Annotated in this window: 52 protein-coding genes (1 of these 52 only partly in view); 24 read left to right on the forward strand and 28 right to left on the reverse strand. The window is 72.2% G+C overall.

Translation table 11 applies throughout. From position 1 onward, the window contains the following. Positions 1-830: 830 nt before the first annotated feature. Positions 831-8,684: a DNRLRE domain-containing protein gene (locus tag BN344_RS18240; RefSeq protein ID WP_155858948.1), complete on the reverse strand. Its 7,854-nt coding sequence runs from the start codon at positions 8,682-8,684 to the stop codon at positions 831-833. 218 nt (positions 8,685-8,902) lie between these two features. Beyond that, positions 8,903-9,709, reverse strand: coding sequence for an MBL fold metallo-hydrolase (locus tag BN344_RS18245; RefSeq protein WP_040339845.1), 807 nt, complete (start codon positions 9,707-9,709; stop codon positions 8,903-8,905). A 402-nt stretch (positions 9,710-10,111) separates the two neighbouring features. Here BN344_RS18245 and BN344_RS18250 point away from each other — a divergent pair, with 402 nt between their 5' ends. Both BN344_RS18250 and BN344_RS18255 read left to right on the forward strand, forming a co-directional pair. Next, a complete protein-coding gene (locus BN344_RS18250) occupies positions 10,112-11,746 on the forward strand; it encodes a DEAD/DEAH box helicase (protein ID WP_231487020.1) in 1,635 nt (544 codons plus the stop codon). 134 nt (positions 11,747-11,880) lie between these two features. Continuing rightward, a complete protein-coding gene (locus BN344_RS18255; protein WP_231487021.1) occupies positions 11,881-12,396 on the forward strand; it encodes a hypothetical protein in 516 nt (171 codons plus the stop codon). A 40-nt stretch (positions 12,397-12,436) separates the two neighbouring features. On the opposite strand, the gene BN344_RS18260 is transcribed toward BN344_RS18255, so the two are convergent. Continuing rightward, positions 12,437-13,123, reverse strand: a complete 687-nt coding sequence (locus BN344_RS18260; RefSeq protein ID WP_166518268.1) for an alpha/beta fold hydrolase — start codon at positions 13,121-13,123, stop codon at positions 12,437-12,439. 117 nt (positions 13,124-13,240) lie between these two features. Here BN344_RS18260 and BN344_RS18265 point away from each other — a divergent pair, with 117 nt between their 5' ends. Next, positions 13,241-14,668 (forward strand): NAD(P)/FAD-dependent oxidoreductase, encoded by a 1,428-nt coding sequence (locus BN344_RS18265; protein ID WP_040339847.1) that lies wholly within the window; start codon positions 13,241-13,243, stop codon positions 14,666-14,668. A 142-nt stretch (positions 14,669-14,810) separates the two neighbouring features. Further along, positions 14,811-15,743, forward strand: a complete 933-nt coding sequence (locus tag BN344_RS19285; protein WP_051516098.1) for a GGDEF domain-containing protein — start codon at positions 14,811-14,813, stop codon at positions 15,741-15,743. A 15-nt stretch (positions 15,744-15,758) separates the two neighbouring features. Here BN344_RS19285 and BN344_RS18275 read toward each other — a convergent pair whose 3' ends face one another. Continuing rightward, positions 15,759-16,562, reverse strand: a complete 804-nt coding sequence (locus BN344_RS18275; RefSeq protein ID WP_051516099.1) for an SDR family oxidoreductase — start codon at positions 16,560-16,562, stop codon at positions 15,759-15,761. Between the two features lie 77 nt (positions 16,563-16,639). Here BN344_RS18275 and BN344_RS18280 point away from each other — a divergent pair, with 77 nt between their 5' ends. Together BN344_RS18280 and BN344_RS18285 are read left to right on the forward strand one after the other, a co-directional pair. Next, a complete protein-coding gene (locus tag BN344_RS18280) occupies positions 16,640-17,260 on the forward strand; it encodes a CAP domain-containing protein (RefSeq protein ID WP_040339848.1) in 621 nt (206 codons plus the stop codon). Between the two features lie 72 nt (positions 17,261-17,332). Then, positions 17,333-18,178: a YihY/virulence factor BrkB family protein gene (locus tag BN344_RS18285; protein ID WP_040339849.1), complete on the forward strand. Its 846-nt coding sequence runs from the start codon at positions 17,333-17,335 to the stop codon at positions 18,176-18,178. Positions 18,179-18,191: 13 nt separating this feature from the next. Here BN344_RS18285 and BN344_RS18290 read toward each other — a convergent pair whose 3' ends face one another. Both BN344_RS18290 and BN344_RS18295 read right to left on the reverse strand, forming a co-directional pair. Then, on the reverse strand, positions 18,192-19,145 hold the full coding sequence (locus tag BN344_RS18290) for a hypothetical protein (protein WP_040339850.1): 954 nt from the start codon (positions 19,143-19,145) through the stop codon (positions 18,192-18,194). Between the two features lie 63 nt (positions 19,146-19,208). Beyond that, positions 19,209-19,691: an ArsI/CadI family heavy metal resistance metalloenzyme gene (locus BN344_RS18295; protein WP_040339851.1), complete on the reverse strand. Its 483-nt coding sequence runs from the start codon at positions 19,689-19,691 to the stop codon at positions 19,209-19,211. A 131-nt stretch (positions 19,692-19,822) separates the two neighbouring features. On the opposite strand from BN344_RS18295, the gene BN344_RS18300 reads away from it, so the two are divergent. The 3 genes from BN344_RS18300 to BN344_RS18310 are packed head-to-tail and all read left to right on the forward strand — an operon-like array spanning position 19,823 to position 21,701. Next, complete coding sequence (locus BN344_RS18300; protein WP_231487022.1) at positions 19,823-20,167, forward strand: ArsR/SmtB family transcription factor; 345 nt, start codon at positions 19,823-19,825, stop codon at positions 20,165-20,167. Beyond that, positions 20,164-21,288: an ACR3 family arsenite efflux transporter gene (arsB, locus tag BN344_RS18305; protein WP_040339853.1), complete on the forward strand. Its 1,125-nt coding sequence runs from the start codon at positions 20,164-20,166 to the stop codon at positions 21,286-21,288. The genes BN344_RS18300 and arsB overlap by 4 nt, the downstream gene beginning before the upstream one ends. Continuing rightward, positions 21,285-21,701 (forward strand): arsenate reductase ArsC, encoded by a 417-nt coding sequence (locus tag BN344_RS18310; protein WP_040339854.1) that lies wholly within the window; start codon positions 21,285-21,287, stop codon positions 21,699-21,701. Before arsB ends, BN344_RS18310 begins: the two co-directional genes overlap by 4 nt. Here BN344_RS18310 and BN344_RS18315 read toward each other — a convergent pair. The 4 genes from BN344_RS18315 to BN344_RS18330 all read right to left on the reverse strand — a co-directional run bounded on the left by BN344_RS18315 (position 21,685) and on the right by BN344_RS18330 (position 24,727). Further along, on the reverse strand, positions 21,685-22,236 hold the full coding sequence (locus BN344_RS18315) for a DUF4334 domain-containing protein (RefSeq protein ID WP_040339855.1): 552 nt from the start codon (positions 22,234-22,236) through the stop codon (positions 21,685-21,687). The genes BN344_RS18310 and BN344_RS18315 overlap by 17 nt on opposite strands. Next, positions 22,233-22,442 carry a DUF4177 domain-containing protein gene (locus tag BN344_RS18320; RefSeq protein ID WP_040339856.1) on the reverse strand — a complete coding sequence of 70 codons (210 nt, stop codon included), beginning with the start codon at positions 22,440-22,442 and terminating at the stop codon, positions 22,233-22,235. Before BN344_RS18320 ends, BN344_RS18315 begins: the two co-directional genes overlap by 4 nt. Before the next feature lie 56 nt (positions 22,443-22,498). Then, the gene (locus tag BN344_RS18325) at positions 22,499-23,368 is read right to left on the reverse strand and encodes a lysophospholipid acyltransferase family protein (protein ID WP_051516100.1); all 870 of its coding nucleotides are present in this window, start codon (positions 23,366-23,368) and stop codon (positions 22,499-22,501) included. Positions 23,369-23,440: 72 nt separating this feature from the next. Beyond that, positions 23,441-24,727, reverse strand: coding sequence for an esterase/lipase family protein (locus tag BN344_RS18330; RefSeq protein WP_051516101.1), 1,287 nt, complete (start codon positions 24,725-24,727; stop codon positions 23,441-23,443). Between the two features lie 163 nt (positions 24,728-24,890). Between BN344_RS18330 and BN344_RS18335 the strand changes: the two genes are divergently transcribed. After that, positions 24,891-25,079, forward strand: coding sequence for a hypothetical protein (locus BN344_RS18335; RefSeq protein WP_040339857.1), 189 nt, complete (start codon positions 24,891-24,893; stop codon positions 25,077-25,079). A 7-nt stretch (positions 25,080-25,086) separates the two neighbouring features. Here BN344_RS18335 and BN344_RS20010 read toward each other — a convergent pair whose 3' ends face one another. Next, a complete protein-coding gene (locus tag BN344_RS20010; RefSeq protein ID WP_155858950.1) occupies positions 25,087-25,254 on the reverse strand; it encodes a hypothetical protein in 168 nt (55 codons plus the stop codon). Positions 25,255-25,376: 122 nt separating this feature from the next. On the opposite strand from BN344_RS20010, the gene BN344_RS18340 reads away from it, so the two are divergent. The 6 genes from BN344_RS18340 to BN344_RS18365 all read left to right on the forward strand — a co-directional run bounded on the left by BN344_RS18340 (position 25,377) and on the right by BN344_RS18365 (position 31,128). Further along, positions 25,377-26,900: an alpha/beta hydrolase family protein gene (locus BN344_RS18340; RefSeq protein ID WP_197022372.1), complete on the forward strand. Its 1,524-nt coding sequence runs from the start codon at positions 25,377-25,379 to the stop codon at positions 26,898-26,900. 75 nt (positions 26,901-26,975) lie between these two features. Continuing rightward, entirely contained in the window at positions 26,976-27,776 is an 801-nt protein-coding gene (locus tag BN344_RS18345; protein WP_040339858.1) for an SDR family NAD(P)-dependent oxidoreductase, read from the forward strand. Continuing rightward, a complete protein-coding gene (locus tag BN344_RS18350; RefSeq protein ID WP_040339859.1) occupies positions 27,773-28,519 on the forward strand; it encodes an SDR family oxidoreductase in 747 nt (248 codons plus the stop codon). Before BN344_RS18345 ends, BN344_RS18350 begins: the two co-directional genes overlap by 4 nt. Next, positions 28,516-29,643, forward strand: a complete 1,128-nt coding sequence (locus BN344_RS18355; protein WP_040339860.1) for a phosphotransferase family protein — start codon at positions 28,516-28,518, stop codon at positions 29,641-29,643. Before BN344_RS18350 ends, BN344_RS18355 begins: the two co-directional genes overlap by 4 nt. Further along, positions 29,640-30,446: an inositol monophosphatase family protein gene (locus BN344_RS18360; protein WP_197022373.1), complete on the forward strand. Its 807-nt coding sequence runs from the start codon at positions 29,640-29,642 to the stop codon at positions 30,444-30,446. Before BN344_RS18355 ends, BN344_RS18360 begins: the two co-directional genes overlap by 4 nt. 13 nt (positions 30,447-30,459) lie before the next feature. Continuing rightward, positions 30,460-31,128, forward strand: coding sequence for a nucleoside/nucleotide kinase family protein (locus BN344_RS18365; RefSeq protein ID WP_051516102.1), 669 nt, complete (start codon positions 30,460-30,462; stop codon positions 31,126-31,128). A gap of 140 nt (positions 31,129-31,268) precedes the next feature. Here the strand turns inward: BN344_RS18365 and BN344_RS18370 are convergent, their stop codons facing one another. Beyond that, complete coding sequence (locus BN344_RS18370; protein WP_155858951.1) at positions 31,269-31,685, reverse strand: hypothetical protein; 417 nt, start codon at positions 31,683-31,685, stop codon at positions 31,269-31,271. 102 nt (positions 31,686-31,787) lie between these two features. On the opposite strand from BN344_RS18370, the gene BN344_RS19290 reads away from it, so the two are divergent. Beyond that, positions 31,788-32,231, forward strand: coding sequence for a hypothetical protein (locus BN344_RS19290; protein WP_051516103.1), 444 nt, complete (start codon positions 31,788-31,790; stop codon positions 32,229-32,231). A 586-nt stretch (positions 32,232-32,817) separates the two neighbouring features. Here the strand turns inward: BN344_RS19290 and BN344_RS18385 are convergent. Genes BN344_RS18385 through BN344_RS18400 form a run of 4 tightly spaced genes read right to left on the reverse strand, consistent with a single transcriptional unit; the run spans position 32,818 to position 35,817 of the window. Next, positions 32,818-33,255: a hypothetical protein gene (locus BN344_RS18385; protein ID WP_155858952.1), complete on the reverse strand. Its 438-nt coding sequence runs from the start codon at positions 33,253-33,255 to the stop codon at positions 32,818-32,820. After that, the gene (locus BN344_RS18390) at positions 33,252-34,484 is read right to left on the reverse strand and encodes a molybdopterin-dependent oxidoreductase (RefSeq protein WP_040340177.1); all 1,233 of its coding nucleotides are present in this window, start codon (positions 34,482-34,484) and stop codon (positions 33,252-33,254) included. Before BN344_RS18390 ends, BN344_RS18385 begins: the two co-directional genes overlap by 4 nt. Next, positions 34,481-35,149: a TIGR04282 family arsenosugar biosynthesis glycosyltransferase gene (locus BN344_RS18395; protein ID WP_040339863.1), complete on the reverse strand. Its 669-nt coding sequence runs from the start codon at positions 35,147-35,149 to the stop codon at positions 34,481-34,483. The genes BN344_RS18390 and BN344_RS18395 overlap by 4 nt, the downstream gene beginning before the upstream one ends. After that, complete coding sequence (locus BN344_RS18400) at positions 35,146-35,817, reverse strand: glycosyltransferase family 2 protein (protein WP_040339864.1); 672 nt, start codon at positions 35,815-35,817, stop codon at positions 35,146-35,148. The genes BN344_RS18395 and BN344_RS18400 overlap by 4 nt, the downstream gene beginning before the upstream one ends. 76 nt (positions 35,818-35,893) lie before the next feature. On the opposite strand from BN344_RS18400, the gene BN344_RS18405 reads away from it, so the two are divergent. Then, the gene (locus tag BN344_RS18405) at positions 35,894-37,261 is read left to right on the forward strand and encodes a hypothetical protein (RefSeq protein ID WP_051516105.1); all 1,368 of its coding nucleotides are present in this window, start codon (positions 35,894-35,896) and stop codon (positions 37,259-37,261) included. A gap of 33 nt (positions 37,262-37,294) precedes the next feature. On the opposite strand, the gene BN344_RS18410 is transcribed toward BN344_RS18405, so the two are convergent. Together BN344_RS18410 and BN344_RS18415 are read right to left on the reverse strand one after the other, a co-directional pair. Beyond that, positions 37,295-38,350, reverse strand: a complete 1,056-nt coding sequence (locus BN344_RS18410; protein ID WP_040339865.1) for an NAD-dependent epimerase/dehydratase family protein — start codon at positions 38,348-38,350, stop codon at positions 37,295-37,297. Between the two features lie 2 nt (positions 38,351-38,352). Beyond that, positions 38,353-39,066 carry a class I SAM-dependent methyltransferase gene (locus BN344_RS18415; protein ID WP_051516106.1) on the reverse strand — a complete coding sequence of 238 codons (714 nt, stop codon included), beginning with the start codon at positions 39,064-39,066 and terminating at the stop codon, positions 38,353-38,355. Between the two features lie 258 nt (positions 39,067-39,324). Here BN344_RS18415 and BN344_RS18420 point away from each other — a divergent pair, with 258 nt between their 5' ends. Then, positions 39,325-40,020, forward strand: coding sequence for a hypothetical protein (locus tag BN344_RS18420; protein ID WP_040339866.1), 696 nt, complete (start codon positions 39,325-39,327; stop codon positions 40,018-40,020). A 78-nt stretch (positions 40,021-40,098) separates the two neighbouring features. Here BN344_RS18420 and BN344_RS18425 read toward each other — a convergent pair whose 3' ends face one another. The 3 genes from BN344_RS18425 to BN344_RS18435 form a co-directional block, all read right to left on the reverse strand. Then, complete coding sequence (locus BN344_RS18425) at positions 40,099-41,352, reverse strand: amidohydrolase (protein WP_051516107.1); 1,254 nt, start codon at positions 41,350-41,352, stop codon at positions 40,099-40,101. Between the two features lie 69 nt (positions 41,353-41,421). Continuing rightward, positions 41,422-42,513 carry a pectin acetylesterase-family hydrolase gene (locus BN344_RS19295; protein WP_051516108.1) on the reverse strand — a complete coding sequence of 364 codons (1,092 nt, stop codon included), beginning with the start codon at positions 42,511-42,513 and terminating at the stop codon, positions 41,422-41,424. A gap of 20 nt (positions 42,514-42,533) precedes the next feature. Further along, positions 42,534-44,489: a heavy metal translocating P-type ATPase gene (locus BN344_RS18435; protein WP_040339867.1), complete on the reverse strand. Its 1,956-nt coding sequence runs from the start codon at positions 44,487-44,489 to the stop codon at positions 42,534-42,536. 6 nt (positions 44,490-44,495) lie between these two features. Here BN344_RS18435 and BN344_RS20435 point away from each other — a divergent pair, with 6 nt between their 5' ends. The 4 genes from BN344_RS20435 to BN344_RS18455 all read left to right on the forward strand — a co-directional run bounded on the left by BN344_RS20435 (position 44,496) and on the right by BN344_RS18455 (position 48,446). Continuing rightward, complete coding sequence (locus tag BN344_RS20435; RefSeq protein ID WP_040339868.1) at positions 44,496-44,843, forward strand: hypothetical protein; 348 nt, start codon at positions 44,496-44,498, stop codon at positions 44,841-44,843. Between the two features lie 60 nt (positions 44,844-44,903). Beyond that, positions 44,904-46,679, forward strand: coding sequence for an acyclic terpene utilization AtuA family protein (locus BN344_RS18445; RefSeq protein WP_040339869.1), 1,776 nt, complete (start codon positions 44,904-44,906; stop codon positions 46,677-46,679). 64 nt (positions 46,680-46,743) lie between these two features. Then, on the forward strand, positions 46,744-47,721 hold the full coding sequence (locus BN344_RS18450) for a quinone oxidoreductase family protein (protein ID WP_040339870.1): 978 nt from the start codon (positions 46,744-46,746) through the stop codon (positions 47,719-47,721). 101 nt (positions 47,722-47,822) lie between these two features. Next, positions 47,823-48,446 (forward strand): methyltransferase family protein, encoded by a 624-nt coding sequence (locus BN344_RS18455; protein WP_040339871.1) that lies wholly within the window; start codon positions 47,823-47,825, stop codon positions 48,444-48,446. A gap of 47 nt (positions 48,447-48,493) precedes the next feature. Here the strand turns inward: BN344_RS18455 and BN344_RS18460 are convergent, their stop codons facing one another. The 5 genes from BN344_RS18460 to BN344_RS20440 form a co-directional block, all read right to left on the reverse strand. After that, positions 48,494-49,057 carry a dihydrofolate reductase family protein gene (locus BN344_RS18460; protein ID WP_040339872.1) on the reverse strand — a complete coding sequence of 188 codons (564 nt, stop codon included), beginning with the start codon at positions 49,055-49,057 and terminating at the stop codon, positions 48,494-48,496. A gap of 261 nt (positions 49,058-49,318) precedes the next feature. Then, the gene (locus tag BN344_RS18465; protein WP_040339873.1) at positions 49,319-52,198 is read right to left on the reverse strand and encodes a vitamin B12-dependent ribonucleotide reductase; all 2,880 of its coding nucleotides are present in this window, start codon (positions 52,196-52,198) and stop codon (positions 49,319-49,321) included. A gap of 145 nt (positions 52,199-52,343) precedes the next feature. After that, on the reverse strand, positions 52,344-52,841 hold the full coding sequence (gene nrdR / locus BN344_RS18470; protein ID WP_051516109.1) for a transcriptional regulator NrdR: 498 nt from the start codon (positions 52,839-52,841) through the stop codon (positions 52,344-52,346). 465 nt (positions 52,842-53,306) lie between these two features. Beyond that, positions 53,307-54,092 (reverse strand): hypothetical protein, encoded by a 786-nt coding sequence (locus tag BN344_RS18475; RefSeq protein ID WP_155858953.1) that lies wholly within the window; start codon positions 54,090-54,092, stop codon positions 53,307-53,309. A gap of 143 nt (positions 54,093-54,235) precedes the next feature. Continuing rightward, positions 54,236-54,481, reverse strand: a complete 246-nt coding sequence (locus BN344_RS20440; protein ID WP_040339875.1) for a LysM peptidoglycan-binding domain-containing protein — start codon at positions 54,479-54,481, stop codon at positions 54,236-54,238. Positions 54,482-54,976: 495 nt separating this feature from the next. Here BN344_RS20440 and lexA point away from each other — a divergent pair, with 495 nt between their 5' ends. Further along, positions 54,977-55,744: a transcriptional repressor LexA gene (lexA, locus tag BN344_RS18485; RefSeq protein WP_040339876.1), complete on the forward strand. Its 768-nt coding sequence runs from the start codon at positions 54,977-54,979 to the stop codon at positions 55,742-55,744. A gap of 7 nt (positions 55,745-55,751) precedes the next feature. Here the strand turns inward: lexA and BN344_RS18490 are convergent, their stop codons facing one another. Together BN344_RS18490 and BN344_RS18495 are read right to left on the reverse strand one after the other, a co-directional pair. Further along, a complete protein-coding gene (locus tag BN344_RS18490) occupies positions 55,752-56,675 on the reverse strand; it encodes an SdiA-regulated/phytase-like domain-containing protein (protein WP_231487023.1) in 924 nt (307 codons plus the stop codon). Between the two features lie 133 nt (positions 56,676-56,808). Beyond that, a protein-coding gene (locus tag BN344_RS18495; RefSeq protein WP_231487025.1) for a phosphatase PAP2 family protein crosses the window boundary here: on the reverse strand, positions 56,809-57,097 show its 3' end. 434 nt of this gene lie beyond the right edge of the window; only the last 289 of its 723 coding nucleotides appear in the window; its start codon lies off the right edge, out of view — the gene reads right to left on this strand; its stop codon occupies positions 56,809-56,811.

The following is a 57,097-nucleotide window of genomic DNA, read 5'->3' on the forward strand; positions in this document are numbered from 1 at the left end:
ATGTTCAGTTCTTGCACGACGTGGGCGACTGGCCGGCCCTGCTCGACCACGCGGCGGACCAGTTCCGCCCGGCCGTACACGGTCAGCCGGGCATTAGCGTGAGACACGGGACCTCCGGGTCGTCGGTGAGGCGTCAGCACCCACACCTTCGCCCGGAGGTCCCCCTGCCGTCTCGGCCCGCTACGCCGTCAACAACGCTCGTGGTCACTACAGCTAAGGGCTTCCCGCCGAGCGGCACGTCCCGTTCCGAACCGGAATTGCAATTGGGAAGGGCGAGAGCAGCCCTATTGCCTTGTCAAGACCCTTGCAGACTCCCGTTGGCCTCCTGCTGCCTACGCCACATCACATACACCTAGGAGGGGTGCCGGGTCGACCGCCGGGCTCGCGGCGCTTGCGAAAGGAAGCGGCCACGTGGCGGCCGCGTGTGGACCTAGCGGCCGACAGCCCGGTGTGAGCGACCGAACGGGGACCTTTGCCGAGATACCGTCTCCGCCTCGCACTCGCCGCGTGGTAGGCGTAACGCGCGCACTCCTGCAGCCAAAGTCAGGCCCGTCGTAGATATCAAGTCTCCGGATCCTCCAGGCCGTGGGTCCATGGCTCGCCTCGTGCGGCCCGAGCGGCCCAGGTCCCCTTGGGCATTGAGTGCAACGTCTTAAGTGAGGGATCGGTTGCGTATACGTGACTCTGATGGACCATCTGTGCGTCCGCGGGTGAGGGATTAAGACTTGTCAAGTACTGCCAGTCTCCATCCAGCTCGTGGTACACGGTCAAGACCGGCACACCATCGAACATATTCTTCTCTACGAAGACGAGCGGATCATCGTCTGTAGTCATCGAGCTCCCTTGATGTTGTTGCAGCGGGCGCACAAGTTCTGGCCGTTGCTTCTCGCGTTCGTTCCACCTTTTGACCTAGGGACAATGTGATCGATTTCGCTTGTGCGCATGTTCTTCTTGTCTCCCCGGGACAGCTTGGTGGCTCGGGGCGTCTGGATGCCACACCGTTCGCACCTTAGTTCTCCATGCCTCTGGATGTTGTCCTCCCGGACCCCTCTCTTGCCGGCACGAGTGAAGGGGGCGCCTGGGGAGCAGTTGTGGACGAGGGTTCCGTCGCCCGCCTGCCCGACGACGAACGTGTGAACGTTGGCGACACCGAGGTTGTAGACGGTTTGGTTTGGGAGCCAGCCTCGGCTGTCGACAGCCTTGACAATGCGTAGCTCCCCAGTGACGCCTTGGAGGAGATCGCCAACGGCAAGGTCCTCGGCGTCTGTCCACCCGTGTCCCTCCACCCAAATGGGGTGGTTGGAGGTCGCGGTCCAACCGTCGACAAGCAACTCGTCGTCGGCAACCTGGCCATCGCGGAGTACGTCGGAAGGAGCCGGCGCGGTGACGACATCAATCAGATGCTTCGCGCCGTTTCCGACGATCACGTTCAATACCGGCTGCGCAGACACCTCGCCGGTCAACGGGTCGCGAGCGGCGACCAGGTCGCCCACCTCGACGTCGCTGATGGCGATCGTGCTGCCATCCGCCATCAAGACGCCGGTCTCTGGCGTGAAGCTATTCGGTGCTGGCAACCTGCAAGTGGTTGGCGCTCGCCTGAACGGCTTGGCGGCGGCCTGGCCAATCCTCGAAGCGACGCGTCCGCCGGCTCTTGCCGCAGCGAAGCCCGCCTTGGCAGCCGCACCCCCGCCAGGGATCATCGCGGCGGCCGCCACGACGCCCATCTCGAGGGCTTTCCTCTTGTTGCCGGAAGCCGCGTAGGCGCCGGCCGAGATGGCTCCGGCTGCTGCGCCGATAGGTCCTGGCACCACAGTTGCCACGACCTCGGCGACCTTCGCAACCTTCTTGGCAACCTTCTTGGCCAGCTTCTTGAAGACGCCCCACTGGCCGTCCAGGTCTGTGCAGTTGACCGGATCGCCCGAGCAGTAGTCGTACGCGGTCGAGTTTCCGCCAGGCTGGGGGTCGCGGGACCAGAACCGACCGGTGGCCGGGTCGTAGAGCCGCACACCCATGAGCAGCACGCCCGCGAGGGCGTCGGCCGAGCGCTGCCTGCCGCCCAGCCACCCGTACCGGCCTTCCTTGCCCGGCGCCTGGCCGTCGGTGAAGATGCGGCCGCCAGTGTTCAGGTTCGTTGGGTTGCCAAACTCGTCAGCGGTCTGGTGGCGCACCGCCGCGATGTCGACGGCGCTCTCGTCGTCGGGGATCGGCAGCGTGGACATCACGTTGCCGCGCAGGTCGATCAGTTGCAGGATCCGGCCGCCGTCCTTGCCGGTCTCCATGGCCAGGTTGCCGTCGAGGCCGTCGACGTAGCGGGTGACCTCACTGTCCAGCGAGGCGTCCTCGGCGATCCACGCAGGGGAGTCCGAGTCGGAGTCGTAGTGGTTGACCTTGGTGACCGCTTCCTGCCAGCCGGCCACCCCGTCGCCGCCGACGGCCCAAGCCTCGTTCGTATAGGAAGCGAAGCGGCCGATGGCATCCAAGCTCCACGTCTGACGAGCGACTTCTTCGATCGTCTGTGAGGCGATCAGGTCGTTGGCGTAGTAGGCGTTCGCCACGCTTCGACCTGGAGACCCGCGGACGGGAGCGGTGGTGATGCGGCCCAGCGGGTCGTACACCCACGGACCCCCGTCGATCGCTGACTCCGACAGGAGCCGGTCAGCCGAGTCGTAGACGTAGGAGTTGGTGGTCACGGCGACCCCGCCAGGATTGGCCGGATCCACGCAGGTGCCCGTGTCCGACACCGCCGTCGCCAGCGACGACCGGTTGCCTCGGGCGTCATAGCCGTACGTGCGCGCCGCGCACAGCGACGTGCCGGCGATGTTGTCCTGCGCAGTGGTGAGCCGGCCCAGGGCGTCATAGATGTAGCGCTTGCTCGCCGCATTGGTGGTGTGGGTGACCATCTGCCCGGAGCTGTTCTCCAGCGCCGACGACTGCGAGATGATCTCGTCGTCCGACGTGCGCACGTACGCCCGGGTGATCGGCGTGCGGTTGGCGTCGTAGCCGATCCGCAGCTCCACTCCACCCGGGAGCGACTGCTTCGTGACCTGCCCGTCAGGGCCGTAGGTGGCCCAGATCTCCCCGCCGACCGAGTCGGTCACCTTCGTGACGAACCCGCGTGGCTCCTCGTCCCGGTTGTAGTCGAACTGCGTCGATCCCGTGTCGTCGGTGACCGTCTTCGGCTTGCCGAACTTGTCGAAGACGGTGGTGGTCTTCCCACCGTTGCCGTCCTCGTACCGAGTCATGCGGCCGAGCTGGTCGAACGTCTTTCTGATCGTCGAGGTGACCGCACCGGTCGTCGGGTCCTGAGCCTCGATCACCGTGACGTCGCCGGTCGTCTTGTCGTAACGGTTGACCGTCTTCGACACCGGAACACCCGCCCCGACGCCCGAGGCGGTGATGGCCACAGACAGCACGCGGTCGGCGTCGTCGTATTCCGTCACCGTCGTCCGGGACTGCGTGGTCGTCGCACCGGCCACCGGGCCGGTCGCCGATTCGGTCACCGAGGCGATCGATCCGTACCGGTTGTAGCCGGTGACGTGCTTGACCGGTAGCTGCCCGGCCATTCGGGCGGGGTCGTGCCCGGCCACTGCCCCGGCCACGTAGTTCATGCACGGCAGTCCGGCGTAGCCGGGCTTGTTGCCGCACTCGTGCTGCTGGGGGTTGGGGCCGGCGGTGTAGTAGACGGCGAGGTTGGTGCGCGCGTCCTGTCCGTTCGCGCCGATGCCCCGGGACTCGACCGCCTTGCCCTGCGCGTCGTACCGGACGTAGGCGGACAGGGGGCTCGCACCCGTTGCGTCGAAAGTGGTGACGGTTGGCTGCCCATGCTTCCAGCCCGAGCTGGGCCCGATCGGCGACTGGCCATCAATCGGGTGGTAGCCGGTCTTCGTCACCTCGATGTCGACGAGCTGCTCCGGTGAGGTCCCGGCGATCAGGAGCGCTTCCGTCTGGGTCGTGACGAGGTGGTATGCGAACCCGTCGGGCTTGCCCTCGTCATAGGCGTACATCGAGACGTCGTGCACGTTCTGGACGTTGCCCGGGTCGTTGCCCACCGCCAACCGCACCAGGGGTCCGCGAGTGCGGAGCAGATCGAGCCCGTCGTAGCTGTAGGTGTTCAGAGTCGACAGAGACATGGCTCGGGAGGCGGTGCTGATTGTCGCGCCGGCCAAGCCCAGCATGTTCAGATCCGCGTCGGCCGAGGGCATCTGGCCCAATGCGAGCAGTCTGTTGGTTGCATCCAGCGATCGGACGACGTTGCCGTACTCGTCGTACTCCGCGGTGTCGATGTAGCCCGCAAGGGGCGCGTTGGGTCCCGACGGTGTGGCGGTGTTGACCTCCCGGGCGGAGCTGTCCAGGTAGTGGATCGTCGCGCGCCGGTAACCGTCCTTGCCCGGAGTGCTGGCTGACGCCGTCGTCGGGCCGTCCAGCGCGTAGTCCTCGGGGCCGAAGACGGCGGTCGCATCGGTCGGCGCGGTCCGCTGCGCCCAGGTCGAGAACGTCGTCGCATCCAGATCGTGCGGGCCACCGGCGGCGCGGGTGAGCGGAACGTTGTAAACCATGGTGCTGGCGATGTCATCACCGGCCTGATCGTTCGTGCCGGGCACGAGCGAAGGTCGCGACACCCGCAGCAGCCGACCCGAGCTGCGGTCGATCAGGTCACCGGCGCCGACGCTCGCACGCGAACCGCCTGTGCCGTATTGGAACTTCCACGGGAACTCCCCCGGCGGCGACAGCTTGGTGATTCGCCCATCCGCGTCGTACTCGTAGGAGGTCGTCAGCGCGGGGCTGATGCGCGGATCCCAGGCCTGGCGCAGTCGACCGCTGTCGTCGTACGCGTACTTCACGGCGGTGACAGCGGAGGTGGGTTCCATACCGCCGCTGGGACTGGACCACAGGCGCACCTCGCTGACCCGGTCGGAGAAGGAGCCGAACGTCGTAGCGGAGGCGGCGGCGCCTGTGCCGTACAGGAGTTCGGCGACCTCACAGCCGGCGGAGGGGACGTCCTGGTTGCACTCCCCCACGCCCGGCTCGACGGGCGCGATGAGCCGGTGCAGGCGGACCCGCCCGTTCTCGTTGCGATAGATGGCCCGGGTTTGTCCGGAGGCGACCGGCGGTGCGGTCGTGACCAACGCGGCGTTGGCAGCACCGGGCTGGACGGCGAAAGTGCTCACCGTCCCGTCGAGTTCGTTGAGCCGCCACAGACCAGGGCCGGTGCTGTGAAGGGTCAGCATCTCCGCGCCCGGCTCGGACCACCAGCGACCGTCACCGCTCGCGGTGAACCAGACCTCGCCGCCGCCGGCGAGGTGCAGGGTCGCCACGTCAGGGTAGGGCTGGCTGACGTGCGAGTAGGCCGTTCCGGCGATCTCGTCGGCGACGCCCAACGACCACTCCGGGCCGAAGGGCGCCCACAGCTCGCGCACCGACAACTGGTCGAAGAAGACCTCCTTGCCGGCCGTGGAGAAGCCGTTGTAGAGGCGGACGTACCCACCTGACTTCGCATCGGCAGGGATGGTGAAGTCCACCGAGAGCTGCTGCCACATCCCGGCGCGCTCGGCCTTAGGGGTGGGCGCGTGCTTCCAATGCCCGTTGGAGTCCTGCCACATCGGCAGCATCCGCAGGCCCAGGTGGCCAAGATCCGGGCTGAGTCCGGTGGCCTCGGGCACGTAGATCCAGCCCGAGACGCGGTAGGTCGCACCCTTGCGCAGTTCCGGCATCGCGATCTGCGCGAAGGAATCGTGGTTGCCGCCAGAGGGGACGATCCGCAGTGAGTCCATGCCCAGGTGGCCACGGTTGGTGGCGCGGCTGAGCGTCGCGTTGCCGCCGGTGAATCCGCTGATCGCCGACATCGACTGCTGTTCGGCGGTGAGCTTGTCCGCCATCGGCTCGAGCCCTGCCTTGGGATCACGCGACGACGCCGCGCGTCCGATAGCCAGACCGAACTCGTCCACGTCGGTGCTCGACAGCGTGTAGTCACCGGTCAGCAGGTTGACCGAGCCAGGGCCGATGTCCGTGGTGGCGGCGTTCTTCGCGTCCGGCGACACGGTGATCGTCACCCACTGCGTCGCGTACGCACCGCTGCCCTGGGCGTCCTTCGCAAGAATCGCCTGCACCTGCACCGGCCCGGGCACGTGGCCCAGGGTCAGACCCGCATCCCACGTGGCGTAGTCACCGATGTCCGTGATCGGTGTCCACGCGCTGGTGACCGCTCGACCGTCGGCGCGGGTCAGTGCCGCAAGGGCGATGTCCTGCTGCACCGCGGAATCCGGCCCGCGACGCCATGCGTACTTGATGTGGGTGAAGCCTGGCTTGTACTCCACATCCAGCCGCGCCCGACGGACGACCTGCGCGCCCTCCGTCGGCGTCACCAGCCCTGCCTGCCCGACGTTGAAGCCGTACTTGCTGACGGCGGACTCGTTTCCTGCCTTGTCGACGGCGACGAACTGGAGGACGTGCCGCCCCTGCGTCGGGGGCGTGATGGTGACCTGCCCAGGGCCGACAGCACTGTTCGGCGTCTGGTTCAGGCCCCACTTGTATCCGAGCACGTTCGGATGAGAGACAGAGAAGGTGAAGGTGCCCGCCTCGCCTGCACCCCCGTACCACTTGCCATCGCCCGGGTACTTCGCCGACGTGACCGTCGGCGCAGGCGGCTTGTCGGTATCGACATGGATGGTCGGGGAGAAGCCGGAGTGCGCCCGGTTCCACTCGACGCCGTCCCACGTGTGCGCGATGAAGTTATACGCACGGCCGTGCTGCATCTTTCCCGCCGGCACCGTGACACGCGCCGGCCAGAGGTCGGGAACTCCCCTTGCCCAGCCCTCCCAGATCATTCCGCCGCCGTTGTCCCACAGCTGGAAGAGCACGTCGGCCATGCCGTCGGCGTCGTGCACCTGCGCCTGGAGCTCCGGGGTGGCGGTCGGCGTCCAGAAGGCGGTGCCGTCGAACTGGGCGCCATTGACCCGGAGGTTGTCCGCCTTGCCCGGCGGGGTGTTGTACCGGACCCAGAGGCTCGGGACGACGTACGGCGAGTTGGCTGACGTGAACTTCTTCCAACCCTCGTTACGACTCTCGTTCGTGGCCCTGAGTCCCAGACCGACGAGGCCGGCGCCGGCATTCGACCAGCGCTGCATCATCGAGGTCAGATCAGCCGAGACCCAGCCCTGCTCGCACGCCGCAGCGCCTCGCGTCTGGGACGAGGCAGCTCTGGCCTGGCCCCACAGAGGTTGGGCGTAGATCCGTGTGTTGTGATCGGCAGCGAAGGTGTCCCACACCTGCCACTCCGCGCCCGTGCAGGACCAGGAGTGGAAGTTCCACAGGTCCAGGCGCGCGTTCAGGATCGTCTTGTGCCGAATGCTCGACAGGTCCAGGTTGATGAACGACCGGGCGACCGTCCAGCCGCCGTCGAAGGTCCCGATCCGCAACTCGGGACTGCCGGACTGGTCGGTATTGAAACCGTGTTGAACCCACGTGTCGAAGCCGTAAGCCCACTGCAGATCCGGATCGACGACAACCGGGTACTCCGTCTGCGGATCCTGGAGGAAGGAGACGTCAGGGGTCAGTGACATCTCCACAACGCCAGGGGTCACCACGGTGGCCGCGGTCTCCAACGGCAGCGCCGAACTCGCCTTCGCCTCGGCCGCCTCCTCGGACGCCGCCTGACCTGCATCCTCACCCGGCTCCACCACCGAGTCGCGGGGCAGCGGAGGAACCGCCGCAGGCTCAGGGAACGGAGGAGCGTCGACACCGGGCAGTGGCTTGGAGGGTGCGGTCGACGGCTCGTCGTCGCGCGAGCCGGTGCCCCAGTCCGGCGTTGGCGCCAGTCCTCCTGCCGGTGCGGCCTCGGCCTCCCACGGCTGGGTGACCGGGTTGAGCCGCTCCTCGTCGACGGCCGCGTCCCAGGCCAGCGGGGTCGCGGTCGAGCCGACGACCTCGCCGGCGCCGTCGGTGTACTGGACACCACCGTCCGGCAACGGCGCCGCGGTCAACCCGTCGCCCACGACGGTCAGCGACAGGTCGAGCGGCGTGTCGGCGTCCGGCCGCTCCTTCACGACGAAGAACTGCTCGTAGCCGGTGCGGGTGGCCTCCACGACCAGGTCCAGGCCGGGCTCCACGTCCCGGTAGACCGCTCGCGGACCCTCCAGCGTCGGTGTGGGCAGCTCTCCCTCCCACGCGAGACCCACGGTCTCGCCGGGCGCACCCCTCATGGAGACGAGAACGCCCTCCTCAGGCCCCTGCTCGCCGGCCAGCTCCAGGTCCACGACGTGCGACTTGGGGCGGATCGTCCCGTCCTCGGCCGCCACCAGAGTCAGGTCGACGGCAGACCAGTCCGCTGACGAGGTGCCGTCGCCGGAGTCCTTCGGCACCCAGATGGGGCCGGCGGCCTGACCGGCGATGAGCGTGCCGTCGGGCAAGGCGAAGGTCGACGAGGTGACGGTGCGCTCGCCGATGACCTCGACGCGCTCGTTCTCGAGCCGGGCGATGGTCTTGGCCGTGGCGATGTCAGGCGCCTCCAGCACACCTTCCGACGTGCGAGCCGCCTCCTCCTGCGTCTGCGGAGCCGGTGCGGGTGCCGCCTGCGCGCCGGTGGCGGCAAGGACCATCTCGGCAAGCAGGGCGCCGCTGAGCGCGACTCCGAGGACACCCTTGATGCGCCACTTCGGAACACGACTGAATCCGTGACGTGGGGACACGAGACCTCATCCAGACGATCGCAGACCTCGAGGCCTTGGCCCCCACTCGCCCTGACCTGGGGAAGCGCGAATAACTTGGCAGCTGAACGGTGACTGCGGTCACTGCTAGAGGTCACGACTCGGTGACTTTGCGCAACAGTCACCACGCTGGTCTCACCGACCCTCATCGAGCCCGCGGTCCGAACCCGGGACTCGTCGGCGGCAGCCGCACAGGCGGGTCACCGCAGACGCTGGACCTGACCGGCATGGATGTCGTTCACCCATTCCCAGCCGGGCTCGACCGACGGGCCGATCCGCGGGTCGTCGGGAACGACGCCGTCCCGCAGGGCGTGGACGTACGCGCGGTCGAGCGCGATCCGGGCGCGCACCTCGTCGGCCCGACCGACCGAGCCGTGCCCGGGGACGACGACGTCGACGGCGCCGGCAACGGCCTCCAGCCGGTCGAGGCCGACGAGGTGGTCGGCCACGGCATCGTTGTCGCCCCTGTCGTCGTCGAGCATCGGGACGAAGACGTCGGACAGCATGTCGCCGGCCACGAGGACGCCGCACTCCTCGATCAGCAGCGCCGCATGGCCCGGGGCGTGGCCCGGGTGCTCGATGATCCGCACGACCGGGCCGCCCCACGGGATCCGCTCCGTCCCGGCCGGCAGAGCGGTGATCCGGCCGAACAGGTCCAGGGGCACCTCTCCGGCGATCTCCGGCGGCAGCGCCTCGGCGGCGCGGGTCTGCCAGTCCCGGTCCGACAGGAACTCGCGCATGGCGGCTGCGCAGCGGTCGGTCCCGTACCGGGGTGCCGAACCGAGCACGACGTCCCAGAGGACGTGGTCCCAGTCGGGGTGCGTCGCGAAGCCCGCCACGACGGGCGCGCCCAGAACGGCCAGGTCGTCCGCGAGGCAGGCGAACTCGTCGCCGGTGAGCCCGGGATCGACCAGCAGCGCGCCGTCCGCGCCCAGCACGACCACCGTGATGTTCCGGAGCAGCTCGCTCCGGTGGACCAGCACGCCCTCGGCGACCTGCGTCAGCATGGGTTCCTCCCGCTCGTGATGCACACCTGCAGCGGAGACGGCCGGGCGGCGAGGAAGTCATCGCCGGCGAGGACAGGTGATCCGGCCGGCTCCCCGCCGATCGCGTGCCTCCCTCGGGCCAATATGGCCATGTTGGCCCAGGCACCACTCACCCGATGTGACGGGCGACTCCCCCGGGGTGGGACCACTCGGAGGTCATCTCTGGTTGAGTGGGGTGTACCGGCGCCGCCCTCGCTCATCCGGAGCGGCAGGAATCGACGTCGGGCTGAGGCTGCGCCACCTTGGTGCGCCCGGCTGACCGACGTCTCGCCGACGATGCGAGCCCGCCCCTGATCCCAGGTGCGCCGGCGTTCGTGCGCGCTGAGATCCCGGCGGCCGACTCGATCGTCGAAGGACTTCCTCTTGACCTCCTCTCAGAGCTTCTCCCCCGCTGCCTCCTCCGAGGGCGGCCCGCGCCGTCGTCGTGGTGGCCGCGGCCGGGGCACCCGCCCCGCCGGCGAGCAGGGCCAGAACACCCAGCAGCAGCGTCCGGCGCCCGCCGCCGTGCCCGCGCCCGTCGTCGTCCCCGTTGGTGCCGACGCCACCGTCCTGCCGACCGACACCACCTTCGAGGCGCTGGGCGTGCCCGCTCCGCTCGTCGAGGTGCTCACCGGGAGCGGCATCACCGCGCCGTTCCCGATCCAGGTCGCCACGCTGCCCGACAGCCTCGGCGGCCGTGACGTGCTCGGCCGCGGCCGCACCGGCTCGGGCAAGACCCTCGCCTTCAGCATCCCGCTGGTCGCGCGGCTCTCCGCCTCGGACAGCAAGCGGCTGCCCAAGCGCCCGCGCTCGCTGATCCTCGTGCCGACCCGCGAGCTGGCCAACCAGGTCGCCGCCGTCGTCGACCCGATGGCCCGCGCGCTCGGCATGCGCACCACCACGATCTTCGGTGGCGTCGGCCAGAACCCGCAGGTCCAGGCGCTGGCCCAGGGTGTCGACGTCGTCATCGCCTGCCCCGGCCGGCTCGAGGACCTGATCGGCCAGGGCCACTGCGACCTCGGCGCCATCGAGGTCACCATCCTCGACGAGGCCGACCACATGGCCGACCTGGGCTTCCTGCCCGGGGTCAAGCGGATCATGGACCGCACCCCGAAGGTCGGCCAGCGGATGCTCTTCTCCGCCACGCTCGACAACGGCGTCGACATCCTGGTCAAGCGCTACCTGAGCAACCCGGTCACGCACTCGGTCGACCCGGCCGTCGCCCCGGTCAGCACGATGACCCACCACGTCTTCCACGTGCAGACCGCCGACAAGGCCGAGGTCGTGCGCCAGCTCGCCTCGGGTCTGGGTCGCAGCGTGCTGTTCACCCGCACCAAGCACCAGGCCAAGAAGCTGGCCAAGCAGCTCACCGCGTCGGGCATCCCCGCCGTCGACCTGCACGGGAACCTCAGCCAGAACGCCCGCGAGCGCAACCTCGAGGCATTCAGCAACGGCTCGAGCCGGGTGCTGTGCGCGACCGACATCGCTGCCCGTGGCATCCACGTCGACGACGTCGCGCTGGTCGTGCACGTCGACCCGCCGACCGAGCACAAGGCGTACCTGCACCGCTCGGGCCGCACCGCCCGCGCCGGCGCCGGCGGCACCGTCGTCACGATCACGACCCCCGACATGGTCGGCGAGGTCCGCACCCTGACCCGCCAGGCCGGCATCAACCCGCTCGTCAGCAAGGTCGTGCCCGGCGCGCCGCTGCTCGAGGAGCTCGCCGGTCCGGCGGCGCCCTACGTCGAGCCGGCTCCCGTGGTGGAGCAGCAGCCGCAGGGCTCCGGCGGCGGACGTCGTCGTGGTGCCGGCTCCGGTGGTCGCGGAACCTCTGCAGCCAAGCCGGCCGGTGGCGGTCGTGGCAGCTCGGGTGGTCGTGGCGGCTCGGGTGGATCGGGTGGCTCGGGTGGCTCCGGGCGCCCGTCCGGCCCCGCCCGCACCCGCGCCGAGCTGGCCGCCCGCGCCGGTTCGTCGTCGGCGGCGTCGTTCAGCGCGCGCTCCCGTCGCGGCGGTCGCTGACCCGACGTCCTCCCTCACCGCCGAGCGTCCTCCCTCACCGTGCACCACGAGGGAGGACGCTCGGGGATCAGGTCACCTGATCCCAGCCGGCAGGCGGGACGATTGACCGGGCCGGTCGTGGGAACAGGGTCGGCATGCTGAAGCTGCCCATCACCCTCTCCGAGATCGCCCCGCGCGTCAGCGCCGGCGCGTTCATCCTCAACAGCGGGCTCGGCAAGCGCGGGGCCGACGAGGAGACCGCGGCCGGCATGCACGGCTTCGCGGCCGGCACCTACCCGTTCCTCAAGGACGTCCCGCCCCAGCAGTTCGTCCAGGGTCTGGCGACGGCGGAGATCGCCATCGGCGCCGCCCTGCTCACGCCGTTCGTGCCCACCTTCATGGCCGGCGCCGCGCTGACCGCCTTCTCCGGGGGCCTGCTGGGCCTCTACCTGAAGACGCCGGGCATGCGGAAGGAGGGCAGCCTCGCCCCGACCCAGGAAGGCCTGTCGCTGGCGAAGGACAGCTGGCTCGTTGGCATCGGCATCGGTCTCATGACCCGCGGGCTCATCGAGCGTCGTCCCCGCGTGACGGTCAAGAAGGCCACCAAGCTGGCGAACAAGCAGGCCAAGCAGGCCGCCAAGGACGCCCACCGCCGGGCCAAGGCCGCCTGACCTGGACCGGCCCTCGCTACAGGCCCTGGCCGCGTCGCTGTCACCGACTCGCTGAGTCAGTCCCCCAGCGCTGGAGCTCGCCGAGCAGCAGCGCCGCGACCTCGTCGGCGTGCGTCTGCACGGTCATGTGGGCCGCGCCGTCGATCTGCACCAGCCGGCCCCGTGGCGCGGCGTCCGCCAGCGCGGCCGCCCAGTCGGCGCGGCACAGCGCGTCCCGGGTCCCGCGCACGACGGTGACCGGCACGGGTACCCGCGGCAGCCGCTCGTCGATCCGGTCCGGCGCCGCGCGCCGCCACAGGGCCGCCATTGCCCGCGGCCCGGTGGACAGCCACTGGGCGAGGATCCGCGGCACCTGCCACATCGGCTCGCGGACCGCGGTCCGGAGCCACGCGCCGGCCAGCCCACCCACCCGGCGCAGCCGCGGGTCGGTGGTCGGACCCAGCAGGACGACGGCGACCACGCGCGGATCACGCTCGGCGACGGCGGCCACCACCTGACAGCTCTGCGAGTGCCCGACGAGCAGCACCGGACCCTTGCCGATCAGGTGCTCGATCACCTGGTCGGCGAGGGTCTGCAGCGGCGGAACCGGTTTCCGAAGGCCCATACCGGGCAGGGGGAGAACGGTCGCCGGCGCCGATGCCGGCAACGAGCTCAGTACGCCGGACCACGAGCGTGCATCGAGCCCCAGACCAGGGACGACGACGGTCCGGATCCGCGTTGCACTCACCGGGGCGGGTCTACCGTTCCGGCCCGGCGACGGCCAGCCGGGACGGGCAGACTGTGGTGCGGATCGCTCGGAACGGCCAGAAACCGCGTTCGGCCGGAGTGGGAGGATCGAGACATCATGACGACATCACCTGCGCGTGTCCCCGCCGGGAACGCTTCGGACGGCGGGCGGCCCCGCGTCGTCATCATCGGCTCCGGTTTCGGCGGCCTGTTCGCCGCGAAGGCGCTGGCCAAGGCCCCGATCGACATCACCCTGATCGGCAAGACCAGCCACCACCTGTTCCAGCCGCTGCTCTACCAGGTGGCCACCGGCATCCTCTCCGAGGGCGAGATCGCTCCCGCGACCCGTGAGGTGCTCCGCCACCAGAAGAACGTGGCGACCGTGCTGGGCGAGGTCGTCGACATCGACGTCGCCGCCCGCACGGTCACCTCGACCATCCTCGGCCGCACGACGGTGTACCCGTACGACGAGCTGATCGTCGCCGCGGGTGCGGGTCAGTCGTACTTCGGCAACGACCAGTTCGCCGAGTTCGCGCCCGGCATGAAGAGCATCGACGACGCCCTCGAGCTGCGCGGCCGGATCTTCGGCGCGTTCGAACTCGCCGAGCTGGCCACCGACCAGGCCGAGATCGACCGGCTGCTGACCTTCGTCGTCGTGGGCGCCGGGCCGACCGGGGTCGAGATGGCCGGTCAGATCGCCGAGCTCGCCCGCCGCACCCTCAAGCGCGACTTCCGCCGCATCAACCCCGGCAGCGCCCGGATCGTCCTGCTCGACGGCGCTCCCGCCGTCCTCCCCTCGTTCGGCGAGAAGCTGGGCGACCGTGCCCGCCGCCAGCTCAACCGGATCGGTGTCGAGGTGCAGCTGGGCGCGATGGTGACGAACGTCGACGCCGACGGCATCGACGTGAAGGACACCGACGGTCAGGTGCGCCGCATCAACGCCGCCACCAAGATCTGGGCGGCAGGGGTGCAGGCCAGCGAGCTCGGCCGGATGCTCGGCGAGCAGACCGGCGCGGAGGTCGACCGCGCCGGACGGATCTCGGTGCAGCCGGATCTCACGCTGCCCGGCCATCCGGAGATCCACGTCGTCGGCGACATGATGGCGCTGAACAAGCTGCCCGGCGTCGCGCAGGTGGCCATCCAGGGCGGCCGCTACGCCGCCGAACAGATCAAGCGCCGGCTCGCCGGCAAGCAGCCCAAGGGCGAGTTCCAGTACTTCGACAAGGGCTCGATGGCGACCATCTCGCGGTTCTCCGCGGTGGCCGAGATCGGCAAGCTCAAGTTCGAGGGCTTCATCGCCTGGGTGCTGTGGCTGGTCGTGCACGTGATGTACATCGTCGGGTTCAAGAGCCGCACCACCACGATCTTCCACTGGCTGATCAGCTTCCTGGGGCGCGGCCGCTCGCAACGGGTGGCCACCCAGCAGCAGGTCTACGGCCGGCTCGCACTCGAACACCTGGGGCCCGGCTGGGAGGCCTCCAAGACCGGCGGCCCCAAGGACCCGGTTCCCGAGGACGAGGACGTCACCAACCGCGAATCCGCCTGAGGTCTCGGGGGTGAGGGGTCGCGTGCTCGGCGGCCCGCTCAGGTGGAGGGCCGGAGAGCCATGAATGCTCGATCCCCCGTCACCGGGGTACGGGCCGAGCAGAACTGCCCGGTACACCCTCCGGACCGCCAGGATGCGCGACATGGATGACCAGCGCGGAACGCCCGCGGCGACGCTGCTGGCGGCGTTGTACCTGGTCGGCGGTGTGCTCGCCTGCCTGGGCGCGGCCCGGCCGATGGACGCCGACACCCCCGTACCGCTGCTGTGGACCCTCGGCGTCATCGGTCTGGTCGTCGGCACCGTCGTCGCGCTGCTGCGGCGGCGGCTCCCGTCGTGGGCCGTTCCGGCCGCCGTCACCTTCATGGCGGTGTTCATCGCGATCCTGGCCTGGCGCTCGGCCACCGCCCTCGGCATCGTCGCGCTCGGGCCGGCCATGACCGCCCTGGCGCTGTACGCCGCCCACGTGCTGCCGCTGCCGGTCGCACGTGCCCACGCGGGCTTCCTCGTGGCCGCGACCAGCGCCGGCGCCGCGGCCGCCGAACCGTCCGGGTTCCTCCTGCCCTGGATCGCGCTGGTCGTCAGCGTCGTCGCCCTCACCGAGGCCCAGGGCCGGCTGGCCGGGCGGTTGCGCAACGCCGCGGAGACCGACCCCCTCACCGGGGTGGCCAACCGGCGGAGCTGGGAGGCCGAGGCGTCGCGGCACCTGGCCCGCGCCCTGCGCACCGGAGAGCCGCTGAGCTTCGCCATCCTCGACCTGGACGACTTCAAGCAGGTCAACGACCGCGACGGGCACGGGGCCGGGGACGACCTGCTGCGCGAGCTCACCACGGGCTGGGCCCGCCGGCTCCGCCGCGCCGACCTGCTCGGCCGCTACGGCGGCGACGAGTTCGTCCTCTGCCTGCCGGCCACCGACGAGCAGGGCGCGTGGGAACTGCTGACCGGGCTGGAGGACACCCACGAGTTCCCGTGGACCGTCGGCCTGGCGACGGCGCAGCAGGGAGACACCCTGTCCGGCGTACTGGCCCGCGCCGACCAGCACCTGTACCTCCGCAAGGGCACCGGACGCCGGAGCTGACCGCAGGCCCGTGGCTCAGCCGCGGCGCCAGTCGTCGGCCTCGAGGTGCGAACCGGCCATCGGCCCCATCTCGAGCATGCCTCCGTCCACCGCCCACGACGCGCCGGTCACGTAGCCGGCGGCCGGTGCGGCGAGGAAGGCGACCACGGCGGCGACCTCACGGGCGTCACCGGGACGCCCCAGGGGCACCCCGGGCCGCTCGTGGCCGGGCGCGGTCGGGTCCTCGTCCTCCTGCCCGGTCATCGCGGTGGCGATCTCCCCGGGGGCGACGGAGTTCACCGTGATGCCGTGCCCGGCGAGCTCCAGGGCGGCGACCTTGGTGAGCAGCCCGAGGCCGCCCTTCGCCGCGCAGTAGGCGGCCGCGCCCACCCGCGGCGCGTGCTCGTGCACGCTGGTGATGTTCACGATCCGCCCGCCCCGCCCGGCCGCGACCATGCGCCGAGCCGCCCGCTGCAGGCAGAGGAAGGCGCCGTCGAGGTCGGTGGCCAGCACCTCGCGCCAGGTGTCCAGGTCCAGCTCCAGCAGCGGCGTGCGGTGACCGGTGCCGGCGTCGTTGACCAGGACGTCGACGCCGCCCAGCGCCTCCGCCAGGTCGTCGACGACGTCGGCCGCCTGCGGCAGGCGGGTGAGGTCGAGGTGGCGCACCTCCGCGCGCCGCCCCCGGGCCCGCACCAGCTCGGCGGTCTCCTCGGCGGCGGCCTGCTCGCGGTACCAGGTGATGCCGACGTCGCACCCCTGCTCCGCGAGCGCGACGGCCACCGACCGCCCGATGCCCGACTCCGAACCGGTGACGATCGCGACCCGCGGCGACTCGGCCATGCTCCGACGCTAGCGACGGCGGGGAGGAGCCGCAGCTCCGCGCGTGGTGCGACGAGCGGAGCGGGTAGGGATGCGGCATGTCCCGGACCCGGCCCCTCCTGCTGGCCCTGCTCCTCGCCGTCGTGCCGACGTCGGGCTGTGTCGTGGCGGACGGCGGCGGCTCAGCGGGCTCGGTCGCCACCGCCCCGTCGCCTGGCACGCCGCCCGACGACGCACCGGGCGGTCCCGCCGAGGACCGCATGGCGCGCGCCCTCTTCGACCGGGTCAACGCCGAGCGGGAGGCCCGGGGGCTGCAACCGGTGGCGTGGGACGACGCCCTCGCCGAGATCGCCGCCGACTGGAGCAGGTCGATGGCGGAGACCGGCGTCCTCGAGCACCAGGACATGCGGTCGCTGCTGGACCGGGACGACCTGGAGGGGTTCGCCGGTATCGGGGAGAACGTCTTCACCGCCTCCGGCCCGCTACCTGCCGGCCACGCCCACGTGGGATGGATGCGCTCGGACGGGCACCGGGTCAACGTGCTCAACCCGGGATGGGACCGGCTGGGCGTCGGGGTGTTCTGCGCTCCCGACGGGTCGACGTGGGCCACGCAGCAGTTCGGCCGCACCGTCGACGCCGACCGACCGCAGGTCAGCGACGAGACCCCGCCGACCGAGCCCATCGCGCGCCCGGAAGAGGACGGCCCCTCCTGCGGCTGAGCCCGACGGTTACCGGGACCCGGCGCCCGGGTAGCGCGTGCACGGATGGATGAGGACCGCCGGTTGCCGCGCGTGCGGAGACGTGTCAGCACCGTCGGCGACCGGCTGAGCAGTCGGTACGAGCGGCTGCCCGAGCCGGTGCGCCGGGTGCTGGCGTGGCTGCGCAGCCCGGAGTTCGTGACCACCAGTTCCAGCCTGGCGTTCTACGCGATGATCTCGCTGCCGCCGATGGTGCTGCTCGGCTTCTGGATCGCCGGGTGGTTCGTGGACCAGGAGAGCCTGCAGGACCTGGGCGCCGAGGTGACCAGCCGGGCCCCGGACGACCTGCCGGTCGCCGACATCCTGCGGGAACTGATCGACGTCGCCGCGCAGACCGGCCCGCTGGCCGCGGTGGCGGCGATCTGGCCGGCCACGACCTACGGTGCCGCGCTCGCCCGGGCGTTCAGCGACATCGCGCCGGAGGCCGAGCGGCGCATCCGAGGGTGGAAGGGGCGGCTGCTGGCCCTGGTGGTGATCGCGGCACTGCCCTTCGCCGTCTTCTCCGGCCTCGCCACGCTGTACCTCGTCCCCCGGTTGCTGGGCGCCGGTGGATGGCTGCAGCTCGCGCTGGGGCTGGGCGCCGTCACGGGGCTCGGGCTGCTCATCGCACTCATCTACGGGCTCTTCGAGCTCCACGAGACCCGCTGGCACGACGTCGCCGTCGGCGCCGCCACCGCCGTCGGCCTGATCACCGTGACCACCGCGGGCTACCTCGTGTACCTGGAGTTCGCCGACTTCACCCAGCGCTACGGCCCCACGGCGCTGGCCACCGCGGTGCTCCTCGGGCTCTGGCTGCTGCTGGCCAACGCCGCCCTGCTCGCCGGCTACCGGCTCATGTCGCGGCGGGCGGGCCGTTTCTCGGAGCCGGGGACCCGCTGACCGGTGGCGCCGGTCAGCTCTCCCCGGTGAGGGCGTCGACGCGGGCGACCGCCCGGTCCCGGGCCTCCTCCGCGTCGGCGGCCTCGCGCTCGGCGGCGGCCAGCCGGCGCTCCTCCCGCTTGAGCGCCGTCGCGGCGTCAGCGGCCTCCCGCTCGGCGTCGGCCAGCTGGTCGGCGAGCTCCTCCACCCGTGCCTGCAACTCGGTGCGCCGGGTGCTCAGCTCCTCGGTCTGCCGCCGGTGCTCCTCGAGGGCCGTCGCTGCGTCCTCTGCGGCAGCGGTCGCTTCGTCGGCCGCGGCACGGGCCTCGGTCAGTTCGCGCTGCCGCTTCTCCTCCGCGGCCTGGCGCCGCTCCTCCTGCTCGCGCGCCTTGCGGTCGGCCGCCGACTCTCCCGCCTGCTTCTTCGGGGCCGGCGCCTTCGCGGGCTTCTCAGGACGGTCGGCGGGGGCGGACTTCGGCGGCGGATGCACCAGCCGCAGGTCGGGGCGGGCCACCGTCGTCCCCAGGCCGCTGTAGGACATCGGCGAGGTGAGTCGGCCGGTGAGCAGCGCCCGGCCGGCGTCCGGATCGGCCATGGCCGCGCGCAGCGTCTCCTCCACCTGGGTGGCCACCGAGGTGCTCACCGGATGCCCGCGTTCGGCGGCGAGCCCCCGCGCCTGGCGGGTCAGGGCCGACACGAGCTGACGGCGCTGGACGTCGAGGGCGCGCAGCTGGTCACCGGCCAGGTTTTCCTGGGCCTCGCGCAGCAGTTCGCCGAGGTCGACGAGGTTCTCGATCTCGTCGCGGTGCCCGCGGACGAGCAGGTTGCACGCCCAGGCGGCCGCGGACGGTTTCGGCAGCCCACCGATCTCCTTGGCCAGCACCTTGTCGCCGTCTGCCCTGGCGGCGTCCTGCCGCTCCTTGCGCAGCGCGATGAACTCGTCGGGCGGCACCTCGTAGAGCTCGTCGGCCACCTGCTCCAGGTCCACGCGCCGACCCTGCCATGTCCGCCCTCGGGGCCAAAATGGCCATTTTGGCCCCGAGGAGCGGGCTCAGCAGCAGGCGGCGCCGACCCGGGCGTCGGTGTCGGAGCCCTCGGGACGGCAGCAGCTGCCGTCCCCGGCGACCTCGGAGAGCTCGACGGCGGTCTTCCCCTCCAGGTCGGGTCGCGCGTCACCGGTGACCGTGTAGACCTCCCACGGCTCCCCACCCGGACCGGTCACCCAGACCTTGTCCTGGACGGCGTAGCAGCAGGTGGTGTTGTCCTCGACGCGCGTGGCGAGCCCGGCGTCGGCCAGCCGGTTCGTCGCCGCGGCGACCTCGTCGGTGGACGGCACCTCGACGCCGAGGTGGTCCATGCGGGTCGGCTCGCCGGTTTCCCCCTCGAGCAGCACCAGCTTCAGCGGCGGCTCGGTGATCGCGAAGTTGGCGTAGCCCGGGCGGCGCTTGGCCGGCTCGGTGTCGAACAGCCGCGAGTAGAAGCCGACGGCGGCCTCGAGGTCGGCGACGCGGAGGGCGAGCTGGACACGGGACACGGGAACACCTTTCGCTCGGAACATCGACGGATGTCGATGTCTCGACCCGAATGAACACCTGACATCGATGCTTGTCAATACGATGCGTGTCGTTATGATGGTCGACGATGTCCGTGACCGAGGAGTTGACGATGAGCGAGCCCGGACTCGCCTGCTGCACGCCATTGACGGGCACGCCGATGTCGCCGGAGCAGGCCGAGCAGGTCGCTCCCCTGCTCAAGGCGCTGGCCGACCCCGTGCGCCTCCGGCTGGTCAGCCTGATCGCCGCGAGCGCCGGCGGCGAGGCCTGCGTCTGCGACCTGAACGACGCCTTCGACCTCACCCAGGCGACGATCAGCCACCACCTGAAGGTGCTGCACTCCGCCGGTCTGCTCGACCGCGAGAAGCGCGGGGTGTGGGTGTACTACGCGGTGCGCCCGGCGGCACTGTCGGCCGTCGCGAGCCTGTTCGACACCGCCGCCCTCACGCCGGCGTGAGCGACGCCGTCCGCGAGACCGCCCGGGCCGACGTCCCCGCCGACGCCCCGGTCCTGCAGAAGCTCTCTCCGCTCGACCGGTTCCTGCCGGTCTGGATCGTCGCCGCGATGGCCCTCGGGCTGGCCCTGGGCCGCTGGCTCCCGGGTGTGGACGACGTCCTGAGCGCCGTCGAGATCGGGAACGTCAGCCTCCCGATCGCCATCGGCCTGCTGCTGATGATGTACCCGGTGCTGGCCAAGGTGCGGTACTCCGAGATCGACCGGGTCACCGGCGACCGCAAGCTGCTGGGTGCGAGCCTGGTGCTCAACTGGGTGCTCGGACCGGCGCTGATGTTCGCCCTGGCCTGGCTGCTGCTGCCCGACCTGCCCGAGTACCGGGCCGGCCTGATCATCGTCGGCCTGGCCCGCTGCATCGCGATGGTGCTGATCTGGAACGACCTGTCCTGCGGCGACCGCGAGGCCGGCGCCGTGCTGGTCGCGCTCAACTCGGTGTTCCAGATCGTGGCCTTCGCCGCGCTCGGCTGGTTCTACCTGCAGGTGCTGCCCGGCTGGCTGGGTCTGTCGACGACGTCGGCGGAGTTCAGCTTCTGGGCGATCGTCGTCTCCGTGCTGGTCTTCCTCGGCATCCCGCTGCTCGCCGGCTTCCTGACCCGGACGATCGGCGAGCGACGGAAGGGCCGCGCCTGGTACGAGGAGCGGTTCCTGCCGCGCATCGGCCCGGTCGCCCTCTACGGGCTGCTGTTCACCATCGTCATGCTCTTCGCGCTCCAGGGCGACGCCATCACCTCGAACCCCTGGGACGTCGCCCGCATCGCGCTGCCCCTGCTGGCCTACTTCGTGCTGATGTTCGGCGGCTCGTTCGCCCTCGGCATGCGGCTGGGGCTCGGGTACGCGAAGACGGCGACGCTCGCGTTCACCGCCGCCGGCAACAACTTCGAGCTGGCGATCGCGGTCGCCATCGGCACCTTCGGCGTCACCAGCGGGCAGGCCCTCGCCGGGGTCGTCGGGCCGCTGATCGAGGTGCCGGTGCTGGTCGGCCTCGTCTACGTGTCCCTGTGGGCCGCCCACCGCTGGTTCCCCGGCGACCCCACCGTCCCCGACCTCGCCCGGAACGCCCGATGACCACCGCGAAGCCCAGCGTCCTGTTCGTCTGCGTCCACAACGCCGGCCGCTCGCAGATGGCCGCCGGCTGGCTCCGGCAGCTCGCCGGGGACGCCGTCGAGGTCCGGTCGGCCGGCTCGGTCCCCGGTGACCAGGTCAACCCGTCGGCGGTACGAGCGATGGCCGAGGTCGGCATCGACATCTCCGACCAGCGGCCGAAGGTGCTCACCACCGACGCCGTCGAGGCCTCCGACGTCGTCATCACCATGGGCTGCGGCGACGCCTGTCCGATCTTCCCGGGCAAGCGCTACCTGGACTGGGCGCTGGAGGACCCGGCCGGCCAGGGCGTCGAGTCGGTCCGCCCGATCCGCGACGAGATCGAGCGGCGGATCCGCGGGCTGCTCGCCGAGCTGGGGGTCAGTTCGCCCGCCTGAGCAGGAAGAAGAACGGCTCGGGCAGCCCGCGCAGGTCCATGAGGCCCGCCCGGACGTCCGGCGACACCCGGCGGAACACGTCGATGATCGGCAGCGCGTCGTAGACCATCGCCGCCGTGACGACGCCGCGGTGCTCGACGGCGCGCAGCCGCGCCCGCGGCTTCGCCGTCGTCACCGCCGGACGGACCAGGCGGAACGCCGTACGGGCCGCCCGCGAGTGCGCGATGCCCGGCCGGTCGCGCAGGACGGCGATCGGCACCAGGGCCGGGTCCACCGGCCGCGGACCGGAGCGGGTGCCGAACAGCAGCGGGTGCACCGTCTCGGCGTCCACGAACTCCTTGCCGTACCAGCCGTAGGACTCCAGCAGCCCGTCGAGCGGGGAGCCGGTGGGCAGCCCGCTCCCCCGCCACCGTCCGAACATCTCCTCCGGGGCGACCGGCGGCAGGGCGTCGAACCAGGTCAGCGCCGCCTCCGGCGACGCCCCGTCCGGGTGTTCCGCGAGCCACCGCTCGCCGGTGAGGGAGCCCGCCGTCACGCCACGGGGCGCTCGAAGGTGACCAGCACGCCCTCGACGCCACCGGGCCCGATGCGGCCCTTCACCTCCACCGAGGTGATGGCCTTGAGCTGCCAGCCCTCGCGGGCGTGCTGGTTGAGCACCTTCTCCAGCTTCCCGCCGCTCATCTTGCCGCCGATCATCCCCTCGCGGATCTCCTCGACCTTGTACTCGTAGCGCGCTGCCATGGCGTCCTCCTCGGGTTCCGGCCAGCCTGCCCGTCGGGGCCCGGGACGTCGAGGGGTCAGGCCAGCAGCGGCAGCTTCCGCTTGGCCGCCAGCCGGTCCATCCCCGCCTGGATCTCGGCCTCGACCTGGTCGTAGATCTTCTGGACGTAGGCCTTGTCGTCGGCCCGCTCCGGGTCGTCGTCGACCTCGATGGGCTCGAGGATCTCGGTGCGGATCTTGGCCGGCAGCGGCACGTGCGCCGGGAGGACCTCCACCGCGATCGGGAAGGGGAAGCCGGCGATGATCGGGAGATTGGACCCGCGCAGCGTCTCCTTGAGGCCGAGCAGCTTGTCCAGCCCGTTGGCCAGCCACTTGCCCTCGGAGAGCACGAACACCGTGTCGTGCCCGCCGACGGTGGCCACCGGAACGATCGGGACACCGGAACGGATGGCCTGCTTCACGAACCCGCTGCGGCCGGCGAGCGTGGCGACGTCGCGCTTGAACCAGCTGCGCATGGCGTCGATCTCCCCGCCGGGCCAGACGACGACGTCCTCACCCTTGGCCAGCGCTGCCGTGACACTCTTCCGGTTGGCCGCGATGACGCCGACGGCGCGGAAGTAGTCGCCCATCCCAGGGGCCGCCATGAGGACGTCGTGGGCGGTGCCGTGCAGGATCCGCTTGCCCTCGAAGTGCTTCTGCCAGGCGTTGACCAGGGTCCACGCGTCCATCGTCAGCGCACCCCCGGAGTGCACGCCGATGACCAGGGAGGTCCGGTCGGGGACCCGGTCCCACCCCTCCACCTCGACGCGGAAGTAGTACTTCTCCAGCAGATCCACCAGCGGCTGCTGCAGCTTCATCAGCGTCTCGTTCGGAGGCTGCGGCTCCATCGCCGCGCCGACGCGCCAGCTGATCAGTCGCTGCAGAAGGTTCTGTCCGTTCTCGGCCATGCTGCTCCCTCGTGTCTGAAGGACAACGGCCGCGTGCCCGATCGGTCACGCCGCGGGCCACAGAGTGCCCGGTCAGCGGTTCGTCGGCACCTCGGGTGCGTCAGGTGCGTCGGGTGCCGGGCCCTCCGGCCGCTCGACCAGCCAACGCCGGATCCGGGCGTACACCAGCGGGTGGTTGAGCAGGTCGAAGTGGTTCAGCCGGCCGAGGCGGTGCACGTGATCGGCGGGGAAGGCGAGCCGCTCGTCGTCGCCGGTGTCCCCCAGCGCGCTGCGCGGCGGGACCAGCAGGTCCCCGAACAGGTCGGCCGCCAGGCCGCCGGGGTCGCGGCTCAGCGTGGCGAGGACGACGAAGTGGCGGGCGCCGTCGTGCAGCGGGACGTGCGTGTGGTCGGAGGGTCCGATCGCGTCGAGGTCGCGGTCGGTCCAGTCGGCCTCGACGAGGGTGCCGCGCCGGAGGTCCTTGATGCCGACGCTGCGCAGCGAGAGGAGCCGGGCCAGCGGCCGGGTCTCGGGGAGCCGGGCGAGCTGCGCGGTGAGCCGGTGGACACCCCGTTCCAGCGGCGCCCCGAGGTGCGGCGAGCCGAGGGTGATCGTGTCGCGCACCAGGTGCGTCCACCCCTCCGCCTCCGCCGTCCCGCCGTGGGCCTGGTGCAGCGCGCTCCGGGCGACCAGCCCGCCCATGGAGTGCCCGATGAGGACGACGTCCTGGACCGGCACGGGCCAGGCGGCCACCAGCGCGGTCAGCACCCGGTCGAGGGCGCGTCCGTTGTCGGAGATGTGCAGGCCGGTGTTGTAACGGAGGTAGACCGGGGTGAACCCGAGGTCCTCCTGCAGCCGGGTGCCGTAGGTGATCCCCGGCTCCCCCCGGCGCTCCGAGCGGTAGCACCAGGAGACCTCGGTCTCGGTCAGCCCGTGCAGGAAGACGGCGAGCCGGCCGGTCGCGTCGGGGAACGCCGTCCGCAGTGCGTCCGGGTCGGTCGGCACGGAACGGCCCTCGACGCGGACGGCCATGTCCAGGGCCAGGGCCGGGGCCTCCCGCTGCACGAGGTCCCCGTGCGCGCCGTTGAGGATCGCCACGGCGACCCGGCCGGCACGGTTCTCGCCGAGCTCGCGCCCGTTGGCCCGATAGGAGGCCACCTCACCCACGACCCGTGCACCGGCGCCGAGAGCCAGGCGCACCCCCGCGTACGTCACGCCGGTGATCGCGTCGTGGACGACCTGGACCGGCCGGCCTGCTGGTCCCACGGCCCGGAAGGCGCGGTCGGCGATGCCCTGGTGCACCTCGTGGATGCGCGTCGTGCTCCCGCGCAGCGTCAGCCGCGCCAGGCCCGACACGTCCCGGACCTCCTCCACCCGCATACCCCGAGGGTCCCGGCCGCCGGGCCTCGCGGCAACCGCGTGGGCGCTGCCCCGAGGTCCCTCAGGAGGCCGCGACGGCGCGATCGCGCTCGACCGTCATCCGGAGCAGGCAGAACCGCCTAGGCTGGGTCCCGACACCCACCCGTCGACCCGAGGAGCTCCCGTGCTGCGCCTGCTCGGACTGCTGCTGGTGATCTGGCTGGCCGTCAGCATCCTCGGCGCCGTGTTCAGCATCCTGGGCACGCTGATCAAGGGCCTGCTCGTGCTGACCGTCGTGGGCGTGGTGGTCGTCGCCGTCACGGGCTCGCTGGGTTCGAAGCGCGACCGGAAGTCACTGCCGCGCAACTGGTGAGGGCGGCTCAGTCGCCGTCGACGTCCCCGGACATCCCGTCGCCGTAGCGCAGCGCGTCGGGGCCGGTAGCCGGCGGGACCGGGACGTCCGCCTGCACCTCCACCTGCTCCTCCCGGGCCACCTGGGCACCGGCGACGAGTTCCTCGAGCGGGATGGCGAAGCGGGGGTCGGCCATGCGGCCAGCCTGCCGCCCCGGGCGCCGCGCGTCCAGGTCCCGGTGCCTGTGTCGACGGGTAACCCCAACCGCCGCGGCTCGTTGTCCCGGGCACGACCGCCGCCGCGTCCCAGGAGCTCCGCATGCGCCGTCCCCGCCTCGCCCGAGCCGTGCTCGCCCTCGGCGCCACCGTGGCCGTCGTCGCCGGCGGCACCTCCGGCGCCGCCGCCGCACCGGCCGGGCCCGCCCCGGGGACCCCCGAGTACCTGGCCCGCGACGCGCAGAACGTCGCCGAGGCCTACGGCCGGCAGACCGCTCCGGACGGGCAGCTCTCCCCCGCGTACGGGCTCGCCCTGCTCGCCCACATCAATCCGCTCTTCGCCGGCGACCTGCTCGCCCAGGCGGCCCGGCCGAACCGGCCGGCCCTCACCCCGGGGCAGCTGGTGCCCGGCTGGAACAGCGGCAACCCGTACCGGGCCGACTGGGACGGCACCCGCGGCGAGATGACGCCGATCAGCTTTCCCAACCGCTACGGCGCGCTGCTGCAGGGCACCGTGTTCGCCCCGCTGCCCGGCGCCCGCGACCCGTACACCGGCGAGGTGCTGGAGGGGCCGTTCCCCGGCGTCGTCCTCACGACCGGTTCGGTGCAGGGCAGCGAACGGATGTACTGGTGGCTGGCCCAGGACCTCGCCGAGCGCGGCTACCTCGTGCTCACCTACGACGTCCAGGGCCAGGGCCGCAGCGAGACCTTCCCCCACCAGGGCGAGCCGGCCGACCTGCCGTACTGCTCGTTCGCCGCCGCCCCGCCGGCCGGCGAGGAGACCGGTTGCCCGGGTGTGCCGTCCCAGCAGACGTCGAACTTCGTGTACGGCACCCAGGACGCGATCGACTTCTTCCTCTCCACCCCGGACGCGCCGTACCCGCACGCGGCCGCCGGCGATGCGTTCAACCCGCGGTGGGAGTCGTTCGACCGCTCCCCCGACCCCGAGTCGGTGACGCCGGGGCGCACCACCCGGCTGGCCGTCGTCGGCCACTCGCTGGGGGCGATCGCGGTGTCCTACCTGCAGGGCGTGGACGAGCGGATCCAGGCGGTGGTGGCGCTGGACAAGCTCTCGACCCGCGCCTCGGTCCGCGACGGCGAGGAGTTCGACGCCCTCGGCGCCTCGGAGCCGGTCGTGCCGGCGCTCGGCCTGCAGTCGGAGTACGGCTTCACCGTCGCGCCGTACTTCGCGAACAGCGGCCTGTTCGACGCCTCGGGCGCCGGCTCGCCGGCCGAGGCCCCGGACCCGCGGCGGGAGCTGTCAACCGGCTACGACGGGTGGACCGGGGCCGGCGTCGACTCGATGGTGATCGTGCCCCGCGCCTCCACCCACCTCGAGTACACCGACATCCCCTACGTGCTCCCGGCGTCGCGCTGGGGCCAGGCGCTGTCGAGCGTCTACACGCAGGCGTGGCTGGCGAAGTACCTGAAGCACGACCCGGCCGCCGACGACGTGCTGCTCGGCTCGTCCTTCAGCTACCTGGAGCCCGACGCCACCGGCACCTGGCGCCCGGTCACCCTGGACCGGGACGAGCGGCTGTCGTTCTACTTCTGCTCCGGCTACGACGTCGCGACAGCGGACGGCCGGGCGGCTGACGACGACATCACCGGCGTCGGCTGCGACTGACGGCGAGCCGCTCGTCCGGGTGGTCGGGCGGCCCCCGCGGAGCCCGGCGACGGGGCCGCTCCTAGGGTCCGGTGCATGCAGCCGACCCCCTCGCCCCGCCGCGTGCTGGTGACCGGAGGCGCCTCCGGTCTCGGGGCCGCGCTCGCGGCCCGCTTCGCCGCCCGCGGCGACCGCGTGCTCGTGACCGACGTCGCCCCGCAGGCGGACGTGCCCGCCGGCGCGGCCTACCAGCGCCTCGACATCACCTCCGAGGACGACTGGGCGGCCGCCCGCGACCGCGTCCGCGCCGCGTTCGGCGGCCTGGACGTGCTGGTCAACAACGCCGGGATCGCCGCCGGCGGGCGCATCGACCGGCTCGGCGCCGACCACTGGCGCCGGGTGCTGGACGTCAACGTCCTCGGGGCGGTGACCGGCTGCCGGACGTTCGTCCCGATGCTCAAGGAGCAGGGCTCCGGACACCTGGTGAACGTCGCGTCCGCGGCGGGCCTGGTGCATCCCCCGGCCATGACGTCCTACGACGCGGGCAAGGCCGCGGTGGTCGCGCTCTCGGAGAGCCTGCGGTGGGAACTGACCCCGTGGGGCATCGACGTCTCGGTCGTCTGCCCGTCGTTCTTCCGCACCAACCTCGCCGCATCCCTGGGCGGCGACGACCCGATGATGGACACGGTCGCCACCCGGCTCATCGAGGGCTCGAAGCTGGGTGCCGACGAGATCGCCGAGCGGGTCGTGCGCGCCGTCGACGCCAAGCGCTTCCTGATCATGCCCGACCGCAACGCCCGGCTCGCCTTCTGGACCAAGCGGCTGGCCCGGCCGTTGTACGACCGGCAGATGCTGCGGATGGGTACCCGCATCCACGCGGCCGAGCAGCAGGCATGAGCCGCGGGGTCGTGCTCATCACCGGCGCCAGCGCCGGGCTGGGCGAGGAGATGGCCCGCCAGTTCGCCGCCCTCGGCTACGACCTGGCGCTGTGCGCCCGGCGGACCGAGCGGCTGGACGCCCTGGCCGCAGAGATCACCGCCGGCACCGGGCAGCGCGTGGAGACCGCGGCGCTGGACGTCACCGACGCCGACGCCGTCCCCGCTGTGTTCGGCCGCTTCGCGGAGTCGTTCGGCTCCATCGACCGGGTGGTCGTCAACGCCGGCATCGGCAAGGGCGCCGCGCTGGGCACCGGCCGCGCCGACGCCAACCGGGCCACCGCCATGACCAACTTCGTCGGGGCGCTGGCCCAGACCGAGGCGGCCCTGGAGATCTTCCGCCGCCAGCAACGCGGCCACCTGGTGCTGATCTCGTCCATGTCGGCGCTGCGCGGCATGCGCAAGGCGATGACCACCTACGCCGCCACGAAGGCGGGGGTGGCCGCGCTGGCCGAGGGGCTGCGGTCCGAGCGCATCCCCGGCGTGGACGTCTCGGTGATCTACCCCGGCTACATCCGGTCGGAGATGAACGCGCACGTGCAGCAGAAGACCCGGTTCATGGTCGACACCGCGACCGGCGTCCGGAGCATGGTCGAGGCGATCGAGAAGCGGCGGACCAGGGCCTACGTGCCGGCGTGGCCGTGGGTGCCGATCGGGTTCCTCATGCGGGTGCTGCCGCTGTCCGTCGTCCGGAAGCTGACGTGACGGCGGTCGACACCGGCGGTGCCCGCGACGTCCGGGCCGAGGACGCCTTCGACGTCGCCGCGATGGCGCGGTGGCTGGCCGACCACGCCCGGGACGCCGGCGTCGACGTCGCCGCCGTCCCGGAGGTGCGCCAGTTCTCCGGCGGCGTCTCCAACCTGACCTACCTGCTGCGCTACCCCGACGGCGACCTGATCCTCCGGCGGCCACCGAAGGGCACCCACTCCCAGGGCGCGCACGACATGGCCCGCGAGCACCGCGTCCAGACCGAGCTGGCCAGGGTGCTGCCCTCCGTCCCGCGCACCGTCGCGCTGTGCGAGGACTCCGCGGTCATCGGCACGCCCTTCTACGTCATGCAGCGGCTGGCCGGCCCGATCCCGCGCAAGGAACTGCCGCGCGGGGTCGACCTGGACCGGGACCAGGTCGCGGCACTGTGCCGGAACGTGCTCGACCTGCTCGTCGACCTGCACTCGGTCGACGTCGGAGGTACCGGCCTGGCCGATCTGGGCAAGGGCCCCGGGTACGTGCGCCGGCAGGTGGAGGGCTGGTCGGAGCGGTACCGCCGCGCCCGCACCTGGAACGTCGGCACGTTCGGGTCGGTCATGACCTGGCTGGCCGAGAACCAGCCGGGCGACCGGCCGCACACCCTGGTGCACAACGACTTCCGGTTCGACAACGTCGTGCTCGATCCGGCCGACCCGACCCGCCCGATCGGGCTGCTGGACTGGGAGCTGGCCACCGTCGGCGACCCGCTGATGGACCTCGCAGGCTCGCTCGGCTACTGGGTGCAGGCCGACGACGGCCGGCTGATGCAGGCCTTCCGGCGCCAGCCCACGCACCTGCCGGGCATGCTGACCCGCGAGCAGGTCGTCGCGTACTACTGCGCGCGCACCGGCACCTCGGTGACCCACCGCGAGTGGGCCTGGTACGAGGTGTTCGGTCTGTTCCGGGTGGCCGTCATCGCCCAGCAGGTCTACGCGCGGTACCTGGCCAGGCAGACGACCAATCCGCAGTTCCGGCTGTTCGGCGTCGCCGTCGTCGTCCTCGAGCTGCGCTGCCGCCGCATCATCGCGCGGGCCCGGCGGATGAGCCCCGAGCGCGCCGCCGCGCCCGTGGGCACTGCGTGACCGGCGCCGACCTCGATGCGGTGGCCGCGATGGTCCGGAAGGTGGCCGCGCAGGTGCATCTCCCGCTCTTCCGCCAGGGAGTGGCGGGCGAGGAGAAGTCGCCCGGCGAGCTCGTCAGCCGGGTCGACCGTGAGGCGGAGCGGCTGCTGGCCGACGGGCTGGCGGACATCACGCCGGGTCTGGCGGTGATCGGTGAGGAAGCCGCGTCGGCAGACCCGTCGCTGCTCGGGGCGCTCCGGGCCGAGCGCCCGGTCTGGCTGGTCGACCCGCTCGACGGCACGTTGCAGTTCCTCGACGGGTCTCCGGACCACGCGATCATGCTGGCGCTCGTCGACCGCGGCCGGACCGTCGGTGCAGTCGTGCACCAGCCCCAGCATGGACGCACCTACACCGCAGAGCTGGGCGGCGGCACCTGGCGCGACGGCGTCCGCCTGCACCGCGAGCCCGCGGATCCAAGTGAACTGACCGCGCTGAACGGCGGCGTCCTGCGTCGGTTCCTCTCCCCCGAGGCCCGCACGGCCATCGAGGCGAACGAGAGCCGCTTCGGCGACCTGACTCCCCTGACCACCTGCGCGGGCGTGGAGTACCCCCGGATCATCGAGGGGCGGGCTGACTTCCTGCTCTTCTGGCGGACGCTGGCGTGGGACCACGCACCTGGGGCGCTGCTGCTCGCCGAGGCGGGCGGTGTCGCCGTGCGGCCGGAGGGCACCGCATACCGGCCGGACGACGACAGGGCCGGTCTCCTGGCCGCCGCAGATGCCGCCACGGCGCGGACGGTCCTGGCGGGGTTGGGGCTCCGATAGCGTCTCCGACCTGATGGACGGCGACTTCCAGACGATCGTGGATGGCGTGCTCGCAGCAGCGCCGCACCGCCGAGCACTGGTGGCCATCGACGGGGTCGGGGGCAGCGGGAAGAGCACGTTCGCGGAGGACCTCGCCCGCCGCATCCGGACGCGCCCTGTGCTGGTCCTCCACGTCGACGACTTCTTCAATCCGTCCGAGGTCCGCCACGCGCGGGGGCGGCACTCTTCGGAGGGCTTCTGGCTGGACGCCTACAACTACGCGGCGCTCAGGTCATGGGCGCTCGAGCCGCTGGCCGCGGACGGCGACGGGCTGTACCGCAGCGCCTCCTTCGACCGCGCTACCGGCCGGACCCACGAGCCGGCGGTACGTCAGGCCCCACCGGACGCCCTGGTGCTGGTCGAGGGCACCTTCCTCCACCGTGACGAGGTCGTGTCCTTCTGGGACCACTCCGTCTATCTCGACGTGCCGTTCGAGGAGACCGAACGACGCATGGCCCGCCGCGACGGCCTGACCCCGGGCGCCGTCCACGAACTGATGCAGCGCTACACCGGCGCCCAGCGCCTGTACTTCGCCGCCGCGCGGCCGTGGGAGCGCGCGTCGGTGGTGGTGGACAACAGCGACCTAGGTCGGCCCCGGATCATCGAGGCCGCCGCTGCTTCCACGGCTACCGTGCCCCGATGAGCGACCCTCCAGCGACGGGCCGTGCTCGACAGCGCGCGTGCCGCCGCGCCCGGCAACCATCGCCCTGAAGGCGGCTTAAGGGTCGCCTGCCTTGATGACAGGGACCGCCGACAACTGGTTGTCCCACCCACAGTCCGCGGTCAGCTGACGGTGATCTCGCCCAGTGTCGTGATCTGGGCGAGGTCGACGGCAACGCCGTCACCCCCTTCTGAGTCGTAGACCTCCAGTTCCTCGACTCGGCCGTCCAGCACATGAAGCTCGACGTACACCAGCTCCTGGGCGGGATCGTTGCTGAACGCCGTTACGCAGAAGAGGTCGTCGCGCCCCTGTTCGGACAGTTGCGCCACCCTGGCTGGCGGGATGGCCGGTTCCTCGCTGTGAAGCCGCACGGAGGAGCAGCCGCAGCGACAGACCGCGTGGATGACCGCCGTCCGCACCTGTGCACTCAAAAGAGGCTCGTGCACGCCCGCCGCCAACGTATCCATCAGCCGACGCTCGTCCCTCGACGGCGAGCGCGGCTTGTCAAGCTCCTGCCAGACCGGCTCACCATTGCTCACCGAGGCATTATCACGGCGAAACTCCCTAGCCGGGGGTGTCCCACAGTGGGCCGCTCTGGGACACAAGGCGGCCTTTGGGGCACCCGTGATGAGGTATCGCTCATGACGATGGCGGGCGATGGTGCGGTCGGGCAGGTATCACTTCGACGCTCCTTCGCGTGGGGCGTCTTCTTCATCGGGGACTCAAAGGCTGATGTGGTCGAGGTGAACCCCGATGTCGCCGTCACGTGGGGCCGCGACGACGAAGCCCTAGCGGTAGGGGTGCGTCATGCGATGGACGTCGACGACCAGGTTCTTGACGCCCTCGACGACGAGGAAGAGGTGCCGTGGGTCGAGGTCACTGTCAACGTTCACTGGGGGAGTCCATCTGCAAGCCGCACCGACGGTGACGGCCTCATAGACGTTCCCAGCGGCGTTGTGACGATCGGGGACGGGAACTTCGAGGATGTCTTCGCCTTGCCGCCCGGGAGGTGGCGTGTCCAGCTTTCGCTTGAACCGCACGACAACGCCGAGCACGTCGATGTCTGGCTAAGTCCCGCAGGCTGACTGCCGCCTGTCCCTAAGTGGGCCGCTCAGGGACAGCGTCGTCCGGCCGGCCCACTATGGGACACCGCGCAAGAGGATGCTGACAGGCTCCCACCATGCTGGTTCGAGAGTTGAGGGCGCTCCTGGCCCAGGAACACCCTGAGTCGCCAGTCACGGTCGAGGGCTTGTGTCCGCATGGTGACTACTTGGTCCAGTCGGACCTAGAGGTCCTGCATGACCAGGGTCCTGCACCGGAGATCGAAGAAGTGTCCCTCTGCTGGACTGCCTCCGAGGACGTCGAGCAGGCATACCGAGAGCGCGCAGAGATGCAGTCCAGGGCGCGGCCAGGACGCCTGCCCTAGTACGTCCTCAAGGGTTCACAGGTGTCCCTTAGGCCGCCCCTCTGTCCCTGAGCGGCCCACTCAGGGACACCCGGCCGCCCCGTCGCTGGTGAGGGAGCTACCGCTTCAAGAAGGTGACGACCCCCGACTCCTCGCCGAGGTACAGAGCCATCGGCGACGGTGATAGCACCTTCGAGTGGGCCCCTCACTTACGCACCAGCAAAGGGTGCTGCCGCGCCGCCTCGGCAGGGCGAACGTCGGCAGCTCTAACTCGTCCGGCGGGCGCGCACCGTCGCGACAGTGCCCCAGACCGCGGCCGCGGCCAGCACGCCGACGACGATCAGCAGCAGGTTGCGGCCGACGTCGTGCGGCAGGAACGACGGGTTGTCCGGGTCGGCGCCGAAGCCGAGCACGAACGGCAGCGCCACCAGGGTGAGCACCCCGGCGACGGCGCCACCGACGACGGCGGCCGGCAGGGCCGGGCGGGGCAGCAGCCGGGCGGCGAGCCAGCCCAGCCCGATCCACAGCGGCGCGATCACGAGGTCGTGCAGCAGCGCACTGCCGACGAACCAGGTCGCCCAGGCGTCGAGGGGGACGTCGGCGGTGACCAGGCCGAGGCCGCCGTAAGCGACCGCCGCGAGCCCCGGCAGGAGGAACAGCCAGCGCCACCAGGGGCCCCGGGCCGGCTGGGCGACGGCGGTCATGCCGGCGTCACCCGGGTGACCCACTTGGTCTGCATCACGCCGGGGCGGTTGGGGGCGATCAGCCGGACGGGGAAGCCGTGATCGGGGTCGAGCGGCGAGCCGTTCAGCCCGGTGGCCAGCAGCGTCCGCGGGCTGCGGGCGTGCGGCGGCGCCACGGTCGAGCGCCGGTAGAGCCCGCCCTCCTGCAGCGACTCGACGACCACCTCGGTGTCCCGCGCCAGGCCGGCCTCCTCGAGCAGGTCGCCCAGCCGGACGCCGGTCCAGGTGGCGTCGGCGCTCCAGCCCTCGACGCAGGCGATCGGTAGCCGCTCGGTGCGCTGCGGGAAGGCCGCCAGGTCGTCGAGGGTCAGCTCCAGCCGGTTCGGTCCCTCGATCAGCAGCCGGTACTCCGGGCCGACGTCGGTGACGCCGGCCGCCTTCGCGGTCTGCCGGACCGGCAGGCCCTGCGGTCCGACCCCGGGCTGCCGCGGCGCGAGCAGCGACACGTCGCCCAGCGGGGAGAAGCTCTGCCCGACGGTGGTCAGGGTGACCGCACCGACGCCCAGCCCGGCGGCGACGACGAACGCCCGTCGCGGGACCCCGCCCGTCTCCGCGGCCTCGTCGACGGCGTCCTGTTCGGCGGCCTGCTCCGCGGTCAGGCCGGTGGACGCCGCCGGGGTGCCGCGGCGGGCCAGCCCCCGGCGGATCTCCGGCGCCTTCGCGCCGACGTGCACGGCCACGGCGCCGATGGCGATCCAGCCGGTCCAGTAGTGCGCCGTCGTGAAGAAGAAGCCGAAGGGATACCACTGGGCGGTGTTGATGACCCCGGTGACCAGCTGCATGGCGGTCGCCCCGACCAGGACCAGGATCGACAGCCGGCTGACCACCCGGGCGACCGACCCGGCCGGCGGCCAGGCGAACAGCGCCGGGTAGACCGTCCAGAGCTTCACCAGGAACAGCGGGATCGCCGCCAGGCCGGTGGCCACGTGCAGCCCCTGGGTGACCCGGTAGAGCCAGGAGGGCGACGCCGGCCAGACGAACCAGCCGGGCGGGTTCTGGATCAGGTGGCTGATCAGCCCGGTGACGAAGCAGACCGCGAACGCCAGGCCCAGCCAGAGGCCGACCCGCGCCGCGCGCCGCTCGGAGTGCAGCGGGCTGGGGAACGCGCCGGCGCGGAACGGGCCGCGGCGCAGCGCGTCGGGCGGCCCCGGCACGCGGGCACCGAGCAGCCGGTCGAGGGCGCTGCTCACCTCCGGCTCCCGACGGCCGCGGCGACCGACGCCACCACGCGCGCGGTCCGGCTGCCCGGCGGGCACTGCGCGGCCACGGCGAGGGCGTCGGGGAAGTGGTCGATGTCGGTGAGCTCGGGCAGGTCGAGCACGACCAGACCGGTCGCCTCGAGCGCGGCCCGCGTGGTGGCCGCGGTGTCCTCGCGGGACATGGGCACGTCCGCCAGCACCGCGGCGCCCTCGGCCCGGTGCACGCCGAGCGCCCACCAGCCGCCGTCGGGAGCGGTGCCGAGCACCGCCGTTCCCGGCCCGCCGGCCTCGAGCCGCTCGGCGCAGCGGACGAGGAGCTCGGCGGTCACCTGCGGGGTGTCCATGCCGATGAGCAGGGTGGGCGCCCCGGAACCGGCCATGGCGTCGGCGAACGCGGCGGCCAGGCGGACACCCAGGTCGCCCTCGACCTGCGGGACGACGGTGAACCCCGCCAGGTCCAGCGTGCCCGGCTCGCCGTCGAGGGCCACGACCCGGCCGGCGACGGGAACGGCGCGCACCGCGTCGAGGGTGTCTGCCACCGCGGCCGCGGCGATGCCGGCGGCCTGCTCGGGGGTGCACGGTGGGGTGAGCCGTGTCTTGCTCCGGCCGGGCACCGGCGCCTTGGTGATGACGACGACCTGGGTGGCGAGCGTCATCGCGCCAGCACTCCGCGCATGTCGCGGATCGTGCGCACCGTGCCCAGCACGGTGCCGGTGACCTTCGACTTCGACCCCTCGGTTCGCAGTGCGTAGTCGACGTCGACCTCGCGGATCCGCCAGCCGGCGTCGGCGGCGGCGGTCACCATCTCCAGCGGATACCCGAACCGCCGGTCGGTGAGTCCTAGCTCGAGCAGGGCCTCCCGGCGGGCGGCGCGCGTCGGGCCGAGGTCGTGCAGCCGCAGCCCGGTGCGCCGGCGCAGCATGCGGGCCAGCGCGACGTTGGCCACCCGCGCGTGCACCGGCCACGCACCGCGGGCCGGCCGGCGCCGGCCGAGCACGAGGTCGGCCGCGCCGGCGCGGACCGGGTCGGCGACGCGCGGCAGCTGGGCGGGGTCCATCGAGCCGTCGGCGTCGCAGAAGCAGACCAGGTCGGCGGTCGCGGCCTCCAGCCCGGCGTGCGCTGCCGCGCCGAAACCGCGCTGCGGCACGGCCACGACGGTCGCGCCGTGCTCGGCGGCGATCGCGGCCGAGCCGTCGGTCGAGCCGTTGTCCGCGACGATCGCGCGGTAGCCGGCGGGCAGTCGGGAGAGCACCCACGGCAGCGAGGCGGCCTCGTCCAGGCAGGGCAGGACGACGTCGACCGTCGGATCTGCGGAGGTGCCCATGACCTGCGTTCGTACTGGACGGCGATCCGGTTCGCCCGGTGAGCAGCCGATCGCCGCGCCACCTACTCTCCGGCTGGTGACGCCCGCACCGGTCGAGGTCGACCCCGAGCCGACCGCTCCCGATCGGGGGCGCACCGCCCGCGGTCTGGCCGTCGCCCTGACCGCGCTCTTCGTGCTCGTCGTGTGGCTGACCGGCCGGGAGATCACCCGCGGCGGCGGGAACCTGCACCTGCGCGACGGCTATGTCGTCGTCGGTCCCTTCGACGTCGTGCTGTCGCCCCGTGTGCTCCTCGCCGTCGCGGTGGCGGCCGCGATCGTGCTGTGGGGTCCCGCGCTCGCCCGCCGTCTCCGTTGGCGGACGCTGCTCGCGGCGAGCACCGTCGGGGCCGCCGCCTGGGCGGTGGCACTGGCGGTGAGCAGCGGCTGGGGCCGGCTGGCCGAGCCCATGGCCAGCGAGCACGAGTACGTCGTCGAGGTCGACCGGGTGCAGGACCTCTCGACGTTCCTCTCCACGTTCATCGACTCGGTGCCGGTCGGATCGCCCGGCCAGTGGGCGACGCACGTGTCCGGGCATCCTCCGGGCGCGCTGCTGGCGTTCGTCCTGCTGGACCGGATCGGGCTCGGCGGGCCGGGCTGGGCGGCGGTCCTCTGCATCGCCGGGGGTGCGCTCGCCGTGCCGGCCGTGCTGGTCGCCGTGCGCGTGCTGGCCGACGAGACCGCCGCCCGCACGGTGGCACCGTTCGCCGTCCTCGTGCCGGCAGCGGTCTGGATCGCCACGAGCGCCGACGCGTTCTTCGCCGGGGTGACCGCGTGGGGGGTGACGCTCCTGGCGCTGGCCGCCGCACGGGCGCCGTCCCGGACCGGGTACGCGCAGGCGCTCGCCGGCGGGGTGCTGCTGGGACTGAGCCTGTACCTGTCGTTCGGGCTGACCGCCGCGGGGCTGCTCGCGCTCACCGTCGTGCTGCTCCAGCGAGCGCGGCTGGGATGGCCGGGAGTGGTGCGCGTGCTGACCGTGGCCGCCGTCGGGGTCCTGGTGGTGGCCGCGCTGTTCACCCTGGGCGGCTACTGGTGGTTCGAGGGCATCGGCGTGGTCGCCGAGCGGGTGCGCGACGGCGCCGCCTACGACGACCGTGCCGCGCAGTCCACCTGGTTCCTGGCCGGGAACCTCGCCGCGGGGGCGATCGCAGCCGGGCCCGCGGTGGTCGCCGGGCTTGTCGGCATCCGCGGTCGGCTGATGTGGCTGCCGCTGGCGTCCCTCGCCGGCATGCTGGTCAGCAACTTCTCCGGGCTGGTCCTCGGCGAGGCCGAGCGGATCTGGCTGCCCTTCGTCGTCTGGCTGCTGCCGGCGACCGCCTCGCTGCCGGCGCGCTCGCACCGGTTCTGGCTCACCCTGTCGGCGCTGCTGGCGATCGCGGTGGAGGTGACCGTCCGCACCCCCTGGTGACGTTCCCCGGGGACTTTCGGCGCCGAAAGTCCCTCAGGGGGCCGGGCGCAGCGGGTCGGTGGCGAAGGCGCGCATGCCGTCGGCGAAGGTGACCTGCGCGCGGAACCCCAGTTCGTCCGCGGCCCGCGCCGGGCTGGCGACGACGTGCCGCACGTCGCCGATCCGGTACTCACCGGTGACCTGCGGACCGGGACCGCCGAAGGCGTCGGCCAGCGCCCGGGCCATGTCGCCGACGGTGTGCGGCTGCCCCGAGGCGACGTTGTAGGCACGCAGTGCGCCGTCCGGCGGCTCCGCGGTCAGGGCGCAGAGGTTGGCCCGGGCCACGTCGGTGACGTGCACGAAGTCGCGCTGCTGGCCGCCGTCCTCGAAGACGCACGGGGCGCGGCCGGCCTCCAGCGCGCTGCGGAAGATCGCCGCCACACCGGAGTAGGGGGTGTCCCGCGGCATGCGCGGGCCGTAGACGTTGTGGTACCTGAGGGCGACCGCGCCGCCCCCGGTCGACGACGCCCAGGCAGCGGCCAGGTGCTCCTGGTCCAGCTTGGTGGCGGCATAGGTGTTGCGCGGGTCGGGCGGGGTCTCCTCGGTGACCGGCCCCCAGGCGAGCTGCCGGCCGCAGCGCGGGCACGGGGGCTCGAACCGGCCGGCGTCGAGGTCCTCCCGGCGCCGGGCGGCAGCGGGCACGGCGCCGTCGACCGGGCACTCGTAGCGGCCCTCGCCGTAGACGACCATCGACCCGGCCAGCACCAGGCGGCCGATGTCGGCGCGGGCCATGCCGGCCAGCAGCACCGCCGTCCCCAGCACGTTGATGCCGGCGTACTCGGGCATGTCCTGGACGTCGACGCCGAGACCCACCATGGCGGCCTGGTGGCAGACCGCGTCGACGCCGCCCAGCGCCCGGTCGACCGTCGCGGGGTCGCGGACGTCGCCGTGCAGGAACTCCACGCCGTCGGGCAGCTCCGGTACGACGCCGGCCGGGTGGACGGCGGGCAGCAGCGCGTCGAGGACCCGGACCTCGTGGCCGTCGGCGACGAACGCGTCGACGACGTGCGACCCGATGAACCCGGCGCCGCCGGTGACCAGGACCCGCACGGTCAGGACGCCAGCTCGAGCCGGGCGTCCACGGACGGGTCGTCGCCCAGGGGCACGAGGCTGGCGAAACAGCGCCCGCCGCGCTCCCAGGTGGCCTGCACCCTGAGCCCGGCGGCCCGCGCCGGCTCCGCGACGGCGTCGATGCCGACGTGCGCCCAGGGGAACCAGGTGCCGCGCTGGGTCCCGCGCTCGAGCCGCACCCGGCCGGCTCGGATGCCGGTGCCGGGCGGGTCGAGCTCGGCGAGGACCCGGCCCGTCACCGCGACGAGCTCGCGGCACCGGGTGAGCAGGGCGACCGGGTCGCCGCCGATGCCGATGTTGCCGTCGGCCAGCAGCACGGTGTCCCAGCTGCCCTCGGCGGGCACCGGGTCGAAGATCGAGCGCCGCACCGCGGTGGCACCCAGGTCGCGGGCGATCGTGACCGCGGCCCGCGACGTGTCGACGCCGAGAGCCATCCGGCCCTGGCCGGCGAGCTCCGCGACCAGCCGGCCGGGCCCGCAGCCGGCGTCGAGGACCGTGCCGCCGGCCCGGGCGAGCAGGTCGCGGTCGGTCTCGTCGGCCCCGTCGCACCACCGGCCCAGCTCCGAGGCGAGGGAGCGGCGCGGCCCGTGCTCGTAGCGGGCGAACCACTGCCGCCGCTCCCCCGGTTCCCCGACCGAGCGCAGCGCCGTCCCGTACAGGTCGAGGGTCTGAGGCCCGACGGTCGCCAGACCCATCGGCCGGCGCCCGGCGTCACGGGACGGGGGGGCGTCGTCGCGTCGGTCTCGGCTCACGTCGTGCGTTCGCGCGGGGGCGACCGATCGGTTCATCCGTTGCTCGCCACGCATGCAGAGCTCCTGTCGTCGGCAGATCAGGTGGGGATGCCCGTCCCCGGGTCTCGGCAACCGCCGGAAGAAAAATCGGTCGAGCGCAATCCAATCGAGCACTCCGGGCCGAAGACCTCGTGACATCGACCTTCGACACAAGGAGATCCCGTGAAGTCGTTCCGCTCCCCCACCAAGCTCCTCGTCGCCGGCGTCGCCCTCAGCGCCGCTCTGGGCCTCAGCGCCTGCGGCAGCGACGACGCCGCCGCCGACGAGGGCACCTCGTCGAGCTCGTCCTCGAGTGCGCAGTTCGCCCGCCCCGAGCCCGTCGCCTCGCTGCCGGCCATCTCCGCCGGCGGGGACACCGCCGTCGCCCTCGACCAGGGCTTCGTCGACGCCCTGGGCACGCTGGGCCTGACGCCCGGCACCGTCGGTGACGCGACGCTGGAGGAGGGCTCGGTCATCTTCCCGATCACCGGCGGCACCGTGACGCTGTTCGACAAGGACAGCGGCTACCGCCCCTACGTGCAGGGCACCCTGCTGCACCAGAACAGCGGCCTGAGCCTGACCGCCGGCGGCACCACGGTCGAGCTGACCAACTTCACCGTCGACCCGGGCACCCCGTCGCGCCTGTTCGGTGACGTCGCCGTCAACGGCGAGCAGGCCGCCGCCAGCGCGCCGCTGTTCGACCTGGACGGCAGCACGCTGAACCCGCCGGCCATGGAGTCCGGCAACGCCGTGCTCCAGGGCACCGAGGTGCTGCTCAGCGCCGAGGCCGCCGAGCTGCTGAACCAGACCTTCCAGACCGACGCCCTCGCCGGTGGCTTCCTGATCGGCACCGCGACCATCACGGTCCCGACCAGCTGATCGCGTAGTCCGCGAGCATTCGCACACGAGGGGTGGAGCCGGCTGGCTCCACCCCTCCTGTGCGTCCTGGGGACGACGTCAGCCGCGGCCCTCGACCGGCAGCCAGGTGCGCGCCGCGGAGGCCAGGGCCGCGACCCCGGTGCTCAGCGTGGGCTCGATGACGGGCGCGAACTGGGCCGAGTGGTTGGACGGCAGCTCCCGGACGACGCGCTGCAGACCCTCGCGGTCGGTCACCCCGGCGAACGCCGCGGGATCGGCGCCACCGAGCAGCCAGTAGACCAGCGGCACACCGGCCGCGGTGGCGAGCAGGCCGACGTCCTCGCTGCCGGTGACCTGACCGGGGTCGACGGTGAGCCCCGGGCCGAGGTCGCGGTCGAAGCCGGCCTGGGTACGAGCGCAGGCGTCGGGGTCGTTCACCAGGACCGGGAAGGACTCCTTGAGGTTCACCTCGGGGTCCTCCGGCGCGCCGGAGGCGGCAGCCTCGGCCCGCACGATCCGCTCGATGGAGGTCATCAGCCGGGTCCGCACCTCGGGCTCGTACGACCGCAGGCTCACCCGCAGCTCGGCCCGCTCCGGGATGACGTTGCCGGCGTTGCCGGCGTGCAGCGCGCCGACGGTGACGACGGCGGACTCGCCCCCTGCGACCTCGCGGGAGACGACGGTCTGCAGCCGCATGACGGTCGCGGCGGCCATGACGACCGGGTCGACCGTGGTCTCCGGTCGCGAGCCGTGCCCACCGCGGCCGTGCAGCACGATGTGCAGCATGTCGGCGCCGGCGAACGCCGGTCCCTTCCGCAGGCCCAGGAGGCCCGCGGGCAGCGGGCCGACGTGCTGGCCGAGCACCACGTCGGGGCGGCCGAAGCGGTCGAAGATGCCGTCGTCGATCATCGACTGCGCGCCGCCGCCCACCTCCTCGGCCGGCTGGAAGACCAGCTGCACCGTCCCGCTCCAGGTGTCCCGCTCGGCGGCCAGCGTCGCGGCCGCGCCGAGGAGACAGGTGACGTGCACGTCGTGCCCGCAGGCGTGCATGACCGGGGTTTCGGAGCCGTCGGCCGCCGTGCCCTTCGCCGTGCTGGCGTAGGGCAGGCCGGTCTCCTCCTGCACGGGCAGCGCGTCCATGTCGGCGCGCAGCAGCGCCGTCGGGCCGGCTCCGTTGCGCAGGATGCCCACGACGCCGGTGCGCCCGACCCCGGTGGTCACCTCGTAGCCCAGCGCCTGCAGCTTCTCGGCGACGATGCCCGCCGTGCGGTGCTCGGCGAACGCCAGTTCCGGGTGTGCGTGCAGGTCCCGGTAGATGTTCTCCAGGTCTGCGAGGACGTCGGCAGGGCTCACGTCGTCGGCTCCTTCGGGTGGTCTGCGGGAGGCGACCGTATCCCGGTCCGTGCGCGTCACCGCCGCCGATCAGCCCCGGACGTCGGCGACGTCCTTCCCGGCGAGGACGCCGGCGATCCAGTCGACGAGCCGGATGCCGTCCACCTCGGTGTCGTACAGCTCGTCGTCGGACGTGCTCACGTGCTTGTCGCCGGGCCCCAGCCACCAGGCCAGGTCGACGCCGGCGGCCTCGATGAGCTCGTTGTTGCGCCCGATGAGCTCGGAGAGCGGGGTGTTCTGCTGGCCGATGCGGTCGGAGAAGTCCCGCTGCACCTCGTCGTCGGCGGTGTTGATGGAGGCCAGCCGGATGCCGGGCACGTGCTCGCTGGTCTGGATGAACAGCCCCGGCAGCGACCAGGCGCTGAGCGGGTCACCGGCGGCCTCGGGCCAGGCCGGCAGCTGGTCGAAGATCCCCCAGAGGCCACCGATCGCCGAGGTGATGACCTCGTCGGCGGGGTAGGCGCCCGACGCGTCGGCGAGCACGGTCACCTGGGCCTCGGGGAGCAGGTCGTGGGCGAGGCCGCCGTAGAGCGGCGCGGCGGCCGAGCCGGCGCTCTGCCCGAGGACGACGACCTCCTCGGCGCCGGGGAACTCCGCGGCCAGCGTCTCGAGCGCCGCGGTCGCGTTGAGCCGGCCCTTGTGCTCGACGACGACGTCGCCGTAGTCGTGCGTGGCGGTGCCCAGGTGCAGGTCGCCGGTGCAGTACGGCACGTAGACGACGCTGGCGCCGGCGAGCGGGTTCTCGGGGTTGTCCAGGTCGAGCAGGCCCTCGTCCGCCGCGTTGCGCCCGTACGCCGGCCGGTCGGGGAGGCGGCCCTCGAGGTCGGTGGTGTAAATCGCCTCCTCGCCCGGGGCGCAGGTCTCGGCGCTGAAGCAGGCACCGCCACCCTCGAGGAAGAGGACCACCCGGTCGGCGTCGCCGCGGTGCAGCCAGTAGTGGAACTCCGATCCGTCACTGCACTGGCAGTCCTCGGGCGCCTGGACCTTCTCCCAGCTGATCTCCTGGGTGGCACGGGTCCCCGCGGCCGACGTCGGCCCGTCGTCGGACGACTCGCCGGAGCAGGCGGCCAGGCCGGACACGGTGAGGACGGCGACGAGGGACGGCAGCACGCGACGGAACATGATCGGATCGTAAGGCGCGACTACGCGGCCGAGGTGACGCTCACCTCCGGCCGGATGTCCAGGCGGCGCAGCAGCTGGGCATTGAGCGCCACCACGACGGTGGACAGCGACATGAGCAGCGCGCCGACCTCCATGGGCAGGACGAACCCGACGGGGGCGAGGACTCCGGCGGCGAGGGGGACGGCGAACAGGTTGTACCCGGCCGCCCACCACAGGTTCTGCGTCATCTTGCGGTAGCCGGCCCGGGACAGCCGGCGGACCGAGAGCACCGACCGCGGGTCGTCGGAGGCGAGGATGACGCCGGCCGAGGCGATGGCGACGTCGGTGCCTGCCCCGATGGCGATCCCCACGTCCGCCTGCGCGAGCGCGGGTGCGTCGTTGACGCCGTCCCCGACCATCGCCACCGACCGCCCCTGGCGCTGCAGTTCGCCGACCTTCTCGCTCTTGTGCTCCGGCCGCACGCCCGCGAAGACGTGGTCGATGCCGAGGTCGGCGGCGACCGCGCGGGCCACCGGCTCGGCGTCCCCGGTGATCATCACGACGTCGACGCTGGAGGCGTGCAGGCTCTCGACCGCCTCCCGGGACTCCTGCCGGATCTCGTCGGCCAGCGCCAGCGCGCCGACGACCTGCCCGTCGACCAGGACGTGCAGCACGGTCGCCCCGCCCTCCGCCCACGGTTGCGCGACGGGGAGCGGCTGCAGGTCGTGCTCGGTCAGCAGGTGCGGTCCACCGACGGAGACGGTGCGCCCGTCGACGGTGGCGGTCACCCCGACCGCGGCCGACGCCCGGAAGCCCGTGGCCGGCCGGAGGGTCAGCTGCCGGTGCTGCGCCGCCGCCACGATCGCCCGCGCGAGCGGGTGCTCGCTGTCGGCCTCAGCGGAGGCTGCCAGCGCGAGGACGTCGTCCTCGGACGCCCCGGTGGCGGCGACGTGCTCGACGGCGGGTGCGCCCTTGGTCAGGGTGCCGGTCTTGTCGAACAGCACTGTGTCGATGGTCCGCATCCGCTCCAGGGCGGCGCGGTCCTTGATGAGGACGCCGCCTCTCGCCGCGCGCTCGGTGGAGATGGCGACGACGAGGGGGATGGCCAGCCCCAGCGCGTGCGGACAGGCGATGACCAGGACGGTGATGACCCGCACGAGTGCGTCCTCGGGCGCGCCCACGACCGACCAGACGACAGCGGTGACCGCCGCTGCCACGAGGGCGTACCAGAACAGCCAGCCCGCCGCCTTGTCCGCCAGCAGTTGTGCGCGGGTCGAGGAGGACTGCGCCTCGGACACGAGCCGCTGGATGCCGGCCAGTGCGGTGTCGTCGCCGACCGCGGTGACCTGTACCCGGATCGCCGTGTCCGTGGCGACCGTCCCCGCGACGACTGCGTCCCCGGGGCCGCGGCGGACCGGCCGGGACTCCCCGGTGATCATCGACTCGTCGACGTCGGCGGCGCCCTCGATCACCTCGCCGTCGGCGGGCACCCGCCCGCCCGGGCGCACGACGACCACGTCGCCGGACGCCAGCTCGGACGGGGCGACCGTCACGACGTCGTCTCCGACCACCTTCTCCGCCTCGTCGGGCAGGAGCGCGGCCAGCGAGTCCAGCGCCGACGACGTCTGAGCCAGCGAGCGCATCTCCAGCCAGTGGCCGAGCAGCATGATGACCACCAGCAGGGCGAGCTCCCACCAGAAGTCCAGCTCGTGGGAGAGGACACCCAGGCTGGCGCCCCAGGACGCGACGAAGGCCACCGTGATGGCCATGCCGATGAGCAGCATCATCCCGGGCTGCCGGGACCGGATCTCCCCCACCGCGCCGGTGAGGAACGGCCGGCCGCCCCAGAGGTAGATCACCGTGCCGAGCAGCGGAGCGACCCAGTCCACGCCCGGGACGTCGGGCAGCTCGTAGCCGACGATCGAGGCGAACATGTCGCTGAGCAGGACGGTCGGCACCGCCAGGGCCAGCATGATCCAGAACAGCCGCCGGAACATGGCGACGTGATCGCCATGACCGCCATGACCGCCATGACCGCCATGGCCTCCGTGGCCGCCCCCGTGCTCTTCGCCGCCGCCACCGTCGTGGCCACCGGGCTCGTGGTGACCGCCCGCCGCGGCCGTCAGCGGGTCCTCGACCCGTGGAGCGCCGTCGGCACGGACGTTTGGGACGCCCTGCCCGTGGGTTGCCCCGTGCTCATCGGCCCGCCCGGCCGTCTCGCCGGTTCCGGGCTGCGGCTGACCGGAGCGGTGCGTGTGGTGCCTCATCGGTGTCGACCTCGATTCCTGGAGGCGCTCCGTCCTCGCCTCACGCCAGAGGACAATACCCCCCTGGGGTACCAATCGCGCTAGTGGAGACTTCTCCCCCGGTAGCTGGGCCGCCGGTCACCGGCGCTTCGCTACGGTCCGGACATGAGCGACCGTCCCCCGATCCGCATCGGGAACTTCTCCGGCTACCTGGGTGACCGGTTCACCGCCATCGAGGAGGCGCTCGCCGGGGACCCGGTCGACGTCCTGATGGGCGACTACCTCGCCGAGGTGACGCTCGCCGGGCTGGCCACGAGCTACCGGCAGAACCCGGAGCGCGGTGGTTACGTCGCCTACTTCCTCCGCCAGCTGGCTCCGCACCTGCCGGTGATCGCCCAGCGCGGGATCAAGGTGGTCAGCAACGCCGGCGGCTTCGACCCGGCCGGGATGGCCGCGGCGGTGCGCCGGCTGGTCGACGAGGCCGGACTGTCCCTGCGGGTGGCGCACGTCGAGGGCGACAACCTCGTGGACCGGCTCGCCGAGTTCCACGCCGAGGGCCTGGCGCTGGAGAACCTGGACACCGACGCGCCGCTCAAGGACTGGGGCGTGGAGCCGATCGCGGCGAACGCGTACCTGGGCGGTTTCGGCATCGCCGAGGCGCTGGGCGCCGGCGCGGACATCGTGATCACCGGCCGGGTCACCGACGCCTCGCTGACGGTGGGGCCGGCCGCCTGGTGGCACGGGTGGACGCCGGACGACTGGGACGCCCTCGCCGGCGCCGTGACCGCGGGCCACATCATCGAGTGCGGCGCGCACGCCACCGGCGGCAACTTCTCCGGGTTCCGCACCGTGCCCGGGATGGCGCGGCCCGGCTTCCCGATCGCCGAGATCGCGGCCGATGGCAGCAGCGTGATCACCAAGCACGCCCGCGACGGCGGGATGGTCACGGTCGACACGGTGACCGCGCAGCTGGTCTACGAGATCCAGGGGCCGCGCTACCTCAATCCGGACGCCACGGTGCACCTGGAGACGGTGCAGCTGAGCCAGGTCGGCCCGGACCGGGTGGCGATCGGCCCGGTGGCCGGGTCTCCCCCGCCGGCCACCGCGAAGGTCGCCGTCTTCGCGCCGATCGGCTTCGAGATCTCCACGATGCTGTTCTGCACCTCGCCGGACGTCGAGGAGAAGGTCGCGCTGCTGCGCGAGCAGCTGGGCCTGGTCCTGGACAGCGTGGTCGACGAGCTGGTGGTGACTGCGCTGGGGACGGCGGCGCCGGACCCGGGCACGCAGTGGGAGGCGACGGTGCCGATCCGGGTGATCGCCACGGCCCGGGAGCGCGAGCAGCTGCGCGCCTTCCCGCAGGCCGTGGGCAGCCTCTACCTGCAGGGCTTCCCGGGGTTCCACCACGACGGGCACGCGCAGGCCGCGCGCGAGCCGTGGCCGCGCATCGACTACTGGCCGGCGCTGCTGCCCACCGAGGTGCTGGTCCACCGGGCGGTCCTGGACGACGGCACGGTGATCGACGCGCCGACGCCCTCGCGGACGGCCACGGACGACGAGGTGCGGCAGCCCACGCACCCGGAGCCCTCCCCCGCCGCTCCGGGCACCGCCGGTCGCCGGGTGATGCTCGGCGAGCTGGCCCACGCGCGGGCGGGTGACAAGGGCGGCAACTGCAACGTCGGCCTGTGGGTGAGCGACCCGGCGCTGTGGGAGTGGCTTCGGACGACCCTGACCAGCGACGGCCTGCGAGCCCTGATGCCGGAGGCTGCGGACCTGACGCTGCGGCGGCACGAGTTCCCGCACCTGCGGGCGGTGCACTTCGTGCTCGAGGGCCTGCTGGGCACCGGCGGCTCGTCGAACCTGCGGGTCGACCAGATCGGCAAGTCGGTCGGTGAGTTCCTGCGCTCGAAGTGCGTGACCGTGCCAGAGGACCTGCCCGGCTGAGCCCGGCCCCCATCGGCCCGACCGCCCGGTCGGGCCGACCGTCTCGACATCCAGGAGCACCCGCATGAAGGCAGCCGTCTACCACCGCAACGGTCCCCCCGAGGTCCTCCAGTACGAGGAGGTCCCCGATCCGGAGCTCGCGCCCGGAGGCGTCCTCATCCAGGTCGAGGCCGTGTCGATCGAGGGCGGGGACACGCTCAACCGGCTCGCCGGCCCGCTGTTGTCCGACCCGCACATCGTCGGCTACCAGGCCGCCGGGACGATCGTCGCCGTCGCCGACGACGTGACCGACCGCGCCGTCGGGGATCGGGTGGTCGCGACCAGCAGCCACGGTTCGCACGCCGAGCTCTTCGCCGTCTCCGCGCGGACCACGTGGAAGGTCCCCGAGGGCGCCGACATCGCGGCGGCCGCCTGCGTACCGGTCGCCTTCGGCACCGCGCACGACTGCCTCTTCGAGTTCGGTCGGCTGCAGGAGGGCGAGACCGTCCTCGTCCAGGCCGGCGCCGGTGGCGTCGGCGTGGCCGCGATCCAGCTGGCCAAGCGGGCCGGCGCCACCGTGATCGCGACCGCCTCGTCCCTCGCCCGGCTCGAGCCGCTCGCCGAGCTCGGCCTGGACCACGCCGTCGACTACTCGACGAGCGGCTGGGTCGAGGAGGTGCGGGCCCTCACCGACGGGGGACGCGGGGTGAACGTCGTCGTCGACTCGGTCGGCGGCGCGACCCTCCAGAAGTCCGTCGCCTGCCTGCGTCGCCGGGGCCGCGCCATCACCGTCGGGAACGCCGGGCGGGACTTCTCGCCGTTCAACGCCGGTGTCCTGGGCATGCAGAACCAGTCGCTCACCGGCGTCTACCTGGGCGGCGAGATCACCACGCCGCGCGTCCAGGGGATGGTCCAGGGCCTGGTGGACGACGTCGCTGCCGGGCGACTGACCGTTCTCGTCGACCGCACGTTCCCGCTCGCCGAGGCAGCCGCCGCGCACGAGTACATCGAGAGCCGGCAGGCGGTGGGACGGGTCGTCCTCACCCCCCGCCCACTCCCATGAGCCGCGCACTGGGTGAGAGCCGCTCGGCCGACTCGGAGTTGCCGACAGAGCGGCTCGTATCGCTATCATCGTCGAATGACGATGAATCAGGCGGGTGACTCATGACCGGGGCCGCACTGGCGCTCTATGTGCTCGCCCTGGTCGTGCTGTTCGGCGTCCGGTCCTGGGTGCAGCGCCGGCGGACCGGACACACGGGTTTCCACGGCATCTCCGGCACGCCGGCCGACGCCGGCTGGTGGGGCGGGGTCCTGTTCGTCGCCGCCGTCGTGCTGGGCCTGGCCGGTCCGCTGCTCGCCGTCATCGACGTGGTGCCCGCGGACCCGCCGCCGGCGCTGCAGGTCGTGGGGCTGGTGGTGGCACTCCTCGGGTTCGCCGCGACGCTGGCCGCACAGACGGGCATGGGCGCCTCGTGGCGGATCGGCGTCGACCCGGGTGAGCGCACGGAGCTGGTCACCAGCGGGGTGTTCGCGCACGTGCGGAACCCGATCTTCATCGCCATGACGATCGCTCAGCTGGGCGTCCTGCTCATGGTCCCGACCTGGGTCAGTGCCGCGGCGCTGATCGCCCTCGTCGTCGCCGTCCAGCTGCAGGTGCGGGCCGTCGAGGAGCCGTACCTGCGCAGCGTGCACGGTCCGACCTACGACACCTACGCCGCGCGGGCCGGCCGCTTCGTGCCCGGCATCGGTCGCCTGGACGGCACGATCCGACTGACCGGGGCCGCCTGACCGGCTGGATCCCCGGCGTCCCGGGCGTGCAGATCAGGAGCGGACACTCAGCGCCTGGTCTCGTACCTGGTCAGGATCACGCCGTCGGGGAACGTCCGGGTCTCCACCAGAGCAAGGTTGACCCAGTTGTCCAGGGCCGTGAAGAACGGCGCGCCGCCGCCCAGCAGGACCGGGTGGGTGACGACCGTGTACTCGTCGATCAACCCGGCCCGCATGGCCGCCCCGGCGAGGGTGGCGCCGGCGACGTCCATGGGACCGCCGTCGTCGGCCTTGAGCCGCGCGATCTCGGGAACCGCGTCGCCGGTGACCAGGCGGGCGTTCCAGTCGACCGCGCTGATCGTGGAGGAGAAGACCACTTTCGGCATGTCCCGCCAGCGGCGGGCGTACTCGATGTGCGCCGGCGTGGCGCCGGGCTGCTGGTCGGCGGTCGGCCAGGCGGCACTCATGCCCTCCCACAGCCGGCGTCCGTACAGCGCCAGCCCGGTCGCCCCGACCCGGTCGGACCAGAACTGGAACAGCTCGTCGCTCGGCGAGCTCCAGCCGAGGTCGTCGCCGGGCGCGGCGATGTAGCCGTCCAGGCTCAGGTTCATGCCGTAGGTCAGTTTCCGCATGGCGTCAGGCCTCCGTGAGTCGGTAGTCGGTGTACCGACCGACGCGGCGCCGAAGACTCATCGACCAGGCAGCACCGAAGGCTGGCCGACCACCCCGCCACGCGACTGCTGCGCACGAACGGTTCCCGCACCGGGCTCGAAAGATGCAGTGGCCCGAGATGACGCAGGGGCGGGCGACCACGTGGTCGCCCGCCCCTATGTTCACCCGGTCACCGGTGACGAACTGCCGAGCTCACCGGTGACCGAGTGCCGAGCTCGCCATCAGCTGCAGCCGCTGGTGGAGCCGCAGCCCTCGCAGACGTAGCAGCTGCCGGCCGGGCGCATCTTCGTGCCGCAGGTCATGCACAGCGGCGCGTCGGTGGCAGTGCCGGTCACCAGCTCGAGGAGCTCGGCCGAGGAGTGCGCCTCCTTGACCGACTTCGGGCCCTCCGGGGTGACCTTCTCCTCCACCTTGGCGGTCTCGATCGGCGCGGAGCTGCGCAGCTGCTCCAGGTCGACCTCTTCCTCTTCGGTGACCGTGGCGGTCGAGGCGGAGCCGCCGTAGCCGGAGACCTGCGCCGTCCGCTCGTCGAGCGTGAAGATGCCGAGGCCGGCCCGCTTGTCGACGGGCAGGTGGTCCAGCGCCAGGCGACGGAAGATGTAGTCCATCACCGACTGGGCGATCCGGATGTCCGGGTCGTCGGTCATGCCGGCCGGCTCGAAGCGCATGTTGGTGAACTTCTGGATGTAGGTCTCCAGCGGCACACCGTGCTGCAGCGCGATGGACAGCGAGATGGAGAAGGCGTCCATGACACCGGCGAGGGTCGAGCCCTGCTTGCCCAGCTTCAGGAACACCTCACCGAGGCTGCCGTCCTCGTACATGCCGGCGGTCATGTAGCCCTCGGCACCCGCGACGCTGAACGACGTGGTGACGCTCGTCCGCTTCTTCGGCAGCCGCTTGCGCACCGGGTGCGACAGCGCGGCGGGGGCTACGGCCTCGACCGCGACCTCCTCCTTGGTGCCGTCGTTCTTGCCCTTGCCACCGGACAGCGGCTGGCCGACCTTGCAGTTGTCGCGGTAGATCGCCAACGCCTTGAGGCCGAGCTTCCAACCCTCGAAGTAGATCTTCTCGACGTCCTCGATGGTCGCCGTCTCCGGCATGTTGACCGTCTTGCTGATCGCGCCGGAGATGAACGGCTGGACCGCGGCCATCATGCGGACGTGGCCCATCGGGGAGATGGCCCGCTCACCCATCGCGCAGTCGAACACCTCGTAGTGCTCCGGCCGCAGGGTCGGGGCGTTCACGACGTGACCGTGCTCGGCGATGTACTCGACGATCGCCTCGATCTGCTCCTCCTGGTAGCCCAGGCTGCGCAGCGCTCGCGGCACCGTCTGGTTGACGATCTGCATCGAGCCGCCACCGACGAGCTTCTTGAACTTGACCAGCGCGAAGTCCGGCTCGATGCCGGTCGTGTCGCAGTCCATCATGAAGCCGATCGTGCCGGTGGGGGCCAGCACCGAGGCCTGCGCGTTGCGCCAGCCGTTGTCGGCACCGATCTCCAGGCAGTCCTGCCACTGCTGGGTGGCGGCCTTGAGCACGTCGGCGTCGTCGGCACCGACCGGGCGGATGGCGTCGTTGGCGGCGGCGTGCTTGCGCATGACCCGGGCGTGCGCCGAGGCGTTGCGGGCGAAGCCGTCGTAGGGACCCACGATGCCGGCCAGCTCGGCCGAGCGACGGTAGGCGGTGCCGGTCATCAGCGAGGTGATCGCCGCGGCCAGCGACTGCCCGCCGCGCGAGTCGTACGCGTGGCCGGTGGCCATGAGCAGGGCACCCAGGTTGGCGTACCCGATGCCGAGCTGGCGGTAGGCGCGGGTCGTCTCGCCGATCGGCTCGGTCGGGAAGTCGGCGAAGCAGATCGAGATGTCCATCGCGGTGATGACCAGCTCGACGGCCTTCACGAAGTTCTTCGAGTCGAACGTGCCGTCGTCCTTGAGGAACTTCATGAGGTTCAGCGACGCCAGGTTGCACGAGCTGTTGTCCAGGCTCATGTACTCCGAGCAGGGGTTGGACGCGTTGATCCGGCCCGTCTCGGGGTTGGTGTGCCAGTCGTTGATCGTGTCGTCGTACTGGATGCCCGGGTCGGCGCACTCCCAGGCGGCCTGCGTGACCTTGCGGAACAGCGTCTTGGCATCGACGGTCTCGATGACCGAGCCGTCGATGCGGGCGCGCAGACCGAACTCGTCGCCCTCCTCCACGGCGCGCATGAACTCGTCGGAGACGCGCACGGAGTTGTTGGCGTTCTGGTACTGGACGCTGGTGATGTCCTTGCCGCCGAGGTCCATGTCGTAGCCGGCGTCGCGGAGCGCGCGGATCTTGTCCTCCTCGCGCGCCTTGGTCTCGATGAACTCCTCGATGTCGGGGTGGTCGATGTCGAGGACGACCATCTTCGCCGCGCGACGGGTCGCGCCACCGGACTTGATGGTCCCGGCCGAGGCGTCGGCGCCGCGCATGAAGCTGACCGGGCCGGAGGCGGTGCCGCCGGAGGAGAGCAGCTCCTTCGAGGAGCGGATGCGGGAGAGGTTGAGGCCGGCACCCGAGCCGCCCTTGAAGATCAGGCCCTCCTCGCGGTACCAGTTCAGGATCGAGTCCATCTCGTCGTCGACGGCGAGGATGAAGCAGGCGCTGACCTGCTGCGGCGCACTCGTGCCGACGTTGAACCACACCGGGGAGTTGAAGCTGAAGTACTGGTGCATGAGCATCCAGGTCAGCTCGTGCTCGAAGATCTCCGCGTCGCCCTCGGTGGCGAAGTAGCCGTGCTCGCGACCGGCCGCACCGTAGGTGAGCACCACCCGGTCGATGAGCTGGCGGAGGCTGGTCTCGCGCTGCGGGGTGCCGACCGCACCTCGGAAGTACTTCGTGGTGACGATGTTCGTGGCGTTGATGCTCCACTCGGCGGGGAACTCGACACCGCGCTGCTCGAAGTTGATCGAGCCGTCGCGCCAGTTGGTCATGACGACGTCGCGGCGCTCCCAGGTCACCTCGTCGTAGGGGTGCACACCGGCGGTGGTGAAGACGCGCTTGATCTTCAGACCCTTGCGGCTGGGCGCCTTGCCGTTGCGCCGTGCACGGGTGCCGGCCAAGCGGTCGTCGGTCTCGGTCATGGTGTGGAGCTCTCCCTGGTCGTGTGTGCTCGCGGTGTGGTGCTCGATGCGCGCCGTGGAGCCGCGCGGTGGGTGGATCGGTGGCTGGGGAAGAGCCGCGATCGAGGTGCTCGGACTGTTGTCTAGCGCTCGGGTCTGACAGTTCTCAGCGGCCGGAGCGGCCGCCGGAGGGCGCGACCTCGAGGACGGACCCCACGGCCGTGCGGGCCTTCAGTTCGGCGATCTCCTTCTCGAAGTCGGCCACCGAGGTGAAGGCCCGGTAGACGCTGGCGAAGCGCAGGTAGGCGACCTCGTCCAGCTCGCGCAGCGGGCGCAGGATCGCGAGCCCGACCTCGTTGCTGGGCACCTCCGCCGCCCCGGTGGCCCGGATGGTGTCCTCGACCTGCTGGGCCAGCAGTTGCAGCTGGTCCTCGTCGACCGGCCGGCCCTGGCAGGCCCGGCGGACGCCGGCGACCACCTTCGACCGGTTGAACGGCTCGCTGACACCGCTGCGCTTGACGACGGCGAGGACCGCCTCCTCGACGGTGGTGAACCGCCGACTGCATTGGGGACACGAACGGCGACGTCGGGTGGTTGCCCCCTCGTCGGCCTCCCGCGAGTCGATCACCCGACTGTCGGGGTTGTGGCAGAACGGGCAACGCACCGCGGTTCACCTCCCTCGGCTGCTCCCCGCCCGGAACCGTCCTGTGGAGCCTCCTGGGGACATCCGGTGGATGTCCGGGGGAGAACCTGAGGACGGACCTGTGGACGGGCTTACAGCTCTGTAACTACTAGATCTAGTGGGACCCTAAGCCTGTCCCCACTAGATGTGCAAGCGATCCGACCTCTGGCGTGTTCCGTTCCGGCACGCCTGTCACCTGCAGGAACAGCCCGTCCCACGAGCCACACGACACGCCCGCGCGACGCGCCGGACGGGTGCCGGACGGCTCCGGAAGTCCCTCCGGACAGCGCCCGGGCGAGGCCCGTCCGGACCGGCGGCGGTCCGCCGGAGTGGCGTGCATGACCCGTGGACCCGCTGCCGGCGAGCGACACGAACGACGACGGAGTCCACGAAGGGCCCGGGGACAGCTCGTCGACGCACGGCCGCTCCCTGGGCCGCGTACCCGTGTCAGACGCCGGAGAGGGAGCCGTCCAGCCGCGGACGGCGCGCGTGCGGGACGTGGTCGCTCAGCCGCATCGGCCGGGTCAGCAGGTCCGGCTCGGCATCGCCGCGGCCTCCGCAGACCTCGGACCGGCCGATCGACTCCTCCGCCCGCGACGGACGCGCCGACGGTGCCGACGGTGCCGACCATCCACCGCCGGCCGGGCGGACCGGGCGGCGCGGCTCGGGAACCGCCTGGGTGTCGACGGACGCGAGGCGGAACTCATCGGCCCGGCCCACGACACCGGTGTCGGCGGCGCGGTGCCGCCCCTCGTCGTCGGGGGCGCGGTGCCGGCCGGCCGGAACAGGCACCGTGGCCGCGGAGACGAGCTGGATGTCGCCGTCCTCGGGGGCGCGGCGACGGCCGCCGGAGCGCACGGAACCGCTCGCTCGCCCAGCAGCCGGCGCCATGTCGCGGATCATCGGCAGCGCGGCGGTCTGCGAGGCGTCTCCGGAGCGGCTCGTGCCGCGGAGGACTGCGACCGCCTGACCGGTCGGGAGCTCCTGCTGCACCCGGGAGTCGGCAGCACCCAGCCGGGGCGCCACGGCGAGGTGACGCTCCGGCAGCCGGAGGTCGGCGAGATCGGTCCATGCCGACTCCTCGACGCCGCCCACGACCACGCGCACCCACACCTCGCAGGCACCGGAAGCGTCGTGACGCCAGCCCAGCAGCTCACCGGACCACCACGCGCCCGCCTGGTAGACCTCGACGGCCTGGGGGGAACTGGTGAACACCGCTGCACGACTTTCCATGGCGCCTGACACATGACGACCGTAGGCGTTCGTGCCACCACGGTCCGTGACGTAGCCGCGCTGAGGGTTGACGAAGTCGGCGGGGCAGGTTGGAGAGGTGTTGCCCTGTCGCCGACCCGTCCGCTGCGTATGCGGCGTCACCGTCACGGCAGCAGCAGTACCTGACCGGGGACCACGGTGGCGTCGGCCAGACCGTTGAGCTCTCGGATCTCGTCGATCACCGGACGCACGTCCTCCTCGCCGGCCACGGACGTGGCGATCGACCAGAGCGAGTCCCCCGGCCGCACCACCACGCTGCTCTCCCCCACCAGGCGCAACTGCTGTCCGTCCCCGGCCACCGCCGACCCCACCCAGGACCCCAGGGCCACACCGACCGCCAGGCCGAGCACCAGGCCCAGACGCCGTGCCCGTCGGGTCAGCCGGAGCGCAGGCGCCGGGACCCGACCACGATCTGCCGGACGAACCGGACCCGCCGGTGCCGGCCGACGGAGATCGGGGCGCGCCACCCCCGGCCGACCGGGGACCGGGCGCGGTCCTGCGGGGTGCCGCGGTGCCGGGTCCGGCACCGCACGCAGGGGCACCCGCCGGACGGCTGCGCCCGCCGCGAGCGGCGGCCGCCACGGCGCCAGTACCGACTCGTCGAACTCCACCACGGCCCGTGCCACGCTTCCCACGACTGCTCCTCCCGACCGCTCCTGCACCACCGGTTCGTTCGAACTCCTGTTCGAATCGAACGTCTGTGCGATGTCTACCGGACCGGTCCGACAGAAGCGACCCGACACGGGCACTTTCTTCGAACACCTGTTTGAAAGCGGGCTCGATCGGCGCTACGGTTCTCCCGACGCAACCAGCACGGCCGTAGCTGCGGTCGGCGAGGAGGAGACGTGGCGGAGAAGAGCGGTACGCCGGGGAGCCGGCGCGCGCGGGGCGCGACGACGGAGCCGGGCACGGAGAGCGGCGCGGCGACGGTGCGCTCGTTCCCCGACCGCGGGGCGGACGGCGACGGCCTCACCCAGCGCCAGCGCCGGGTCCTCGAGGTCATCCGCGATTCCATCGACCGTCGCGGCTATCCCCCCTCCGTGCGCGAGATCGGCGAGGCGGTGGGCCTCTCCTCCGCCTCCTCGGTGGCCCACCAGCTCTCCGTGCTGCAGAAGAAGGGCTGGCTGCGGCGCGACCCGAACCGTCCGCGAGCCCTCGACGTCCGTCTCCCGGGCGAGACCTCCCGCCCGGGCACTCCGGTCGGCGAACCCCTGACGGGCACCGATGAGCCGGCCGCCGCTCCGACCTACGTCCCGCTGGTCGGCCGGATCGCGGCCGGCGGGCCGGTGCTGGCCGAGCAGGCGGTGGAGGACGTGTTCCCCCTCCCGCGCGAGCTCGTCGGCGAGGGCACCCTCTTCATGCTCAAGGTCGTGGGCGACTCGATGATCGAGGCGGCGATCTGCGACGGCGACTGGGTGGTCGTGCGCCAGCAGCCGAACGCGGAGAACGGCGAGATCGTGGCCGCCATGATCGACGGCGAGGCGACGGTGAAGACCTACAAGCGCCGCGACGGGCACGTCTGGCTGCTGCCGCACAACCCCGCGTACGAGCCGATCCCGGGCGACGACGCCACGGTCCTCGGCCGCGTGGTCTCGGTCCTGCGCCGGGTCTGACCCGGACCTAGGGGCGGCGGCGCAACCTGCTGCCGATCCAGACCGCGACGGTCGCCACTGCAGCGGCGGTGAGGACAGTGGTGACCGTCGTCGAGGTGGCCGAGTCGGTGAGGTCGGCCATGCTCGGCAGTGGTCCGCCCTCGTCAGCTTCCGCGGTCGCGGCCGGCGGCGAGGACGACGGCACCGACACCGCGACGACGTCACTCGGCACGCCCTCGCTCGCGATCAGGAGCTGCTGGCTGTCGGCGGTGAAGCTGATCGCCTCGCCCTGCGGCGACTCGGGCAGGGGTATCCGTACCGGCGTGCCGGCGAGCGCCCCGACGACGTCGGAACCGCTGAGCGGCCACACGTAGGCGTCGGTGTAGGTGCGCAGCGCCAGCGCGTGCCCGTCCGGCGCGACCGCTCCCCCGGTGACGAGCAGCTGACCGGCCCGGCCGACCGGGCCGCCCGGGGTGCCGGTCAGGGTCATGTTGACCGTCGCCACCCGTTCCATCGGTACGACCGCGGTCGTCGACAGCGGGGCCGTGGGCCGGTACACGCCGCTGGAACCCAGGACCTCCTTGGTCACCACGTACGGCGTGCCGTCGGGCGCGAGGAGCAGCGCCTCCGCGTCGTGCGCCCCGTCGGGATACGTGAGCCGGTGCACGGCCGCGGTGCCGTCCGCACGGAGCGCCAGGAGCGCGACAGTCGAGCGGACTGCGGTGTTGTCGCCGATGTCGGCCAGCCAGAACGTGCCGTCGGCGCCGAGCGCGAGATCCTCGGGGTCGTAGGGATCGACGGCCGCGGTGCGCGTCTCGACGACCCGGCAGGCGGAGTCCAGAACCGAGAGGCTCAACTGCTCCCCGCCGTCGTTCATGACCACCATGCGCTCGCCGAGGTCGACCAGCCCCGAGATCTCCGGGAGGGAGGGATCGGTGATCTGGCAGCGCACGGACGACTCGGCGGCCGGTGCTCCGGACTCCTCGGCCGAGGCCGCTGGGAGCGCGACGAGCGGCAGAGCGCACCCAAGCAGCAGTACCGCCCCGAGTCGTGCGGCCGGGAAGGGACGCCGGCCCGAGGAGCCGCTAGGCGGGCTGCCGGCCTGCTCGGGCACCGAACCAGCGTGACAGAACGAGGGCGTCCAGCGCGTGAACCACGCCCAGCAGCACGATGCCGACCGCGGCTCCCACGACGGCGTCGGTGACCCAGTGGAAGTCCAGCGAGACCATGGAGACGCCGGTGGCGATCGGTCCCGCGACGCTGAGCCACCAGAATGCGCGCTGCACCCTGGCGGGCAGTCCGTACTCGACGGCCAGCCACCGGGCGACGCCCCACATGATGACGGCGTTGGCCACGTGGCCCGAGGGGAACGAG

It is taken from the genome of Candidatus Blastococcus massiliensis AP3, from assembly GCF_000582785.1.
Lineage (GTDB): Bacteria > Actinomycetota > Actinomycetes > Mycobacteriales > Geodermatophilaceae > Blastococcus > Blastococcus massiliensis.

Coding starts and splice junctions, on each gene's coding strand:
- BN344_RS18460 (WP_040339872.1), bottom strand. CDS start 49,057: ATGCGGAAACTGACCTACGGCATGAACCTGAGCCTGGACGGCTACATC.
- BN344_RS18275 (WP_051516099.1), bottom strand. CDS start 16,562: ATGGCCGAGTCGCCGCGGGTCGCGATCGTCACCGGTTCGGAGTCGGGC.
- BN344_RS19295 (WP_051516108.1), bottom strand. CDS start 42,513: ATGTTCCGTCGCGTGCTGCCGTCCCTCGTCGCCGTCCTCACCGTGTCC.
- BN344_RS18455 (WP_040339871.1), top strand. CDS start 47,823: ATGACCGGGGCCGCACTGGCGCTCTATGTGCTCGCCCTGGTCGTGCTG.
- BN344_RS19290 (WP_051516103.1), top strand. CDS start 31,788: ATGACGATGGCGGGCGATGGTGCGGTCGGGCAGGTATCACTTCGACGC.
- BN344_RS18385 (WP_155858952.1), bottom strand. CDS start 33,255: ATGACCGCCGTCGCCCAGCCGGCCCGGGGCCCCTGGTGGCGCTGGCTG.
- BN344_RS18265 (WP_040339847.1), top strand. CDS start 13,241: ATGACGACATCACCTGCGCGTGTCCCCGCCGGGAACGCTTCGGACGGC.
- BN344_RS18350 (WP_040339859.1), top strand. CDS start 27,773: ATGAGCCGCGGGGTCGTGCTCATCACCGGCGCCAGCGCCGGGCTGGGC.
- BN344_RS18345 (WP_040339858.1), top strand. CDS start 26,976: ATGCAGCCGACCCCCTCGCCCCGCCGCGTGCTGGTGACCGGAGGCGCC.
- BN344_RS18395 (WP_040339863.1), bottom strand. CDS start 35,149: ATGACGCTCGCCACCCAGGTCGTCGTCATCACCAAGGCGCCGGTGCCC.
- BN344_RS18325 (WP_051516100.1), bottom strand. CDS start 23,368: ATGGCCGAGAACGGACAGAACCTTCTGCAGCGACTGATCAGCTGGCGC.
- BN344_RS18330 (WP_051516101.1), bottom strand. CDS start 24,727: ATGCGGGTGGAGGAGGTCCGGGACGTGTCGGGCCTGGCGCGGCTGACG.
- BN344_RS18435 (WP_040339867.1), bottom strand. CDS start 44,489: ATGTTCCGGCGGCTGTTCTGGATCATGCTGGCCCTGGCGGTGCCGACC.
- BN344_RS18445 (WP_040339869.1), top strand. CDS start 44,904: ATGAGCGACCGTCCCCCGATCCGCATCGGGAACTTCTCCGGCTACCTG.
- BN344_RS18310 (WP_040339854.1), top strand. CDS start 21,285: ATGACCACCGCGAAGCCCAGCGTCCTGTTCGTCTGCGTCCACAACGCC.
- BN344_RS18475 (WP_155858953.1), bottom strand. CDS start 54,092: ATGGAAAGTCGTGCAGCGGTGTTCACCAGTTCCCCCCAGGCCGTCGAG.
- BN344_RS19285 (WP_051516098.1), top strand. CDS start 14,811: ATGGATGACCAGCGCGGAACGCCCGCGGCGACGCTGCTGGCGGCGTTG.
- BN344_RS18465 (WP_040339873.1), bottom strand. CDS start 52,198: ATGACCGAGACCGACGACCGCTTGGCCGGCACCCGTGCACGGCGCAAC.
- BN344_RS18280 (WP_040339848.1), top strand. CDS start 16,640: ATGTCCCGGACCCGGCCCCTCCTGCTGGCCCTGCTCCTCGCCGTCGTG.
- BN344_RS18340 (WP_197022372.1), top strand. CDS start 25,377: ATGCGCCGTCCCCGCCTCGCCCGAGCCGTGCTCGCCCTCGGCGCCACC.
- BN344_RS18365 (WP_051516102.1), top strand. CDS start 30,460: ATGGACGGCGACTTCCAGACGATCGTGGATGGCGTGCTCGCAGCAGCG.
- BN344_RS18320 (WP_040339856.1), bottom strand. CDS start 22,442: ATGGCAGCGCGCTACGAGTACAAGGTCGAGGAGATCCGCGAGGGGATG.
- BN344_RS20010 (WP_155858950.1), bottom strand. CDS start 25,254: ATGGCCGACCCCCGCTTCGCCATCCCGCTCGAGGAACTCGTCGCCGGT.
- BN344_RS18300 (WP_231487022.1), top strand. CDS start 19,823: ATGAGCGAGCCCGGACTCGCCTGCTGCACGCCATTGACGGGCACGCCG.
- BN344_RS18245 (WP_040339845.1), bottom strand. CDS start 9,709: ATGCTGACGCAGGTCGCCGAGGGCGTGCTGGTCCACCGGAGCGAGCTG.
- BN344_RS18450 (WP_040339870.1), top strand. CDS start 46,744: ATGAAGGCAGCCGTCTACCACCGCAACGGTCCCCCCGAGGTCCTCCAG.
- BN344_RS18255 (WP_231487021.1), top strand. CDS start 11,881: ATGCTGAAGCTGCCCATCACCCTCTCCGAGATCGCCCCGCGCGTCAGC.
- BN344_RS18400 (WP_040339864.1), bottom strand. CDS start 35,817: ATGGGCACCTCCGCAGATCCGACGGTCGACGTCGTCCTGCCCTGCCTG.
- BN344_RS18415 (WP_051516106.1), bottom strand. CDS start 39,066: ATGGGTCTGGCGACCGTCGGGCCTCAGACCCTCGACCTGTACGGGACG.